Source organism: Georgenia muralis, assembly GCF_003814705.1.
In the GTDB taxonomy this organism is placed as follows: domain Bacteria; phylum Actinomycetota; class Actinomycetes; order Actinomycetales; family Actinomycetaceae; genus Georgenia; species Georgenia muralis.
In genome coordinates this window covers 2449585-2505468 of sequence record NZ_RKRA01000001.1, presented here as the reverse complement: position 1 = coordinate 2505468, position 55884 = coordinate 2449585, and the positions used below count along the sequence as shown (strand labels likewise).

51 protein-coding genes, 4 tRNA genes and 1 riboswitch (1 of these 56 only partly in view) are annotated in these 55884 nt (G+C 74.1%); of the genes, 23 read left to right on the top strand and 32 right to left on the bottom strand.

Translation table 11 applies throughout. From position 1 onward, the window contains the following. Positions 1-333: 333 nt before the first annotated feature. A complete protein-coding gene (gene tig, locus EDD32_RS11245; protein WP_123920488.1) occupies positions 334-1899 on the bottom strand; it encodes a trigger factor in 1566 nt (521 codons plus the stop codon). A gap of 271 nt (positions 1900-2170) precedes the next feature. Between tig and EDD32_RS18835 the strand changes: the two genes are divergently transcribed. Together EDD32_RS18835 and EDD32_RS11235 are read left to right on the top strand one after the other, a co-directional pair. Further along, entirely contained in the window at positions 2171-2626 is a 456-nt protein-coding gene (locus EDD32_RS18835; protein WP_170175274.1) for a thioredoxin family protein, read from the top strand. Continuing rightward, on the top strand, positions 2623-3081 hold the full coding sequence (locus EDD32_RS11235) for a DUF4395 domain-containing protein (RefSeq protein ID WP_123917533.1): 459 nt from the start codon (positions 2623-2625) through the stop codon (positions 3079-3081). Before EDD32_RS18835 ends, EDD32_RS11235 begins: the two co-directional genes overlap by 4 nt. On the opposite strand, the gene EDD32_RS11230 is transcribed toward EDD32_RS11235, so the two are convergent. The 5 genes from EDD32_RS11230 to EDD32_RS11210 form a co-directional block, all read right to left on the bottom strand. Further along, positions 3059-4411 carry an endo-1,4-beta-xylanase gene (locus EDD32_RS11230; protein ID WP_123917531.1) on the bottom strand — a complete coding sequence of 451 codons (1353 nt, stop codon included), beginning with the start codon at positions 4409-4411 and terminating at the stop codon, positions 3059-3061. The two genes, EDD32_RS11235 and EDD32_RS11230, sit on opposite strands and share 23 nt — an antisense overlap. Further along, entirely contained in the window at positions 4408-6753 is a 2346-nt protein-coding gene (locus tag EDD32_RS11225; protein WP_454777855.1) for a beta-xylosidase/alpha-l-arabinosidase, read from the bottom strand. Before EDD32_RS11225 ends, EDD32_RS11230 begins: the two co-directional genes overlap by 4 nt. Before the next feature lie 133 nt (positions 6754-6886). Beyond that, positions 6887-7777: a carbohydrate ABC transporter permease gene (locus EDD32_RS11220; RefSeq protein WP_123917529.1), complete on the bottom strand. Its 891-nt coding sequence runs from the start codon at positions 7775-7777 to the stop codon at positions 6887-6889. Next, positions 7774-8790, bottom strand: coding sequence for a carbohydrate ABC transporter permease (locus tag EDD32_RS11215; RefSeq protein ID WP_123917527.1), 1017 nt, complete (start codon positions 8788-8790; stop codon positions 7774-7776). Before EDD32_RS11215 ends, EDD32_RS11220 begins: the two co-directional genes overlap by 4 nt. A 5-nt stretch (positions 8791-8795) precedes the next feature. Further along, positions 8796-10103: an ABC transporter substrate-binding protein gene (locus tag EDD32_RS11210; RefSeq protein WP_123917525.1), complete on the bottom strand. Its 1308-nt coding sequence runs from the start codon at positions 10101-10103 to the stop codon at positions 8796-8798. Positions 10104-10215: 112 nt separating this feature from the next. On the opposite strand from EDD32_RS11210, the gene EDD32_RS11205 reads away from it, so the two are divergent. Continuing rightward, positions 10216-11220: a LacI family DNA-binding transcriptional regulator gene (locus tag EDD32_RS11205; RefSeq protein ID WP_246006095.1), complete on the top strand. Its 1005-nt coding sequence runs from the start codon at positions 10216-10218 to the stop codon at positions 11218-11220. Positions 11221-11225: 5 nt separating this feature from the next. Here the strand turns inward: EDD32_RS11205 and EDD32_RS11200 are convergent, their stop codons facing one another. Both EDD32_RS11200 and EDD32_RS11195 read right to left on the bottom strand, forming a co-directional pair. Further along, the gene (locus EDD32_RS11200) at positions 11226-11615 is read right to left on the bottom strand and encodes a GNAT family N-acetyltransferase (RefSeq protein WP_123917523.1); all 390 of its coding nucleotides are present in this window, start codon (positions 11613-11615) and stop codon (positions 11226-11228) included. Positions 11616-11738: 123 nt separating this feature from the next. Continuing rightward, positions 11739-11812 (bottom strand) — tRNA-Pro (locus EDD32_RS11195). Positions 11813-11952: 140 nt separating this feature from the next. Between EDD32_RS11195 and EDD32_RS11190 the strand changes: the two genes are divergently transcribed. Next, positions 11953-12026, top strand: a tRNA-Gly gene (locus EDD32_RS11190). A gap of 35 nt (positions 12027-12061) precedes the next feature. Beyond that, positions 12062-12122, top strand: a riboswitch (guanidine-III (ykkC-III) riboswitch). Between the two features lie 13 nt (positions 12123-12135). Then, a complete protein-coding gene (locus tag EDD32_RS11185) occupies positions 12136-12450 on the top strand; it encodes a DMT family transporter (protein WP_123917521.1) in 315 nt (104 codons plus the stop codon). 171 nt (positions 12451-12621) lie between these two features. Here the strand turns inward: EDD32_RS11185 and rpmF are convergent, their stop codons facing one another. Together rpmF and EDD32_RS11175 are read right to left on the bottom strand one after the other, a co-directional pair. Continuing rightward, positions 12622-12789 carry a 50S ribosomal protein L32 gene (rpmF, locus tag EDD32_RS11180; protein WP_123917519.1) on the bottom strand — a complete coding sequence of 56 codons (168 nt, stop codon included), beginning with the start codon at positions 12787-12789 and terminating at the stop codon, positions 12622-12624. Between the two features lie 141 nt (positions 12790-12930). Next, a complete protein-coding gene (locus EDD32_RS11175; RefSeq protein ID WP_123917517.1) occupies positions 12931-13182 on the bottom strand; it encodes a type B 50S ribosomal protein L31 in 252 nt (83 codons plus the stop codon). A gap of 83 nt (positions 13183-13265) precedes the next feature. Between EDD32_RS11175 and EDD32_RS11170 the strand changes: the two genes are divergently transcribed. From EDD32_RS11170 to epsC, 3 genes are all read left to right on the top strand, one after another. Beyond that, positions 13266-13901 carry an IMPACT family protein gene (locus EDD32_RS11170; RefSeq protein WP_246006094.1) on the top strand — a complete coding sequence of 212 codons (636 nt, stop codon included), beginning with the start codon at positions 13266-13268 and terminating at the stop codon, positions 13899-13901. A 332-nt stretch (positions 13902-14233) separates the two neighbouring features. Next, complete coding sequence (gene cysK / locus EDD32_RS11165; RefSeq protein WP_123917515.1) at positions 14234-15169, top strand: cysteine synthase A; 936 nt, start codon at positions 14234-14236, stop codon at positions 15167-15169. Position 15170: 1 nt separating this feature from the next. Continuing rightward, a complete protein-coding gene (epsC, locus tag EDD32_RS11160) occupies positions 15171-15758 on the top strand; it encodes a serine O-acetyltransferase EpsC (RefSeq protein ID WP_123917513.1) in 588 nt (195 codons plus the stop codon). Between the two features lie 59 nt (positions 15759-15817). On the opposite strand, the gene EDD32_RS11155 is transcribed toward epsC, so the two are convergent. Both EDD32_RS11155 and EDD32_RS18830 read right to left on the bottom strand, forming a co-directional pair. Next, complete coding sequence (locus EDD32_RS11155) at positions 15818-16867, bottom strand: Fpg/Nei family DNA glycosylase (protein ID WP_123917511.1); 1050 nt, start codon at positions 16865-16867, stop codon at positions 15818-15820. After that, positions 16860-17222, bottom strand: coding sequence for an MGMT family protein (locus tag EDD32_RS18830; RefSeq protein WP_170175273.1), 363 nt, complete (start codon positions 17220-17222; stop codon positions 16860-16862). The genes EDD32_RS11155 and EDD32_RS18830 overlap by 8 nt, the downstream gene beginning before the upstream one ends. A 21-nt stretch (positions 17223-17243) precedes the next feature. On the opposite strand from EDD32_RS18830, the gene EDD32_RS18825 reads away from it, so the two are divergent. Next, on the top strand, positions 17244-17945 hold the full coding sequence (locus EDD32_RS18825) for a hypothetical protein (RefSeq protein ID WP_170175272.1): 702 nt from the start codon (positions 17244-17246) through the stop codon (positions 17943-17945). A gap of 145 nt (positions 17946-18090) precedes the next feature. Next, a complete protein-coding gene (locus EDD32_RS11145; protein ID WP_246006093.1) occupies positions 18091-19401 on the top strand; it encodes a GNAT family N-acetyltransferase in 1311 nt (436 codons plus the stop codon). Positions 19402-19422: 21 nt separating this feature from the next. On the opposite strand, the gene EDD32_RS11140 is transcribed toward EDD32_RS11145, so the two are convergent. Next, positions 19423-19878, bottom strand: a complete 456-nt coding sequence (locus EDD32_RS11140) for a ribose-5-phosphate isomerase (protein WP_123917505.1) — start codon at positions 19876-19878, stop codon at positions 19423-19425. Positions 19879-19938: 60 nt separating this feature from the next. Between EDD32_RS11140 and EDD32_RS11135 the strand changes: the two genes are divergently transcribed. Next, on the top strand, positions 19939-21945 hold the full coding sequence (locus EDD32_RS11135; protein ID WP_123917503.1) for a M13 family metallopeptidase: 2007 nt from the start codon (positions 19939-19941) through the stop codon (positions 21943-21945). A gap of 334 nt (positions 21946-22279) precedes the next feature. Here the strand turns inward: EDD32_RS11135 and EDD32_RS18820 are convergent, their stop codons facing one another. Next, positions 22280-22864 (bottom strand): hypothetical protein, encoded by a 585-nt coding sequence (locus tag EDD32_RS18820; RefSeq protein ID WP_170175271.1) that lies wholly within the window; start codon positions 22862-22864, stop codon positions 22280-22282. A 103-nt stretch (positions 22865-22967) separates the two neighbouring features. Further along, positions 22968-23564, bottom strand: a complete 597-nt coding sequence (locus EDD32_RS11125; protein WP_123917501.1) for a mycothiol-dependent nitroreductase Rv2466c family protein — start codon at positions 23562-23564, stop codon at positions 22968-22970. 179 nt (positions 23565-23743) lie between these two features. Between EDD32_RS11125 and pepN the strand changes: the two genes are divergently transcribed. Further along, complete coding sequence (pepN, locus tag EDD32_RS11120; RefSeq protein WP_123917499.1) at positions 23744-26326, top strand: aminopeptidase N; 2583 nt, start codon at positions 23744-23746, stop codon at positions 26324-26326. 93 nt (positions 26327-26419) lie between these two features. On the opposite strand, the gene EDD32_RS11115 is transcribed toward pepN, so the two are convergent. The 3 genes from EDD32_RS11115 to EDD32_RS11105 all read right to left on the bottom strand — a co-directional run bounded on the left by EDD32_RS11115 (position 26420) and on the right by EDD32_RS11105 (position 29268). Beyond that, entirely contained in the window at positions 26420-26650 is a 231-nt protein-coding gene (locus tag EDD32_RS11115) for a PTS sugar transporter subunit IIB (protein ID WP_123917497.1), read from the bottom strand. A gap of 133 nt (positions 26651-26783) precedes the next feature. Continuing rightward, positions 26784-28937: a 4-alpha-glucanotransferase gene (gene malQ, locus EDD32_RS11110; protein WP_123917495.1), complete on the bottom strand. Its 2154-nt coding sequence runs from the start codon at positions 28935-28937 to the stop codon at positions 26784-26786. 100 nt (positions 28938-29037) lie between these two features. Further along, positions 29038-29268 (bottom strand): PTS sugar transporter subunit IIB, encoded by a 231-nt coding sequence (locus EDD32_RS11105; RefSeq protein WP_123917493.1) that lies wholly within the window; start codon positions 29266-29268, stop codon positions 29038-29040. A 126-nt stretch (positions 29269-29394) separates the two neighbouring features. Here EDD32_RS11105 and ptsP point away from each other — a divergent pair, with 126 nt between their 5' ends. The 3 genes from ptsP to EDD32_RS11090 all read left to right on the top strand — a co-directional run bounded on the left by ptsP (position 29395) and on the right by EDD32_RS11090 (position 32690). Further along, positions 29395-31098: a phosphoenolpyruvate--protein phosphotransferase gene (gene ptsP, locus EDD32_RS11100; RefSeq protein WP_123917491.1), complete on the top strand. Its 1704-nt coding sequence runs from the start codon at positions 29395-29397 to the stop codon at positions 31096-31098. Between the two features lie 105 nt (positions 31099-31203). Then, positions 31204-31629: a globin gene (locus EDD32_RS11095; RefSeq protein WP_123917489.1), complete on the top strand. Its 426-nt coding sequence runs from the start codon at positions 31204-31206 to the stop codon at positions 31627-31629. Positions 31630-31667: 38 nt separating this feature from the next. Then, positions 31668-32690 (top strand): acyl-CoA thioesterase, encoded by a 1023-nt coding sequence (locus EDD32_RS11090; RefSeq protein ID WP_123917487.1) that lies wholly within the window; start codon positions 31668-31670, stop codon positions 32688-32690. Positions 32691-32744: 54 nt separating this feature from the next. Here EDD32_RS11090 and EDD32_RS11085 read toward each other — a convergent pair whose 3' ends face one another. The 8 genes from EDD32_RS11085 to EDD32_RS11050 form a co-directional block, all read right to left on the bottom strand. Next, positions 32745-34307: a family 10 glycosylhydrolase gene (locus EDD32_RS11085; protein ID WP_123917485.1), complete on the bottom strand. Its 1563-nt coding sequence runs from the start codon at positions 34305-34307 to the stop codon at positions 32745-32747. An 81-nt stretch (positions 34308-34388) separates the two neighbouring features. After that, positions 34389-35300 (bottom strand): MurR/RpiR family transcriptional regulator, encoded by a 912-nt coding sequence (locus EDD32_RS11080; RefSeq protein ID WP_123917483.1) that lies wholly within the window; start codon positions 35298-35300, stop codon positions 34389-34391. Continuing rightward, positions 35297-36259: an N-acetylmuramic acid 6-phosphate etherase gene (locus EDD32_RS11075; protein ID WP_123917481.1), complete on the bottom strand. Its 963-nt coding sequence runs from the start codon at positions 36257-36259 to the stop codon at positions 35297-35299. Before EDD32_RS11075 ends, EDD32_RS11080 begins: the two co-directional genes overlap by 4 nt. After that, positions 36256-37425: an anhydro-N-acetylmuramic acid kinase gene (locus EDD32_RS11070; protein ID WP_123917479.1), complete on the bottom strand. Its 1170-nt coding sequence runs from the start codon at positions 37423-37425 to the stop codon at positions 36256-36258. The genes EDD32_RS11075 and EDD32_RS11070 overlap by 4 nt, the downstream gene beginning before the upstream one ends. Further along, positions 37422-38930, bottom strand: a complete 1509-nt coding sequence (locus EDD32_RS11065; RefSeq protein ID WP_123917477.1) for a glycoside hydrolase family 3 N-terminal domain-containing protein — start codon at positions 38928-38930, stop codon at positions 37422-37424. The genes EDD32_RS11070 and EDD32_RS11065 overlap by 4 nt, the downstream gene beginning before the upstream one ends. Further along, a complete protein-coding gene (locus EDD32_RS11060; RefSeq protein WP_246006092.1) occupies positions 38930-39757 on the bottom strand; it encodes a carbohydrate ABC transporter permease in 828 nt (275 codons plus the stop codon). Before EDD32_RS11060 ends, EDD32_RS11065 begins: the two co-directional genes overlap by 1 nt. Next, positions 39754-40743: a carbohydrate ABC transporter permease gene (locus EDD32_RS11055; protein WP_123917475.1), complete on the bottom strand. Its 990-nt coding sequence runs from the start codon at positions 40741-40743 to the stop codon at positions 39754-39756. Before EDD32_RS11055 ends, EDD32_RS11060 begins: the two co-directional genes overlap by 4 nt. After that, positions 40743-42071 (bottom strand): sugar ABC transporter substrate-binding protein, encoded by a 1329-nt coding sequence (locus EDD32_RS11050; RefSeq protein WP_123917473.1) that lies wholly within the window; start codon positions 42069-42071, stop codon positions 40743-40745. The genes EDD32_RS11055 and EDD32_RS11050 overlap by 1 nt, the downstream gene beginning before the upstream one ends. Before the next feature lie 122 nt (positions 42072-42193). Between EDD32_RS11050 and EDD32_RS11045 the strand changes: the two genes are divergently transcribed. Next, the gene (locus tag EDD32_RS11045; protein WP_170175270.1) at positions 42194-43177 is read left to right on the top strand and encodes a BadF/BadG/BcrA/BcrD ATPase family protein; all 984 of its coding nucleotides are present in this window, start codon (positions 42194-42196) and stop codon (positions 43175-43177) included. A 57-nt stretch (positions 43178-43234) separates the two neighbouring features. Next, a complete protein-coding gene (locus tag EDD32_RS11040) occupies positions 43235-44260 on the top strand; it encodes a DNA topoisomerase IB (protein ID WP_123917469.1) in 1026 nt (341 codons plus the stop codon). Positions 44261-44319: 59 nt separating this feature from the next. On the opposite strand, the gene EDD32_RS11035 is transcribed toward EDD32_RS11040, so the two are convergent. The 5 genes from EDD32_RS11035 to EDD32_RS11015 form a co-directional block, all read right to left on the bottom strand. Continuing rightward, positions 44320-44913, bottom strand: coding sequence for an acyl-CoA thioesterase (locus EDD32_RS11035; RefSeq protein WP_123917467.1), 594 nt, complete (start codon positions 44911-44913; stop codon positions 44320-44322). A gap of 77 nt (positions 44914-44990) precedes the next feature. Continuing rightward, positions 44991-46673 carry an energy-dependent translational throttle protein EttA gene (gene ettA / locus EDD32_RS11030; protein WP_123917465.1) on the bottom strand — a complete coding sequence of 561 codons (1683 nt, stop codon included), beginning with the start codon at positions 46671-46673 and terminating at the stop codon, positions 44991-44993. Positions 46674-46799: 126 nt separating this feature from the next. Continuing rightward, positions 46800-47387: a single-stranded DNA-binding protein gene (gene ssb / locus EDD32_RS11025; RefSeq protein ID WP_123917463.1), complete on the bottom strand. Its 588-nt coding sequence runs from the start codon at positions 47385-47387 to the stop codon at positions 46800-46802. Between the two features lie 200 nt (positions 47388-47587). Further along, complete coding sequence (locus EDD32_RS11020; RefSeq protein ID WP_170175269.1) at positions 47588-49171, bottom strand: GTPase; 1584 nt, start codon at positions 49169-49171, stop codon at positions 47588-47590. Further along, the gene (locus tag EDD32_RS11015) at positions 49168-50721 is read right to left on the bottom strand and encodes a GTPase domain-containing protein (protein WP_170175268.1); all 1554 of its coding nucleotides are present in this window, start codon (positions 50719-50721) and stop codon (positions 49168-49170) included. The genes EDD32_RS11020 and EDD32_RS11015 overlap by 4 nt, the downstream gene beginning before the upstream one ends. Positions 50722-50834: 113 nt before the next feature. Between EDD32_RS11015 and EDD32_RS11010 the strand changes: the two genes are divergently transcribed. The 3 genes from EDD32_RS11010 to EDD32_RS11000 all read left to right on the top strand — a co-directional run bounded on the left by EDD32_RS11010 (position 50835) and on the right by EDD32_RS11000 (position 51792). Continuing rightward, positions 50835-50907 (top strand) — tRNA-Arg (locus tag EDD32_RS11010). A gap of 1 nt (position 50908) precedes the next feature. After that, positions 50909-51634 carry an oligoribonuclease gene (gene orn / locus EDD32_RS11005; protein ID WP_281274875.1) on the top strand — a complete coding sequence of 242 codons (726 nt, stop codon included), beginning with the start codon at positions 50909-50911 and terminating at the stop codon, positions 51632-51634. An 85-nt stretch (positions 51635-51719) separates the two neighbouring features. Next, a tRNA-His gene (locus EDD32_RS11000) sits at positions 51720-51792 on the top strand. 125 nt (positions 51793-51917) lie between these two features. Here the strand turns inward: EDD32_RS11000 and EDD32_RS10995 are convergent. Beyond that, positions 51918-52829, bottom strand: coding sequence for an ATP-grasp domain-containing protein (locus tag EDD32_RS10995; protein WP_123917457.1), 912 nt, complete (start codon positions 52827-52829; stop codon positions 51918-51920). 229 nt (positions 52830-53058) lie between these two features. On the opposite strand from EDD32_RS10995, the gene EDD32_RS10990 reads away from it, so the two are divergent. From EDD32_RS10990 to EDD32_RS10980, 3 genes are all read left to right on the top strand, one after another. Continuing rightward, positions 53059-54360 carry an ABC transporter substrate-binding protein gene (locus EDD32_RS10990; RefSeq protein ID WP_447926016.1) on the top strand — a complete coding sequence of 434 codons (1302 nt, stop codon included), beginning with the start codon at positions 53059-53061 and terminating at the stop codon, positions 54358-54360. A gap of 64 nt (positions 54361-54424) precedes the next feature. Next, positions 54425-55426, top strand: coding sequence for a carbohydrate ABC transporter permease (locus EDD32_RS10985; protein ID WP_123917453.1), 1002 nt, complete (start codon positions 54425-54427; stop codon positions 55424-55426). Beyond that, positions 55423-55884, top strand: the 5' portion of a protein-coding gene (locus EDD32_RS10980; protein ID WP_123917451.1) for a carbohydrate ABC transporter permease. The gene runs 444 nt beyond the window's last position; 462 of the gene's 906 nt are visible here — the first part of the coding sequence; its start codon is at positions 55423-55425; the stop codon falls past the right edge of the window. The genes EDD32_RS10985 and EDD32_RS10980 overlap by 4 nt, the downstream gene beginning before the upstream one ends.

Here is a 55884-nt window from a genome sequence, read left to right as displayed (position 1 = left end):
GCGGCCTTTTCGCTCACGGCGCACGATGCGCCGGACGGCACGGCGCCGGCGGACACGCAGGGCCGGCGCGCCGCGGTGCCGAACGAGCACCTCGCGGGTCCAGTCAGCACCCAGCCACCGGGCCCGCGCCTCCCCCACTCAGCACACTCGCGACGAACGAGTACCTCGCGGGTCCAGTCAGCAGATCGGTACCTGCTGACTGGACCCGGAACCCACGACCTCGGCCGAGCGAGCGCTCGATCCCCACCCCTGCCGCCCGACCTCCCGGACAGACGGCGGCGCCGGGGTGCTGGACCAGCACCCCGGCGCCGCCGGACGTCGAACCTGCGCGGATCAGTCCTCGTCGGACTTCTTGTCCTTCGCGGCCGCCTTCTTCGCGGCGGGCTTCTTCGCGGCCGCCTTCTTCGCCGCCGACTTCTTCGCGTCAGACTCCTCGGCGCTGTCGGCCTTCTTGGTGGCCTTCTTCTTCGGCGCCTCCGCGGGCTCGTCGGCCGCCTCGTCCGGGGTGTCGGCGGAGTCGGCGGACTCCGGTGAGTCGGCGGAGTCGGCGGACTCCGACGAGTCGGCGGACTCCGACGCAGCGGACCCGGCCTCGCCCTCCGGCCCAGCGGCGTCGAGCTCGTCGGAGCCGATGAACTCCGAGAGGTCGACGTCGTTGCCGGCGCCGTCCTTGATGCTCACCTGGCGCAGCGCGACCGCGAGCGCCTTGTTGCGGGCGATCTCACCCATGAAGGCCGGGAGCTGCCCGGTCTGCGAGGCGGCCTGGATGAACTGGTTGGGGTCCATCCCGTACTGCTGGGCGTTGGAGACGAGGAACTCGAGGAGCTCGTTCTGGGTCACGCCGACGGCGAGCTTCTCGACGAGGGTGTCGAGAAGCAGCTGGTCGCGCAGCAGGCCGGTGACCTCCTCACGCACCTCCTCGCCGTGCGGGTCGCCCTTCTCCTTGCCCTCGGCCTGCAGGTGCCGCTCGATCTCGCTCTCGACCATCCCGGCCGGGACCGGGAAGTCCGCACCGCCGCGGAGCTTCTCGAGAAGGAGGTCGCGGGCCTGGACGGCCTGCTCGGAGGACTTCTCCTGGGCGGCCTGGGTGCGCAGGTCGGCGCGGAGCTCGTCGATCGTGTCGAACTCGGAGGCGAGCTGGGCGAACTCGTCGTCGGCCTCGGGGAGCTCGCGCTCCTTGACGGCGGTTGCCGTGACGGTCACCTCGGCGTCCTCGCCGGCGTGGTCGCCGCCGGCCAGCGGTGCCGTGAACGTGACGGTCTCCCCCGCGCTGTGGCCGGTGAGCGCCTCGTCCAGGCCGTCGAGCATGTTGCCCTCGCCGATCTGGTAGGAGACACCGGAGACGGAGTCGACCTCCTCCTCGCCGACCTTGGCGGCGAGGTCGATGACGACGAAGTCGCCGTCGGCGATCGGGCGGTCGACGCCCACGAGGGAGCCGAAGCGCTCGCGCAGGGTGGTCAGTCGCTCCTCGACGTCGTCGTCGGAGACCTCGACGTCGTCGACCGTGAGCTCGACGCCCTCGAGGGAGGGGAGCTCGATCTCGGGGCGGACGTCGACCTCGGCGGTGAAGACCAGCTGGCCGCCCGGGGTGCCGGTGACGGCGGGGATCTCGGTGACCTCGATGCTCGGCTGACCCAGGGGCTTGACGTCCGTCTCGGAGACGGCCTGGTTGTAAAAGCCGGGGACGGCGTCGTTGACGGCGTGCTCGATCACCGCGGCGCGGCCGACGCGCTGCTCCAGCACGCGCGGGGGGACCTTGCCCTTGCGGAAGCCGGGGACGTTGACCTGCTCGCCGATGTGGGCGTAGGCGTGGTCGAGGCTCGGCTTGAGCTCGTCGTACGACACCTCCACGGTCAGCTTCACCCGGGTGGGCTCGAGGTTCTCGACGGCGCTCTTCACTGCGGTGGTCTCCACTCATCGGATGGTCGTGACGGCCCGCCGGTCACGGCGGGAGGCTGTGCGTCTGGCCGGGTCACCGTTCGTGATCACGGAACACAGACCGGCCAATCTTAGGGCACGTCCCACCGGGGCGGCACGTGCGGGGCCCGCTCCCCCATGCCGCGGGGCACGGCGAGGGGCACGACGCGGGCGTCGCCCCGGCGGCGTCCACCATCCGGGACGGCGGAGGCTGCCCGGTATGTCCGGGCCCCGGGCGACCTACCCTCGCGGGGTGACCGACCTCCTCCCACGACTGCTCGCCGTGCTCGTCCTGCTCGTCGTCGCCACCGCCGCGTGGTGGCTGACGGAGCGGCGCCGCGGCTCGCTGCGGACCACGCGCACCGAGCGCGAGGGCGCCGTGACCCTCGAGACCCTCCGCGCGGCCACCGGCCGCCAGCTCGCCGAGCCCGGCCGCCCGGTCGTGGTCCAGCTCTCGTCCGAGGTCTGCACACCGTGCCGGGCGAGCGCGCGCACGTGGACCCTGGTCGGCGGGGAGGACGTCACCCTCGTCGAGCTCGACGCCGCCGAGCACCTCGACCTCGTGCGGACCCTGGGGGTCATGCGGACCCCGACCTCCCTCGTCTTCGACCACACGGGGACGGCGGTGGGACGGGTGAGCGGCGCCCCGACGGCGACGCAGGCGCGCGAGATCGTCGGCGGCCTCGTCGGCGCGGGGCGGGCGGCGTGAGCGCCGCGGCGTCCGCGGCCACCGCCCGTCCGGCGGGCATCGACCCGCGCGGCCCCCGCTTCGGCGCGGCCCTGACCGCCGTGCTCCTCGTGGTGGTCCTCCTCCTCGGCGCCTCGACCGCCGGGCTCCTGCTCCTCGGCGTGGTGGTCGCCTCGTTCGCGGTCGGCGCCGCGCGCGGGGCGCAGGGCACCTGGCAGGGGGCGCTGTACAAGGGGCTGGTCCGACCGCGGCTGGCCGCCCCCGCGGAGCTGGAGGACGCGGCTCCGCCACGGTTCGCCCAGGTCGTCGGCCTGGTCATCACCGGCGCCGGCCTGGCCCTCGCCCTGCTCGGGGTGCCGTGGGCGCTCGAGGTCGCGGCGGGCGCGGCCCTCGTCGCGGCGTTCCTCAACGCCGTCGTCGGGCTGTGCCTGGGCTGCGAGCTCTACCTCGCCGTCACCCGGCTGCGGAACCGCTGACGGAGACGTCCACCGGCTCGCCGGTCCTCCCGCTGCGCGCCGGCCCGCCCAGCCTCACGTCGGCGGCACCGGCGGCCGTGGTCAGCCGGTAGTCGCCCGTCCAGCCCCGGACCGTGACGCGGCCCTCGTCGTCGGTACGCGTCGTCGTCGGCGGCAGCCACCACGCCCCCTTGACCAGGTCGCGCAGCGCCTCGTAGGCCGGCTTGGGGGTGCCGTCGGCCCGGACCAGCCCGGCGGGCGCGCCGAGCCACGCCCCGTCGTCGGTGAGGCCCCAGTACGTCACGGCCTCGACGGACGGGTGCGAGGCGAGGGTGCGGTAGTGCCGCACGATCTCCTCGGCCTGGCGCTCCTCGCCGGCGGGGGTCGAGGGCCAGTGCTCGACCTGCCAGTCGTTGAGGTCCTCGACGTGCGCCGGCATGAGGTCGCCCGAGAGCAGCGTGGACTCGGTGAGGTGGATCGGCAGGCCGTAGCGGGCGAAGCGGTCGAGGACCGCCAGGGTCCGCTCCTCGCCCCAGTAGCCCTGGTGCATGTGGCTCTGCAGGCCGAGGACGTCGACGCCTACCCCCGCCTCCAGCACCCCCTCGAGGAGGCACTCGTAGGCGGTGGACATGTCGAAGTCGTTGAGCAGCAGCGTCGCGGCGGGGTTGGCGGCGCGCGCCTCCTCGAAGGCCATCCGCACCGTGGCGATGCGCCCGCGCGCCCGGCACAGCCGGGTGATGCCGTTGTCCTCCTTGTCGAACACCGGCATGATCACCGCCTCGTTGATGGCGTCCCAGGTGTCGACGAGGCCGGCGAAGCCGGACACCTCCCGGCGGATCCTCTCGCGCTGGACGCGCTCGATCTCGTCGACGCCGAGGTCGGTCAGCCACGGTGCGGTGGCGGTGTGCCACACGAGCGGGTGGCCCTTGAGGGCGACGCCGCGGTCGGCGAACCACTGCGCGGCGCGGCGCAGCCGCTCGGTGTCCGGCTCGCCCCGTCGGGGTTCGAACGCACCCCAGTAAAAGGGCAGCGTGGCGGTGTTGAACACCTCGAGCCACAGCTCGGCGAGGTGCTCGAGCCCGTCGAGCGACGCCCCGCCGAAGGTCTCGACGCCGGCTGTGTGGGCGGTGGTTTCACCGTTGGCGAGGGGGATGAGGTCGAAGCCGATGTTGCCCATGCCGAGCGCGTGGGAGCGCTGCTCGACGGTGACCTCGCGCCCGGCCAGCGGTGCGCCGTCGGCGCCGCGCAGCGTGACGGTGGTCGAGGTCACCCGGTGGCGCAGGTCCGCACCGGGATCGGCGACGGCGACCGCGGCCGGGTCCGCCCCCGCGCCGCCCACGGTGCCCGTCATGCGGGCACCACCTCGGTGGTGACCCACCGGGCGTCGGCGACGGTGACGGGGTGGACCGGCCCGGTCAGCTCCACGCGAGCGACGGCCTCGCGGTGGTCGCAGGAACCGCCGACCCACAGCTCGACCTCGCCCGGCTCGACGACGCGCCGCAGGTCCCGGTCGCTGAACGCCAACCGGGTGGTCGGCACGGTGAACCGCACGGTCGCGGACTCGCCCGCGGCGAGCGCGACCCGTCGGTAGCCCAGGAGCTGGGCGGTGGGCCGGGTGACGGAGGCGACGACGTCGTGGCCGTAGAGCTGGACGACGTCCTCCCCCGCCCGGTCGCCGGTGTTCGTCACGACGACAGTGGCGGTGAGCGCACCGTCGGTGGGCGCGGTGGCCTCCGCCGTGAGCCCGGTCCGGGTGAACGAGGTGTACGACAGGCCGTGGCCGAACGGCAGCGCGGGGGCCGGGTCGAGGCTCGTGACGGGCGAGGCACCGCCGAGCGGGGGGTGGAGGTAGGAGTACGGCTGCGACCCGGCGGAGCGCGGCAGGCTCACGGGGAGGCGACCGGAGGGGTTGACCCGCCCGGACAGCACACCGGCGACGGCCCTGGCGCCCTCCTCACCGGGGAAGAACGCCTGGACGACCGCGGCGCACGACTCCAGCGCCCAGCCCACCGCGTACGGCCGGCCGGTGAGCAGGACGAGGACGACCGGGGTGCCGGTGGCCAGGACGGCCTCGACGAGCTCGCGCTGGACGCCCGGGAGCTCGAGGTCGTCGCGGTCGCAGCCCTCGCCGACGGTCCCGCGGCCGAACAGCCCGGCGTGGTCGCCCATGACGAGGACGGCGACGTCGGCGGCCCGCGCGTCGGCGACGGCGGCGTCGAAGCCGGACCGGTCGTCGTCGTCGACGGCGCAGCCCCGGGCGTGGGTGACCTCGGCGCCGAGCTCGCCCCGGACCGCCTCGAGGACGGTGGGCACGTCGATGCCCATCGGGACGTCGGGGTGGTGGGCCAGGACGTGGTTGGTGAAGGAGTAGCAGCCGAAGAGGGCGGGGGCACGGTCGGCGTTGGGACCGATGACCGCCACCCGGCGCGCCGTCGCGGGGCGCAGCGGCAGCACGCCGTCGTTGCTCAGCAGGACGACGGACTCCTCCGCGAGGCGGGCGGCGATCTCGCGGTGCCCGGCCGGGTCGAGGTCGACCACCACCGGGGGCGCCGCCTCGAACGTCTCGTCGAGGAGGCCGAGTGCCTCCTTCTGGCGCAGCACGCGCAGGACCGCCCGGTCGACCAGCGCCTCGTCGACCTCACCGGCGCGGATCTTCTCCGCGAGCGGGGCGAGGTAGGCGTTGCCGGTGGGCAGCTCGACGTCGACGCCCGCCGCCAGGGCCTGGCCCGCGGCGTCGCCGAGGTCCGTCGCCACACCGTGGAGGGCGTGGAGGAACGCGACGCCGAAGTAGTCCGCCACGACCGTCCCGTCGAAGCCCCACCGCTCGCGCAGGAGGTCGGTGAGCAGACGGGGGTCGGCGGCGACCGGGACGCCGTCGATCTCGGCGTAGGAGTGCATGACCGACCCGACCCCGCCGTCGAGGACCGCCATCTCGAACGGCGGCAGGAGCACGTCGGCGACCTCACGGGGGCCGGCGTGCACCGGCGCGAGGTTGCGGCCCGCCCGGGAGGCGGAGTACCCCACGAAGTGCTTGAGGGTGGCGATGACGCCCGCCCCCTGGAGGCCGCGGACGTACGCGGTGCCCACCGTGCCGACGACGTAGGGGTCCTCGGCGATGCACTCGTCGACGCGCCCCCACCGCGGGTCGCGGATGACGTCGAGGACCGGGGCGAGGCCCTGGTGGATCCCGAGCTCGCGCATGGACGTGCCGATCGCCGCCCCCATCTCCTCGACGAGGTCGGGGTCGAACGAGGCCCCCCACGCCAGGGGGGTGGGGAAGGTCGCCGCCTGCCATGCGGCGAGCCCGGTGAGGCACTCCTCGTGGACGATCGCGGGGATGCCCAGGCGGGTGCCGGTGACGAGGCGCCGCTGGGCGTCGCGCAACCAGGCCGCCCGTTCGGCGGGGTCCACCGGACGGGTGCCGTACACGCGGGTGAAGTGCCCCAGCCCGTGGCGGGTGGCCTCCTCGAGCTTCTCCGGGGTGGCGTCGTCGGCCATCTCGCCCTGCAGGGGCGCCACCACCTCGCCGCCCTCGTCCACCCAGAAGCCCACGATCTGGGCGAGCTTCTCCTCCAGGGTCATCGCGGCGAGGAGGTCGCCGGGGCGGTCGCCATCCCCCCGCGCCGCGCCGCGTGCGGCACCGGCCCTCTCCGGGGCGTTCTGGGTGGTCGGTCTGACCTGGGCTTCGGTCACGTCGATGTCCTTACTGCGTGCGGTGCGGTGGTGGTCGCGGCGCGCGGTGGTCGCGGCCGGACGGGCGGGCAGGTGTGCGGGACGGGCGGTCAGGTGTGCGTGGGGTGACGGGCGCTCGGTGGGTCCGGCCGGGTCAGCCCTTGACGGCGCCCTGGAGGCCGTTGACGATGCGCTTCTCCATCGCCAGGAAGAACACCAGCGCGGGGATCATCGCCAGGGAGGTGAAGGCCAGGACCCCGGCGGTGTCCTGGGCGTGCTCGCTGGAGAAGGTGGCCACCCCGAGGGGCAGGGTCTGCGCGGCCGGGTCGCTGAGGATGAGCAGCGGCAGGAGGTAGGAGTTCCAGGAGGCCACGAACGCCAGCACGCCCACGGTGACCAGGCCGGGCCCGGACAGCGGGAGCAGGATCCGCCAGAAGAAGCCGATCCGGGAGGTGCCGTCCAGCATCGCCGCCTCCTCGAGCTCCTTGGGGATCGCCATGAGGAAGGGCCGGAGGATGACGATCGTCATCGGCAGGGCGAAGGCGGCCTGCGGCAGGGCCACCCCCCACAGGCTGTTGGTGAGGTCGAGGTCCCGGAGCATGAGGAACAGCGGGATGATCGCGACGGTCAGCGGGAACAGCAGGCCGAGGGTGAAGACGAGGAACAGCGCCTCGCGGCCCCGGAACCGGTACCTGGCCAGCGGGTAGGCGGCCATGACCCCGAAGACGGCCACGACGACGGTGGTGATCCCGGCGACGATCGTGGAGTTGAGGGCGTACCGCCAGAAGCTCGACGACGTGAGGACGTTGAGGTAGTTCGTCGTCACCCACGGGTCGGGCAGGCCGACCGGCTCGGCGGCGAGCTGGGCGTTGGAACGGAAGCCGCCGAGGATCGCGTACACCACCGGGCCGAGCGTCGCCGCGACGACGACGAGGGCCGCGGCATAGACCAGGGGGCTGCCGCCGGAGAACGACCGGCGCCGGCGGCGCGGGGCGTCGGTCAGCGGCGCGGGCTGTCCGGGGACGGCCGTGAGGGGCGCGGTCATCGGGTCGCCTTCCTGGGCTTGGGGGCGTCATCGTTGTCCCGGCGCAGCACGAACACCTGGTAGGCCAGCGCGAGGACCAGGGAGATGCCGAAGAGCAGCACCGCCACGGCCGAGGAGTAGCCGTAGAGGCTGCGGTTGGTGCCCTGGTTGATGAGGTACGTCGCCATCGTCACGGTGGAGTTGGCCGGGCCGCCCTTGGTGAGGATCCAGACCATGTCGAACACCTGGAGGGAGCCGATCATCGACAGGAAGCCCCAGGTGCGGATGGTCGGCCCGAGGAGCGGGATGGTGATCCGGCGCTGGACCTGCCACCACGACGCGCCGTCGATCTGGGCGGCCTCGTACAGGTCCGGCGGCACCCCCTGCAGGCCGGCGAGGAAGAGGATGACCGCCAGGCCGAGGTACTTCCAGGTCAGGACGAACATCACCGTGTACAGGGCGATGTCGGGGTTGCCGAGCCAGAGCTGGGTGAGGCCGCCGAGACCGACCGCGTCGAGGACGGCGTCCACGACCCCGTTCGGCTGGAGCAGCATGAGCCACACGACGCCGGCGACCACCTCGGCCAGGACGTACGGCACGAAGATGATGACGCGCATCGCCGCGCGGCCCCACATGTCACGGTTGAGCAGGAGCGCGACGGCCAGCCCCAGGGGCAGCTGGATGAGGATCGACAGGACGATGATGGTGAGGTTGTGCATCACCGCGTCGGTGAAGACCTGGTCGCGCAGGGCGTTGGCGTAGTTCTCCAGGCCGACGAAGTTCTCCATCGGACCGAGGCCGTTCCACCGGAACACCGAGTACCGCCCGGCCTGGATCACCGGGACCACCACGAACATCGCGAACAGCGTCAGCGCGGGGGTGACGAAGAACAGGATCTCCAGGCGCTTGCGCCACCGGGCGGAGAGCCTGCGCCGCGGTCCCGGCGCCGCCGGCCGGGTGGGGACCCGGCCGGCGGCGGTGGGCGTGGCAGCAACCGTGGCCGTGCCGGTGCGGTGGGTCACGTCGTCTGCCATCGAGGTCATCCGAGGTCGGCTGCGGCCTGGGTCGCGTCGACGATCCCCTGCGGCGAGGACTCGCCCGCGAAGACCAGGGCGATCTCGTCGTTCATGGCGCCGCCGACGTTCTCACCGAAGGCGGTGTCGAAGTACAGCTGCACGTAGGGTGCCTCGTCGCGGAACTTCAGGAGGTCGGCCAGGACCGGGTCGGACACCGAGCCGGTGGCGGCGGGGTTGGTGGGCAGGCCCATGTCGTTCTCGGCGAAGCCGGTCTGGACGTCGTCGCTGAGCAGGTACTCGATGAAGTCGACGCAGACGTCGGGGGCGTCCTGCGAGCACGCCCACGCGTCGCCGCCACCGAGGGCTGCCTCGGGGTCACCCGCACCGCCCTCGACGGACGGGAAGGGGAACCAACCGGTGTTCTCGCCCAGGCCCTGGTTGTCCTCGGTGAGGCCCTGCATGACGCCGGGCTCCCAGTGCCCGGCCAGCTCCATGGCGACCTTCTCGGTGGCGAGCAGGCCCGAGGCGCTGGTCGGCCCGGTCTGGGCCGGGGTGGCGAGGAAGCCGGCGTTGAAGGGCTCGGCGCCGATGAGCTCGACGAGGTCCTCGCCGGCGTCGACGAAGCACTGGTCGGAGAAGTCGAGGGAGGTCACCGCGTCGGAGAGGACGTCCTCGCTGCACTCGCGCAGGGCGAGGTAGTACCAGTAGTGCGCTGCGGGCCACTTGTCGCCCGCGCCGACGGAGATGGGCTCGATGCCCTCGGCCTTGAGCGCGTCGACGGCGGCGTAGAGGTCCTCCATCGTCTCGGGCGCCTCAGTGATGCCGGCCTGCTCGAAGAGGGCCTCGTTGTACCAGAAGCCGACGACGCCGACCGAGAACGGCAGCGCGTAGGTCTGGCCGTCCACCTGCCAGCCGGCGACGGAGCCGCCGAGGGTGTCGACGGTGTCGGCCGCGACGTCGGTGAGGTCCTTGACCAGCCCGGCCTCGACGTGGGCGGCGAGCTCGCCGCCACCGCGCTCCATGAAGACGTCGGGCGCGTCACCGGTCTGGAACGCGGCGTCCAGGCGGGTGAGCATGTCCTCGTGGGCGAGGGCGCTGATCTCGATCGTCACCCCCTCGTTGGCGGCCTCGAAGTCGGCGGCGACCTGCTCGTAGTAGCCCTTCCCGGGCTCGCTGTTGGAGTTGTGCCACCAGGTCAGCGTGACGTCGCCGTCCGCGCCGGCCTCACCTCCGCCGGCGCCGTTCTCGGCATCGGTGCCGCCGCAGGCGGCCAGCATGGCAACGCTCAGGGTCAGCGCGACGGCTGTCCCGGCTGCTCGGACGATCCTCATGGGTCGATCCCCTCGGTCTTCGTTGACTAACGGTCGGGACCCAGTTTTGCCGCATGGACGAACTAATGTCAATCGGTATCGATAACGATTTCGACACCGGTACGCTGGAGGGGTGCAGCGGCCCAGGACCACCATCGGCGACGTCGCCCGGACAGCCGGGGTCTCCGTCGCGACCGTCTCGAAGGTCATCAACGGCCGCTACGGCGTCGCCGCGGCCACCTCCCAGCGCGTCCAGCGGGTCATCGACGACCTGGGGTACGAGTCGAGCCTGGTCGCCCGGAGCCTGCGCAGCCTGCGCACCAACGTCATCGGCATCCTCGTGGCCGAGTTCGAGCCCTACTCGACCGAGCTGCTCAAGGGCGTCTCGAGCGCCGTCCAGGGCACCGGGTACGAGCTCCTCGCCTACTCCGGCGGTGGCCGGGCCGGCGGTCACGCCGGGTGGGAGCGGCGCTACCTCTCCCGGCTCAGCGGCACCCTCATCGACGGCGCCATCCTCGTCACGCCCACCGTCGTCGACGCCGAGTACGGCATCCCGGTCGTGGCGATCGACCCGCACACCGGGCCCTCCGGCTTCCCCACGGTGGACGCGGACAACTTCTCCGGCGCCCTGAGCGCCACCGAGCACCTCATCGCCCTGGGACACACGCGCATCGGGCACCTCGCCGGCCGGGCGGACCTGGAGTCCTCGCGGCTGCGGGAGGCGGGGTACCGCACGGCTCTGGAGCGCGCGGGGCTCGACGTCGACCCCGAGCTCATCCGGGTGGGCGGGTACCGGTCGGACGACGCCGAGCAGCCGGCCCGTGAGCTGCTCACCCTGTCGCGGCGCCCGTCGGCGATCTTCGCGGCGAACGACCTCTCGGCCATCCGGACGATGGAGGTCGCGGGTGAGCTCGGGCTCTCCGTGCCCGGCGACGTCTCGGTGGTCGGCTTCGACAACGTGCCCGAGTCGGCCCTGGCGCAGCCCCCGTTGACGACGGTCAACCAGCCGATGCAGGCGATGGGGCGGGCCGCGCTGGGCCTGCTCATCGACCTGCTCGACGGCAAGGAGCGCGACGCCCACGTCCAGCTGCCCACCGAGCTCGTCGTGCGCGGGTCCACCCGGCGGCTCCGGCTCTGAGCCCCTCACCGGCGAGCCGGGACCTCGCGGGCGAAGTGGTGGGAGCTGATGCGGAACCCTGCGTTGAGGTACAGGCGGTGCGCCGCGAGGCGCTCGGGGCCGACGCCGGAGTCGAGGTGGATCTGCCCGGCACCGAGCCGCCGCGCCTCTGCCACGAGCCAGTCGAGCAGCGACCGCCCCCTCCCCTGCCCGCGGGCGACAGCGCGGGTGGAGAGGTCGTCGACGTAGAGGTGCCGGCCCCACGCCAGGTTTTCCGCGAGCCGGAACCCGGCGACCGCGAGCGCGGGTCCGCGGTCGTCGTCGACCGCGGCGACCAGCCGGTAGCCGGCGGCGCGCTGGGCGTCCGCCCGGGCGACGAACTCGCCCTCGGTGAGCCCGGGCCGGAGCTCGGCCATGGCGAGGAACGCCCGCGAGGTGTCGGGGGCAGGGGCTCGACAAGCACCCGGTCATGATGCCGGACCCGCGGCCGGCCGGTGACACCCACGCCGGTTGCCCCGCGCCGCGTGACCGGCGCACCGTCGGGATGGACGGATTCGAACCGACGACCTTCCGCTCCCAAAGCGGACGCGCTACCAAGCTGCGCCACATCCCGTCGCACCTCGCGGGTGCGAAGGTGCAGTCTAGGGGCTCGGCCGCCGACGACGACGCTGTGACCAACCTGACGGGGCCGCCGCGCGGCGCGGTTCGAGCGGCCGGCGGGGTCCGGGTAGACTCCTCGTGCGGCTCAGGCCCGCGGGTGTAGCTCAATGGTAGAGCCTCTGCCTTCCAAGCAGATGGTGCCGGTTCGATCCCGGTCACCCGCTCCACGTCAGGCGGTTCCCCCTCCGGGGTGGCGCCGGACGCCGACCCCATCGGGGCACCGGACGAGGGAGCCGTACCCGGCGAGCGACAAGACGGCCATGAGGGAGAACCGTCATGTCCTGGCTCGTGCTCGTCCTGTCCGGCGTCCTCGAGGCCGTCTGGGCCACCGCCCTCGGCCGCTCCGAGGGGATGACCCGCCTCGCCCCGACCGTGACGTTCTTCCTCGCTCTCGGCCTGAGCATGGCCGGGCTCGCGTACGCGATGCGCTCGATCCCGGTCGGGACCGCCTACGCCGTCTGGGTCGGCATCGGCGCCGTGCTCACCGTGACGTACGCGATGGTCACCGGCGAGGAGACGGCCTCGCTCGCGAAGATCCTGCTCCTGGGCGGCATCGTCGGCTGCGTCGTCGGGCTCAAGCTGCTCCCCTGAACCTGGCTCGTGCGGCGCCACCGGGCCGGCTCGTGCGGCGCCACAGGGCGGGCTCGTGCGGCGCCACCGGGCGGGCTCACGCGGCTCCAGCGCGGTCACGCCGGTGCAAGAACGACGAAGGTCCCCGCACCCGAGGGTGTGGGGACCTGCGTGCTGGGCCGAGCCGTCGGATCACTCCGCGACGATCATGCCCTTCTGGTAAGCCTTGGCCAGCCGCCGCGGCACCTTGAGCTCGCGGCCCTGGACGCGGACGGTGACGAGCTCGGTGAGCTCGGCCTTCCACTGGGACCGGCGAGAGCGGGTGTTGCTGCGGGACATCTTGCGCTTGGGAACTGCCATGCCCTTGCCGCTCCTTCCGTCGTAGAGGGGATCTTGCCGACGTACACCCTCCCACGAGAGGGGCCCGTCAGGCCAACCTGGGCATCCTACCCCAGGTGTGAGATCGGCCGCGCACCGCGCATGAGCCGCCGGCGCGCGAGGTCAGCGGACCCGGTCACCGTACCGGCGGCGGAACTGCTCCACCCGGCCGGCCGTGTCCATCACCCGGGAGCGCCCCGTGTAGAACGGGTGGGACGCCGAGGAGATGTCGACGTCGACGACGGGGTAGGTCTGCCCGTCCTCCCACTCGATCGTCCGGCTCGAGGTCAGGGTCGACCGGGTGAGGAACCGGAAGTCCGCCGAGGCGTCCTGGAAGACGACGGCGCGGTAGCCGGGGTGGATCGTCTGCTTCATCTCGACCTCCTGAGAATTGTTCTCACTGATCGCTCCAACGCCGGGCGGGCCCCGCACATTCCCGGCGCGGGATACTGCCGTCCGTGACCGACCTGCGGCTGGTTCGCGGCGCGGACGTGGTCGTCGAGACCGAGGTCCGGCGCTCACGCTTCGTCGCCGTGCTGCGCCGCGTCGACGACGAGGAGTCGGCGCGGGGGCTGGTGTCCGAGCTCCGCGCCCGCCACCCCGGCGCGCGGCACCACTGCTCGGCGTTCGTCCTGGACGTCCCGGGCACCAACCCGGTCGAGCGTTCCAACGACGACGGCGAGCCGCCCGGCACCGCCGGGATGCCGATGCTCGAGGCACTGCGCGCCTCGGGGGTGCGCGACGTCGTCGCCGTCGTCGTGCGGTACTTCGGCGGGGTCAAGCTGGGGACCGGCGGGCTGGTGCGGGCCTACGGCGACGCGGTCCGGGCGGCGCTGGCCGCCGCGCCCGTCGTCGTCGTGGTCAGCCGCGAGCTGTGGCAGGTGGTCCTCCCCCACGCCGAGGCGGGCCGGGTCGAGGCCGACCTGCACGACCACGACGTCGGGGTCGAGCACGTGGCCTACGAGCCCGACGGCGTCCGACTCACCCTGGCGGTGGCCGACAGCGTCACCCTCACCACCCGCCTGGCCGCCCTCACCGCCGGCACGGCACGTCCGGTCCTGGTGGGCACGACGGCAGTCGAGCGGCCGCGCTGACGCCGGCGAGCCCGCCGGCCCGGTCCGACGGACCGCCACATGGGGCGGGGTGCGGCGGGAGCGGCCGAGGCACTAGTGTGTTGACACTTCAAGGTGCCGGTCCCGGCACCGGCGCCCGTGGGCGCCGCCGCTCCGTCGGAAGGACGCCGCCATGAGCACGACGCTCGTCGCCCGGCCCTCGACGGTCCGGTCCTGCCGTTGTCGGTAGAGCGCCCGGCTCAAGCGTGCGGCCTCTGTCCGCATGCCAGGCGCTCCTCACCCGGCCGCCGCCCGGCGGCACCGACGCAACGCGCTCCGGCCACCCCGGCCACCCACCCCCGAGGAAGAGGACCATGGCAACGATCTACGACGACGTCACCCAGCTCATCGGCCGCACCCCCCTGGTGCGCCTGAACAAGATCACCGACGGCGCGGGCGCCACCGTGCTGGCCAAGCTCGAGTTCTACAACCCGGCCAACTCGGTCAAGGACCGCATCGGCGTCGCGATCGTCGACGCCGCCGAGGCGTCGGGCGAGCTGCGCCCGGGCGGCACGATCGTCGAGGCGACGTCGGGCAACACCGGCATCGCGCTGGCGATGGTGGGTGCGGCGCGCGGCTACAAGGTCGTGCTGACGATGCCCGAGTCGATGAGCAAGGAGCGCCGGGCCCTTCTGCGCGCCTTCGGCGCCGAGCTCGTGCTCACCGACCCCTCGACGGGCATGCGGGGCGCCGTGGAGAAGGCCGAGGCGATCGCCGCCGAACGCGCGGGCGCCGTCCTGGCCCGGCAGTTCGCCAACGAGGCCAACCCGGCCATCCACCGGCGCACCACCGCCGAGGAGATCTGGGCCGACACCGACGGCGAGGTCGACGCCGTCGTCGCCGGCATCGGCACCGGCGGGACGATCACGGGTGTCGGGCAGGTGCTCAAGGAGCGCAAGCCCGAGGTGCGGATCGTGGCCGTCGAGCCGGCCGAGTCGCCCATCCTCAACGGCGGCAAGCCCGGCCCGCACAAGATCCAGGGCATCGGCGCGAACTTCGTCCCCGAGATCCTCGACACCGAGGTCTACGACGAGGTCATCGACGTCGACGCCGCGACGTCCGTGGCGTGGGCGCGGCGCGCCGCCACCGAGGAGGGGCTGCTCGTGGGCCTGTCCTCCGGCGCGGCCCTGGCCGCGGCCGTCCAGGTCGCCCAGCGCCCGGAGATGGCGGGGAAGACGATCGTCGTGATCATCCCCTCCTTCGGCGAGCGCTACCTCTCCACCATCCTCTTCGAGGGACTGGTGGACTGAGTTGCACGACTCCCACGTGCCGTTCCGCCAGCTGCTGCTGGAGGACCTCCAGGCTGCGCGCCGCCGGGACCCGGCGGCGCGCACCCTGGTCGAGGTCGCGCTGGCCTACCCCGGCGTGCACGCACTGTGGGGTCACCGGCTGGCGCACCGGATGTGGCACGCCAGCCCGCTGCTGAAGCTGCCGGCACGCCTGCTCTCGCAGGTGCTCAGGGCCGTCACCGGGATCGAGATCCACCCCGGGGCGGTCCTGGGCCGCCGGCTCTTCATCGACCACGGCATGGGCGTGGTCATCGGCGAGACGGCCGAGGTCGGCGAGGACGTCGTCCTCTTCCACGGCACCACCCTCGGCGGGGTCTCGATGAGCCGGGGCAAGCGCCACCCGACGATCGGCGACCGCGTGCTCATCGGCGCCGGCGCCAAGGTCCTCGGACCCATCCGGGTCGGGTCCGACGCCCGGGTCGGCGCGAACGCCGTCGTGGTCAAGGACGTCCCGCCCGGCGCCGTGGCCGTGGGCGTTCCCGCCCGGGCCCAGCCGGCCCCGCCGAGCGCCCTGCTCGACCCTTGGTCGGAGCCGGCGATCTACATCTGAGCCGCCGGCCCCTGCGGTGGAACCGGGACGGCCCGCGTCGGCCCGTCCCGGCGCCGAGATCAGGCGCGCGGCGCCCGCTGGCAGCGCGGGCACCAGAAGACCCGCCGCCCCGCCATCTCGGCCTCGGCGACCTTCGCGCCGCAGACCAGGCACGGCCGGCCCGAGCGGTGGTAGACGTACCAGCGGTCGTCGTCGTCGGGGACGACCGCGACGTCGCCCGCCTCACCCAGGTGGTTCCGGTGCTCGGGCCGGGTCGTGACGATCCGGCCCGTCGCCACGCCGTCCGCCATGAGCTCGCGCAGGTCCGCCCACATCGCCCGCAGCCGCGGGGCGGGGACGTCCCGGCCGGCCCGGAGCGGGTGCAGGCGCGCCCGGTAGAGCGCCTCGGCGCGGTAGATGTTCCCCACCCCCGCCAGGACGGCCTGGTCCATGAGCAGCTCCCCGACCGGACGACGGGTGGCGCGGACGGCGCGGACGAACGCCTCGGGGTCGCCGTCGGCCCGGAGGGGGTCGGGACCGAGCCGCGCCTGGACGGCCGCCTTCTCCTGAGCGGTGACCACCTCGCAGGCGGTCGGGCCGGTGAGGTCGGCGACCCCGTGCTCGCCGAGCAGGCGCACCCGCACCGCCCCGCGCGGGGCGGGCGGGGACCAGACGCCGTCGGAGGCGGCGGGGACGCCGGGCGGGCGCACCGCGACCTCCTCCTCGGCCACCCGGCGGCGCGGGGCGCCGATGGCGTGGGGCGCGCGGAAGGACCCGTCCCCGTCGAACGTCCACGACCCGTACAGACCCAGGTGCACGCGGAGCCACCGGGGCTCGCCCTCGACGGCGTCCTGGTCGACGGCGGCTGCGGCCAAGGGCACGGCTGCGGGCAGGCGCTCGCCGGGCCCGGCGAGGGGCGGGTGCTGGCCGGGCGCGGTGAGCCGGCCGCGCCCGGCGAAGGCGAGGAAGAGCTGCTTCCCGTGGGCCTCGGTGCCGACGAGCGCGCGGCCGTCCAGGAGCGCGGCGCCGTCGGCGAAGCGGCCCTGCGGTGAGCTGACGGCCAGGCGGTGCCCGCCGAACAGCTCGGCGAAGGCGTGCGCGAGCCGGTGGACGGTGTGGCCCTCAGGCACGGTGCTCCCCCACCCCCGCCGGCGGGACCCAGGCGTCGGCAGGGTCCCACAGCGCCCGGTCGAGGTTGACGCGGACGGGCACGTGGGGGCTCAGCGGCGTGCCCTCCTCGTGGTAGTGCTCCAGCGCCCCGGAGCGCAGCTGGCGGGGCAGGGTGCCGTCGGCGCGCACCACCCGCCACCACGGCACCTCCGCGCCCCACGTGGCCATGACCTGGCCCACGTGCCGGGCGTGCCCGTGCCCCGTCCGCGCGCGGACCGCCTCGGCCACGTGGCCGTAGGTGGTCGCACGGCCGGTGGGGACCTGGTCGACGACGTCGAGCACGAGCTCGGTCAGCTCCGTCCGTTCGGGTTGCACCCGCCTATGATCGCAAGCGAGATGAGCACCCACGCCACCGCCGGGCCCGGACCCGCCGCCGACGCCTGCCACCACTGCGACACCTCCGTCCCCCATGAGCACCTCGACGTGCCCGCCGTCATCGACGGCGCCCGGCGCGCGGGGCGGCGCCGGGCGGTGACGATGGTGGCCGTCGCGGCGACCCTCACCGTGGCCGCCGTGGTCCTGGCCGCCCTCGCCGCGGGGCCGGGACGTGCGGCGGGCGCCCTGGGGCTGACCCTCGCCGGGTACGTCGCCGTCGCCTCCGTCGGCGTCGTCGTCGCGGGCTCGGCGGGGCGGCGCACGTCCGGCTCGGTCGCCGTCCTGGGCGCCTTCCTGACGACGGCGGCCCTGACCCCGCTCGTCGCCCTCGCAGTCGCCGTGGTCACCGGACCGGGCTGGGCGGTGGCGCTCGTGGCGGCGGCCACGTGGCTGCTGGTCACGGCTGTGGCGGAGGCCGGACGCGCCCGGTCCTGGAACCGGCTCCTGCTCACCGCGGGAGACGCCGGTGAGCGGGCCCGCGCCCGCGCGGTCGCCGACCGCGGGGCTCCCGACCCGACCTCCGCCCGCTGGGCCGCCCAGGGCGTCCTCGTCGGCGCGGCCACGTGGCTGCTCGGCGCGGTGGCACCGGCGGTGGTCGTCCTCGTGCCCCTGGCGCCCGCCGTCGTCGCCCTCGGTGCCCGCCGGTCGCTCGAGCGGCCCTGAGCCGGACCCGCGGCGGCCGGGGCCTCCCGGCGCCGGAACCTCGCTGCGCCGGAACCTCCTCCAGACGCCGGAACCTCCGGGCGACGGGCCGGGGGCACCGAGAATGTCCTCGCCCGGCCCCGGCTGCCCTGACATGCTTCTCGGCGTGATCGACAACGCCACCACCACAGCAGACGCCACCACCGCGGTCCGCACCACCGCCGTGCCCGCCGGGTACCGGCTCGCCGAGCTCGACGACGTCGCGCACCGCGCGCAGATCATCGACGTCGACCGCTGGGGTTTCGCCTTCGAGATGGCGCCCGAGGACGAGGCCGTGGCGGTGTGGGACCTCGAGCCCGGCCGGACCGTCGGGGTCTGGGACGAGCGGGGCACCGAGGCGCGGCTGGCGGCGGTCCACTCCTCGTACGCCTTCTCCGTGCCCGTGCCCGGCGGGGCGCGCCTGCCCGCCGCGGGCCTGACCTGGGTGGCGGTGCACCCCGGCCACCGGCGTCGGGGACTGGCCCGCGCCACGCTCACCGCCCACCTGGCCCGCACGGTCGGGCGCGGGGAGGCGCTGTCGGTCCTCTACGCCGCCGAGACCGGCATCTACGGCCGCTACGGCTACGGCGTGGCGAGCCAGACGGCCACCCTGACCGTGGGCCGCGGCGCGGACCTGCGCGAGGTGCCCGGCGCCGCGGACCTGGTCGTCGAGCTCGACCGTCTCGACCCCGCCCGCCACGGCGCGGTGATCGAGCAGGTCCACGCGGCCGTCGTGCGGCCGGGGTGGATCAGCCGCGACACCGACGCCCTGCGCGCCGCGCAGCTCGTGGACTGGCCCACCACACGCAAGGAGATGGAGGGCCTGCGCGTGGCGGTGGTGCGCACCCCGGCCGGCGAGCCACGCGCCTACGCGACCTTCCGGCGCAAGGGCCGGTGGTCCGACGCGGGGGTTCCCGAGGGGACCGTGAAGGTCCGTGAGTCCGCCGCGCTCGACGCCGCGGCCGCGCGGGCGCTGTGGGGGGCGCTGACCGACCTCGACCTCATGGCGAAGGTCGAGACCGCCCAGCTCCCCGTGGACGACCCCCTCCTGCACCTCCTCGCCGACCTGCGCGGCGCCTCCGTCCGCCTCAGCGACGACCTGTGGGTGCGTCTGCTCGACGTCCCCCGGGCCCTGGCCGGTCGCGCGTACGCGGCCGACGTCGACGTCGTCCTCGAGATCCGGGACGACCTCGTGCCGGCGAACGCCGGCCACTGGCACCTGCGCGGCGGGACGGCGGGCGCCGAGGTCACCGCCACCACGGCCCCGGCCCACCTGGCCCTCGACGTCGCCGACCTCGGCTCGGCCTACCTCGGCGGGACGTCCCTGGCGGCGCTCGCCGCGGCCGGGCGGGTGCAGGTCCTCGACGGCGCCGCGCTCGCGCCGGCCGCCACCGCGTTCGGCTGGCCGGTCGCACCCGCCAACGGGTGGGGGTTCTGAGCGCTCCGGCCCAGCCCCGGGCTACCGGCTGCGCAGCGCCTCGTACGCGGTGAGCATGTCGATGCGGCGCTGGTGCCGGGGCTCGCCGGAGAACGGCTCGGCGACGAACGTCTCGACCAGCCCCACGGCGTCGTCGAGGGAGTGCTGGCGCGCGCCGATCGCCAGGACGTTGGCGTCGTTGTGGGCGCGGGCGAGCCGCGCCGTGTCGGTGTTCCACGCGAGGGCGGCGCGGATTCCGGGCACCTTGTTCGCCGCGATCTGCTCGCCGTTTCCTGAGCCGCCGAGCACGATGCCCAGGGAGCCGGTCTCGCTCGCGACCGCCTCCCCGGCGGCGAAGCAGAACGAGGGGTAGTCGTCCTCGGCGTCGTAGGTCTCGGCGCCGTGGTCGACGACCACGTGGCCCGCCTTCCGCAGGTGCTCGACGAGCACCGCCTTGAGCTCGAATCCGGCGTGGTCCGCGGCGATGTGGATGCGCATGGGGACATTGTGCCCGGTGCGCGGGAGCGGTCCCGCACCCTTGCCCCGTAGTGTCGGAGCATGACCACCACGAACACCGCACAGATGAGTGACGCCGAGGCCATGGACGACGGCGTCCGTCCCCAGGACGACCTCTTCCGCCGGTTCAACGGCACGTTCCTGCGCGAGCACGTCGTCCCCGCCGACCGCGCCCGCGACGGCTCCTTCACCGCCCTGCGCGACCTCTCCGAGGAGCGGGTGCGGGCGATCATCGACGACGCGGCGGCCGGCCGGGTCGCCGAGGGCAACCCCGACAACGCACGGAAGATCGGCGACGTCTACGCCTCCTTCATGGCCATCGAGCGGGTCGAGGCCCTGGGCACCGCCCCCCTGCGGGCCGACCTCGAGGCGCTCACCGCCGCCCGCGACCACGAGGCCCTCACCCGGGCGATGGGCGCCCTGCAGCCCACCGGTGTCGGCGGCGCCGTCGGCTACCAGGTGGACACCGACCTCAACGACCCCGAGCGGTACACCGTCTACTTCTGGCAGTCCGGTCTCGGCCTGCCCGACGAGTCCTACTACCGCGAGGACGTCCACGCGGCCACGCGGACCGCCTACGTCGCGCACGTGGCGGCGATGCTGGCCCTGACCGGTCTGGTGACCGAGGACGAGGCGATGGGCGCCGCCGAGCGTGTCATGAAGGTCGAGACCACCCTCGCCGCCGGGCACTGGGACAAGGTCCGCTCGCGGGAGGCCGACCAGCTCAACAACCCCATGACGTGGGAGGAGACGGTCGCGAGCGCGCCCGGCTTCGACTGGTCGCTGTGGCGGACCGCGCTCGGGGTCCCCGAGGGTGCGTTCGACCAGCTCATCGTGGCCATGCCCTCCTACGTCACCCACTTCGCCCGCTCGTGGGCCGAGACCGACGTCGACTCGCTGCGGATGTGGCTGATGTGGCACGTCGTCCACGCGCGGGCGCCGTACCTCCCCTCGGACGTCGTGGACGAGAACTTCGACTTCTACGGCCGCACCCTCACCGGTGCCGAGGAGCTGCGCGAGCGCTGGAAGCGCGGGGTCGCGCTGGTCGAGGGCGCCCTCGGGGAGGCCGTGGGCGAGCTCTACGTGGCGCGGCACTTCCCGCCCGCGCACAAGACCGCCATGCAGACCCTCGTGGCCGACCTCGTCGAGGCCTACCGCGAGTCCATCACCTCGCTGGAGTGGATGGGTGAGGAGACCCGCCGGCGGGCGCTGGCCAAGCTCGAGGCGTTCACCCCCAAGATCGGCTACCCGGACAAGTGGCGCGACTACTCCGCGCTGGAGGCCGACCCGACCGACCTGCTGGGCAACGTCCGCGCCGCCAACGTCTTCGAGGAGCGTCGCGACCTGGCCAAGCTGGGCAAGCCGATGGACCGCGACGAGTGGTTCATGCCGCCGCAGATGGTCAACGCCTACTACAACCCGACGATGAACGAGATCGTCTTCCCCGCCGCGATCCTCCAGCCGCCGTTCTTCGACCCCGACGCCGACGACGCCTGGAACTACGGCGGGATCGGCGCCGTCATCGGCCACGAGATCGGGCACGGCTTCGACGACCAGGGCTCGAAGTACGACGGCACCGGCCGCCTCACGGACTGGTGGACCGAGGACGACCGGCGCGAGTTCGAGTCCCGGACCAAGGCCCTCATCGCCCAGTACGACGCCTTCTCCCCCGCCCAGCTGGACGGGTCCCACCACGTGAACGGCGCCCTGACGATCGGGGAGAACATCGGCGACCTCGGCGGCCTGTCGATCGCGCTCAAGGCGTGCGAGATCGCCCTGCGCCGTCAGGGCCTGCCCGGCATCGACGCCGCGCCCGTGGTCGAGGGACTCTCGGGCCTGCAGCGCCTCTTCGCGTCGTGGGCGCGGATCTGGCGCGAGAAGAGCCGGGACGCGGAGGTCGTGCGCCTGCTGACCATCGATCCCCACTCCCCGGCGGAGTTCCGCTGCAACGGGGTGGTGCGGAACATGGACGCCTTCCACGAGGCCTTCGACGTCCGGCCCGGGGACGCCCTGTACCTCCCGCCGGAGGAGCGCGTGCGGATCTGGTGACCGGCCGCGACGCCGCCCCGCCGGCGGCGTCGCGGTGGGCCCCGGCGGCCACGAGCACGGTGCACCGCGGCCGAGATCGACGCTTCGCGGTGAGCGAGTAGGTCCGGGGCCGCTCGCTCACCCGGAACCCACGCGCTCACCCGAAACCCACGCGCTCACCCGAAAGCCACGCGCTCACGCGGCAACCGTCGAGATCGACGCTTCGGGGTGAGCGAGCAGGTCCGGGGCCACGCGCTCACCCGAAAGCCACGCACTCACCCGAAAGCCACGCGCTCACCCGAAAGCCACGCGCTCACCCGGCGGCCACCGGGCGTGACCCGCGGGGCGTCCGTCGTCAGGAGAGCGTGTAGCCGGCGCGGCGCACGGAGAAGGAGTACCCCGACTCGTCGTGCGTGCAGGTCATGCCGGTCTCGCTCGACTCGCACGTGAAGCCGTCCGCGCTCTCGGTCTGGCCGTAGTCGAGCACCGCGGTACCGGGGGAGACGGCGGGCGCCTGCCCGGAGGTGTCGCAGACGAGGGACGCGCCGTCCGCCGTCACCTGCAGGTAGTGCCCAACGGTCCCGTCGCAGGCACGGGTCTCGGCCTCGGGGATCTCCTCGGCGTAGTCGAACGCGACGATCCCGCACAGGGCCCGCTCGCCGTCGATGTCGCAGGCGATGTTGCCGCTGGGGCTGACGAAGTCGAAGGCGACGCCGGAGAGGTCCGTGCCGGCCGGGGGCGCCGTGCTCGCCTCGGACGTGCCGCTCGGGGCGGCGGTCCCGGTGGGCGTCGACCCGCCGTCGGCCCCGGCGGCCCCGGCGCCGTCGGCCGTCGACAGCCGCACCGCCAGCATGACGACGAAGGCAGCCACGAGCAGCAGGGACACGACCACCACCGCGATCTCGCCGCCGCTGAGCCTGCGCGCGCCTGCCTGTGCCATCTGCCCTCCTCGTTCCCGGGTTTGCCGGGAGGTCACGCTACGCCATGGGCCTGACGCCCCTCCGGTCCCGCTCGAGGTCCCGCCGACGGGTGAGCGGTCGCCGTCAGTCGAAGACCGGGCCGCTGGTGCGGCTGCGCTTGAGCTCGTAGAAGCCGGGCGTCCCGGCCACCAGCACCGCGCCGTCCCACAGCCGTCCGGCCGCCTCGCCGCGCGGTGCCGGCGTCACGACCGGACCGAAGAAGGCGACGCCGTCGACGGCGACGACCGGGGTGCCGACGCCGGTACCGACCAGGTCGATCGCCCGCTGGTGAGACGCGCGCAGGGCGTCGTCGTGCTCGTCCGAGGTGGCGAACCGCGCCAGCTCGGCGGGCAGCCCGACCTCGGCGAGCGCCTCGTCGATGACGGCGCCCGGCTCCCCGCCGCGCCCGCCGGGGTGGATGCGGGTGCCGAGGGCGTCGTAGAGGGGCTTGACGACCTCCGGTCCGTGGAGCTCGCGGGCGGCGTTGACCACCCGCACCGGTCCCCACCGGCCGCCGGCCTCGCCGTCGTCAGGGTCGTCGTTGAGGACGGCCAGGCTCATCACGTGCCAGCTCACCTCGATGTCACGGACGTTCTCCACCTCCCCCATCCAGCGGGAGGTCATCCAGGCCCAGGGGCACAGGGGGTCGAACCAGAAGTCGGCGCGGTGGGTCTCGGTCATGGGGCCATCCTGCGTGACGCCACCCCGCGCCCGCACGTCGGTCCACGCGCCGGGCGGTATTGGGCTCGGCCCGGACGGCTCCCGGATGGCAGGATCGTCGTCGGCGCGCACTGCGCCGGCGGTGCGCGTCCTGGCGCGCCGGGAGAGGGTCGCCACGGCGGCCCGGACGAAGGAGACCCATGCCCGGAGAGAACCTCACCCGCGCCGAGGCCCAGGAGCGGGCCGGGATCGTGACGACGTCCACCTACGACGTCGCGCTGGACCTGACGCGTGGCGAGCGCGTGTTCGGCTCGACGACGACGATCCGCTTCGCCGGCCGCGAGGGCGCGAGCACGTTCGTGGACCTCATCGCCGAGTCGGTCGAGGAGATCACCCTCAACGGCGCCCCCGTGGCCACCTCCGCGTTCGCCGACTCGCGAATCGCCCTGACCGACCTCGCCGCGGACAACGAGCTCGTCGTGGTCGCCACGTGCCGCTACATGAACACCGGCGAGGGTCTGCACCGCTTCGTCGACCCGGTGGACGAGGAGGTCTACCTCTACACCCAGTTCGAGGTGGCCGACTCACGCCGCGTATTCGCCGTCTTCGAGCAGCCCGACCTCAAGGCCACGTTCACGTTCACGGTCACGGCCCCCGAGCACTGGACCGTGGTGTCCAACAGCCCGACCCCCGACCCGGAGCCGGCCGGTGAGGACGTGGCCACGTGGCGCTTCGCGCCGACGGACGTCATCTCCTCCTACCTCACGGCGATCATCGCCGGGCCGTACTCGCGATTCACCGGCGAGCTGGTCTCCACCGACGGCCGCACCATCCCCCTGGGGGTCTACGCCCGCGCCTCCCTGGCCCGGTACGTCGACGCCGAGGAGATCATGGACATCACACGGGCCGGGTTCGCCTTCTACGAGGTCGCGTTCGACCGGCCCTACCCCTTCGCCAAGTACGACCAGCTCTTCGTGCCCGAGTTCAACGCCGGGGCCATGGAGAACGCAGGCGCGGTGACGTTCCTCGAGAACTACGTCTTCCGCTCCAAGGTGCCCGAGGCCACCGTCGAGCGCCGGGCCGTGACGATCCTCCACGAGCTCGCCCACATGTGGTTCGGCGACCTGGTGACCATGCGCTGGTGGAACGACCTGTGGCTCAACGAGTCCTTCGCGGAGTACGCCTCCCACCTGGCCACCGCCGAGGCGACCCGCTGGACGAGCGCCTGGACGACCTTCTCCTCCCTGGAGAAGTCCTGGGCCTACAACCAGGACCAGATGCCCTCGACCCATCCCATCGTGGCGCCCATCAACGACCTCGAGGACGTCGAGGTCAACTTCGACGGCATCACCTACGCCAAGGGTGCCTCGGTCCTCAAGCAGCTCGTCGCGTGGGTCGGCAGCGAGGCGTTCCTCGCGGGCCTGCAGCGCTACTTCGCCAAGCACGCCTTCGCCAACACCGAGCTCACCGACCTCCTCACCGAGCTCGAGACCACCTCCGGCCGCGACCTGACGGCGTGGTCGCAGGTGTGGCTCGAGCAGGCCGGCGTCACCCTGCTGCGCCCGGAGATCGAGGTCGACCAGGAGGGGACGGTCACCTCCTTCGCGGTGCTCCAGGAGGCGCCCGCCGAGCACCCGACGCTGCGCCCGCACCGGCTGGTCGTCGGCGGCTACGACGTCGTCGGGGACCGGCTCGAGCGGCGGCTGCGCGTCGAGCTCGACGTTGACGGCGACCGGACGGAGGTGCCCGAGCTGGTCGGCGACCGCCGGCCGGACCTGGTCCTGGTCAACGACGAGGACCTCGCGTACGCCAAGGTCCGCCTGGACGAGGCCTCCCTGGCGACGGCGCGGGCGCACCTTGGCGGGTTCGCCCACTCCCTGCCCCGCGCGCTCGTGCTCGCCTCGGCCTGGGACACCACCCGGGACGGCGAGTGGCCGGCCCGGGAGTTCACCGAGCTCGTGCTCGCCGCGATCCCCGGCGAGTCCGACTCCTCCGTGGTCCAGGTGCTGCTCCGCCAGCTCGCGACCGCGGTGGGGTCGTACTCGGCACCGGCGACGCGCACCGACCTCGCCGAGCGTGTCGCGGACCGTCTCCTCACGCTCGCCCGCAGCTCGCGCGGGGGGTCGGACACCCAGCTCCAGCTGGTCCGGGCACTCGCCCAGCACGCCGTGACCACGGAGCAGCTCGACGTCCTCGCCGGCCTGCTCGACGGGACCGTGGACCTCGACGGCCTCGAGGTCGACACCGACCTGCGCTGGACCCTCCTGCAGGGCCTGGTCGCGGGCGGGCGCGCCGATGCCGCGCGCATCGACGCCGAGCTCGGCCGTGACGCCACGGCCACCGGGCACCAGCAGGCGGCCCGGGCCAGGGCGGCGATCCCCACCGCCGAGAACAAGGCGGCCGCCTGGGCCGACGTCGTCGACTCCGACGCGCTGCCGAACGCCGTGCAGTCCAACGTCATCGGCGGGTTCTCCCAGCTCCACGACCGGGGGCTCCTCGTGCCGTTCGCCGGGCGCTACTTCGACGCCCTGGAGACGGTGTGGCGCGAACGCACCAACGAGATGGCGCAGAACATCGTCGTCGGCCTGTACCCGCACAAGCTCGCCGGGCTCGCCGGTGAGCACGGCGTCGACGTCGTCGCGCTCACCGAGCAGTGGCTGGCCGACCACCCCGCCGCGCCCCCCGCGCTGCGCCGCCTGGTGGTGGAGAACCTCGACGCCGCCCGCCGTGCGGTGCGGGCCCAGGCCGCGGACGCCGCCGGCGGGGCGGTCGCGACCGCCTGAGCGGGCGCGCGGCGAACCGGCCGGCGGGTCGTCCCGCCGGCCGGTTCGCCGCAACCACCCTGGGCCGCGCCGGGCGCGGCTCGCTCGTGCGTCCTAGCGGAGGTCCTCGATGTCCTCGGCGATGGTGTCCGCCTGCGGGCCCACCACGACCTGCACGGCGGCGCCCTGCTGCACGACGCCGAAGGCGCCCGCGGCCTTGAGCGCCGCCTCGTCCACCTTGGACGGGTCCTCCACCTCCACGCGGAGGCGGGTGATGCACGCCTCGAGGTCGAGGACGTTCGCGTCCCCGCCGAGTGCCGCGAGGATCTGCTCGGCCTGACTCATCTTTTCGCTCCTGTCGTCACTGCCGGCGGGCGACGGGAACATCCGTGCGGCCGTGCGCGCCGTGCCGGGCCGTGCGGCCCGTCATGCTGATGACACCCTGCGCACGGGGGCGTGTCAACCGCGACCCGCCGCGTCAGTCCGCCAACCGGTCGTCGTCGCCCATGGCGGCACGCACCGCGGCCACGAGGGAGAGCAGCCGGGCCGACCCCGGCAGGTCCTCGACCATGACCACGCGCTCCGCGCCGTCGGCGAGCGGGACCTTCCAGTTCGGGTACTCGGTGTCGGTCCCGGGCTGGTTCTGCGCACGCCGCTCGCCGACCGCGTCGGTGAGGGAGACGCCCACGAGGACGGCCGGGGTGCGCACGACGTAGGCGTGCAGCGCCTCGACGAGCTCGCGCTCCGTGGGGTCCGCCCCGACCAGCTCGTGCTCGCGCAGGCGCGCGACCATGCGCTCGCGCTCGAGCCGTGCCTCGGCCCGCACCTCATCCACCGGGGTGGTGAGCAGCCCGAGGCGCTCGCGCAGGTCCACGTGCTCCTCGGCGAGGTAGCCGGCCACCGGGGGCAGGTCGTGGGTGTCGACCGTGGCCAGGACGAGGTCGCGGTAGTCCCCCGGCTCGAGGGGCCAGCCGGCGGAGTCCTTCTCGAACCACAGCACGGACGTGCCCAGGACCCCGCGCTCGGCCAGGTAGCCACGGACCCACGGCTCGACCGTCCCGAGGTCCTCACCGATGACGACGGCGCCGGCGCGGTGGGCCTCGAGGAGGAGCACCCCGACCATCGCCTCGTGGTCGTAGCGCACGTACGTGCCCTCGCCGGCGCCCATGCCGTCCGGGATCCACCACAGCCGGAACAGGCCGAGGATGTGGTCGACCCGCACCGCCCCGGCGTGGCGCAGCACCGTACGGGCCATCTCCCGCAGCGGGGCGTAGGCCGTGCGGGCCAGGGCGTCGGGCCGCCAGGGCGGCTGGTGCCAGTTCTGGCCCTGCTGGTTGTACATGTCCGGGGGCGCGCCCACGCCGATCCCCAGGGCGAAGGCCTCGCGCTGGGACCACGAGTCGGCGCCGTCGGGGTGGACGCCCACGGCGAGGTCGTGCATGACGCCCAGGCCCATCCCGGACTCCTTGGCGACCTGCTGGGCGTGGGCGAGCTGGGAGTCCGCCACCCACTGCAGCCAGGCGTGGAAGTCCACGCGGTCGGCGAGCTCGCGGCGCTCCCGGGCGGCGAAGGGCGAGCGCGCGTCCGCGAGCTCCTCGGGCCACGCCCTGCCCGCGTACTTCTCCTGCAGCGCGCACCACAGGGCGAAGTCCTCCAGCCCCTGGCCCTCCTCCGCACGGAACCGGTCGAGGGAGCGCTGGCGTGACCGGGACCGGCCCGCCGCGTGGACGACCTCGAGCGCCCGCAGCTTCGCCGCCCAGGAGGCGTCGCGGTCGAGCGGCTCGTTGGTCGTGTTCGCCGGCCGGACCTCCTGGGCGGCCCACTCCACCAGGGCCCGCTGGGGCCCGGTGAGGTAGGCGGTCTCGGGGATGTCCTCGGGGCGGATGTACAGGGGGTTGAAGAAGCGGCGGCTGACCGGCAGGTACGGCGAGGGCGTCATGTGCCCGGTTGTCTCGGCCGCGTGGAGGGGGTTGATGAGGAGGAAGTCCGCGCCGACGTCACCGAAGAACGCGGTCAGCTCGGCGAGGTCGGCGAGGTCCCCCACCCCCCACGAGGTGGCCGAGCGGACGGAGTACAGCTGCGCCATGACCCCCCAGCCGCGGTCGGTGGCCAGGGTGGGTGCCTCCAGGGCGGCGGGGGTGACGGCGAGCGGCGCCGTCGCCCGGCTGCCGCCCTCGACGTCGGCGACCAGCTCGTGCCAGCCCAGCGGCAGGTCCGCGGGCAGGACGAACGTCGCCCGGCCGGTGCGCACGCCGTCGACGTCGCGCGGGGCGGTCCACACCTCGCGCTGGGTGAGGTCCCAGCGGCGGCCGTCCTCGACCGCGACGTGCACCCGCACGGCGGTGCCGTCGGGGACGTGCACGGCCAGGTCGTGCTCGCGCCCGGCCGACACGACGACGGACGGCGGGAGGGTGGCCCGCCACGGGGCGACATCGATCTCCGCCAGCGCCGCCTCCGCCGCCTCCTCGGTGGCGGCGTCGACGCCGAGCGCGGCAAGCACCGCACGGATGGTCGGTGCACCGACGGTCCGGTGGTGTCCCGTGAAGTCCCAGAAGTCCGTGGCGACGCCCAGGGCGTCGGCCAGCCGGTGCAGGGACGGTCCGGGGGCCTCGACGGCGGCCGGGTCAGTCATCTCGCTCCTCACGTCGCGAGGGCCGGTCGGTCGCCCTCGTCGCGAGACGATCCTGCCAGAGGCTGCCGCCCGCGCCCGCCGGGGCGCACCGGGCGACGCCTCAGAGCATGGCGCCGATCGCCTCGGCCAGGTCGTCCGCCTCGGGACCGACGACGATCTGGACGATGCGGCCGGAGCGGACCACGCCGAACGCGCCCGTGGCCTTGAGGTCGCGATCCCCCACCGCCGCCGGGTCGCGGACCTCCACCCGCAGGCGGGTGATGCACGGCTCGACGTCGACGACGTTCGCGGCACCTCCCAACGCGGTGAGGATGTCTTCGGCCTTGGTCATCGTCGGTGCCTCCGGGCGTCGTCGGTCGTCAGGTGTGACCGGGGTCTCGGTCCGGGGAGAGCCTACCTGCGCCGGGCGCCCCCGCGGCAGGGGCGGCATGATGGTCGCCGACGAGGGAGGATCGCCATGAACGACCAGCCGGGCCTGCGGGCCCCCGTCCGTGACCTGCAGGGCGTCGGCGTCAGTCCGGGCCTCGCCGCCGGGCCCGTGGCGCAGCTGGGCGCGCCGCCCGCCGAGCCGTCTCGCGGCACCCTGCCCGCGGGGGCCGACGTCGAGGCCGAGGCCGACCGGGTCCGCGCCGCCGCCGAGGAGGTCGCCGCCGGGCTCGAGACCGCGGCAGCGACCGTGGAGGGGCAGGCCCGCGAGCTGCTCGAGACCACCGCGCAGATGGCGCGGGACCCCAGCCTCGTCAAGACCGCCGCCCGCCGGGTCCGCGCGGACCGGCTCACCGCCGCCCGCGGGGTGTGGGAGGCGGCCGGGACGGTCGCCGAGCAGCTGCGCACCCTGGGCGGGTACATGGCCGAGCGCGCCCAGGACGTCACCGACGTGCGCAACCGGATCGTCGCCGTCCTGACCGGCACGGCGCTGCCGGGCGTGCCCACCCGGCCCGAGCCGTTCGTCCTCGTGGCGCAGGACCTCGCGCCCGCCGACACCGCCCTCCTCGACCCCGCCCGGGTGCGGGCGATCGTCACCGCCGAGGGCGGCCCGACGTCCCACACCGCCATCCTCGCCCGCTCCCTGGGCATCCCCGCGGTCGTGGCCCTCGCCGGGGCGCTCGACGCGCTGCCGGAGGGCCGGGCCGTCCTCGTCGACGGCGGGGCCGGGACCGTGCGGCTCGACCCGGGCGCCGACGACCTCGAGCGGGCCGCCGCCGCCGCGGGACGCCAGCGGAGCTTCGACGGGCGCGGTCGCACGGCCGACGGGCACGAGGTGGCGCTCCTGGCCAACGTCGGCGACGCCCGCGGGGCGGCGGCCGCGGCCGCCGCCGGCGCGGAGGGCATCGGCCTCTTCCGGACGGAGTTCTGCTTCCTCGACCGTGCCGAGGAGCCCTCGGTCGCCGACCAGACCGCCGCCTACCGCGAGGTGCTGGCCCACTTCCCCGGTCGGAAGGTGGTCGTGCGGACCCTCGACGCCGGCGCGGACAAGCCGCTGCCGTTCCTCACCGACACCGCCGAGGCGAACCCCGCCCTCGGGGTGCGCGGACTGCGTACCGCCCGCCGCTCCCCCGCCGTCCTGGACCACCAGCTCGAGGCGATCGCGGCCGCCGCCGCGGCCGAGGAGGCGCAGGTCTGGGTGATGGCGCCGATGGTGGCGACGGTGGCCGAGGCCGAGAGCTTCGTGGCCGCGTGCGCCGCCCACGGCCTCGACCGGGCGGGGGTCATGGTCGAGGTCCCCGCCGCCGCCCTGCTGGCGGGGCCGATCCTCGCCCGGGCCCACTTCGCCTCCGTCGGGACCAACGACCTCACCCAGTACGTCATGGCGGCGGACCGGCTCCTGGGGTCCCTCGCCGACCTCTCCGACTCCTGGCAGCCCGCGGTGCTGCGACTGGTGGAGGAGACCTGCCGGGGCGGTGCGCAGCAGTCCCGGCCGGTGGGTGTGTGCGGGGAGGCCGCCGCGGACCCCGCCCTCGCCGTCGTCCTCGTGGGCCTGGGCGTCGCGACCCTGTCCATGACCCCGCGAGCCATCCCCGACGTCGCTGCCGTCCTGGCGGCCACGGACCTGCAGCGCTGCCGCGAGCTCGCCCGCGCCGCCGTGGACGCCGAGTCCGCGGAGGAGGCCCGCGCCCGGGTGCGGGCGGGCCTGCCGGTCCTGGCGGAGCTCGGGCTGTAGAACGGTCCGCCCGCCGGACGGGAGGCGGACCGCCGGCCCGCCGGCCGGGGAGCCGGTCCGCCCGCGCGGCGCCACGGGACGGGCGACCGCCGTGCACCTGGGAGAATGGGAGCCGTGAGCACCGAACCCCTGGACATGGACTCGCTCTTCGCCGCGATGGGCGGCCACGAGACCTTCGCGCGCCTGGTGAAGCGGTTCTACGCGGGCGTGCGCACCGACGAGCTGCTCGCCCCGATGTACCCGCAGGACGACTGGGAGGGCGCGGAGGACCGGCTCCGGATGTTCCTCGAGCAGTACTGGGGCGGTCCCACCACCTACTCCGAGCGCCGCGGGCACCCGATGCTGCGCCGTCGCCACATGCCGTTCACCGTGACCCCGACAGCGCGCGACCGCTGGCTCGCCCACATGCGGGTGGCGGTCGACGAGCTCGCCCTGCCGGCCGAGTCGGAGGCCCTGCTGTGGGACTATCTCGTCCGGGCCGCCCACGCCATGGTCAACACGGACGGCCCCGGCCGGACCCCCCTGATCTGACGGCGACCCGCCGTCGCACCACCGCGAGGAGAGCGTCGATGCCCGACGAGGTCGAGCACGCCGAGCACGCCGACGGCGTCACCGAGACCCTCGACGTCCCGCAGAGCGACGTCGAGCCGATGGCCACGGTCCTGCGCATCCTGCGCCTGGGCCGCCTCGGCCCCGACCGGTTCACCGGCACGTCGCTGCCGCAGCTCAGCGGCCGGATCTACGGCGGACAGGTGCTCGCGCAGTCCGTGCTGGCCGCCCACGCCACGCTCCCGGCCGACGGCGCCCGCCAGCTCCACTCGGTCCACGGGTACTTCCTGCGGCCCGGGAAGGTGGACCTGCCGATCAGCTTCGCCGTCGAGCGGCTCCATGACGGCCGGTCCTTCAGCACGCGCCGCACCCACGCCCTGCAGCAGGACAAGCCGATCCTCTCGCTCATCAGCTCCTACCAGGAGGACCAGCCCGGCCGCGACCACGCCTCCACGGCCCCGGCCGCGCCGGACCCGGAGACGCTGCGCAGCGCCATCACGCTCTTCGGCGAGATCGACCACCCGGTCGCGAAGTTCATGTCCTCGATCGCGGCGTTCGACATCCGCCACGTCGACCAGGACGTGTACCTGCGCCCGGCCGGGTCGGCGGAGCGGACCCAGATGCTGTGGATGCGCGCGCGGTCCCCGCTGCCGGCCGGCCTCACCCAGCTCCAGCACCGCGCGCTGCTCGCCTACGCGTGCGACCAGGTGCTCCTCGAGCCGGTCCTGCGCCGGCACGGGCTGTCCTGGCGCACCCGGGGCCTCAGCGTCGCCAGCCTGGACCACTCGATGTGGTGGCACCGCGACGTCGCCGTCGACGACTGGCTCCTCTTCGTCCAGGACTCCCCCAGCGCCCAGGGCGGGCGGGGCCTCGGTACCGCCCAGGTCTTCGACCGGGCCGGCACGCACGTGGCCACCATCGCCCAGGAAGGCATGGTCCGGGTGCCCGACGACGACGGCGCCGGGTCCGCCCGCGCCACGAACGAGGGTGCCGCGCCCGAGACGCCCGCCGACGGCGAGTGGCGTCGACCCTCGCTGCGCTGACGACGCGCGGCGCACAGCGGTGGCCCCCCCCCGTCGGGGGGCCACCGTTGCGGGTCAGCCCAGGGTGTCCGCCCGTACCGACACCTCGCTGACCGTGCCGGCCTCCACCTGCACGAAGGTCGACGCGGTGCCCTCGGCACCCTCCTCGACGACCTGGACGCGGTAGCGCCCGGGGGCGAGATCGACCGCACCGAACCAGCCGGTGCCGTCGGTGCGCACCCGGACCACCTCGCCGGGTCCGGCGACCGGGTGCAGGACGACGTCGACCTGGTCCGCCACCGTGCCGTCACGCAGCGCCACGGAACCCGACACGGTGCCGGTGGTGGGCTGGGTTTTCCAGGTCATCTCCGGCACGACGACGTCCTCCGCGAGCACGTCCGCGCGCAGGGCGTCGACGAGCGCGGCCCGCTGGGCGTCCTTGAACGCCAGGTCGCCCGAGGCGGTGGCGGCCATGGTGGGGTTGGCGTAGGAGTAGCCCATCCACCCGTCGAGCCCGAGATCGACCACTTCCTGCGCCTGCGCGACGGAGTCCTCGATGCCGTTGAGGTACAGCGCGGGCCCGGAGACGACGTGCCGGTCCGCCCGGTACTCGGCCAGCGCCTCGTTCCACTCGGTGAACATCTTCGCCTGGTCCGGGTTCCAATTCCGCTTGTAGTTCATCGCGGTGACGGTGTCGACGATGCCCTCGTCGAGCCAGCCGCGCCAGTCCTGCATGACGTTGGTGTAGGGCCGGGTGCCCTCCCAGCCGCCGTACGTCTGCGGGCCGTAGGCGTAGGTGATGCCGTTGATGCTCAACCGGTCGCTCGGGTCCACCTCGTACATGTTCACGAAGATCTTCCGGACGAGGTTGGACACCTGGTCGCGACGCCAGTCGCTGAACGCGGCGTCGTCGGGCGCGGGGACCTCGGTGGTGCCGGTCTCCTCGGCGAACCGGGCGAGCGAGACCTCGGAGTAGCCCCAGTCGTTGACGAACTCGCCTCCGTTGTAGTCGGGGTAGCGGATGTAGTCGAGGTTGACGCCGTCGACGTCGTAGTTCGCGGTGATCGAGGTGACCGCGTCGACGACGTAGTCCACCGCGGCGGGGTTCGCCGGGTCGATGAAGGTGTTGTTGCCGATCTTCTCGGCGCCGTCGACGCGCTTGTTCAGCCAGCGGTCCCCGCCCTCGGCGTCGAGGCCGTGGGCGTTGAACGCGTGCTCCGGTGACGTCGGCGCGGTGGCCGAGTTCCACAGGGTCGTGGCGTTGACCCACGCGTGGACCTCGATGCCCGCGGCGTGCGCCTGCTCGACGACCTCGGCGAGCGGGTCGTACGGCGCGGGGTCGATCCTGGCGTCGGTACGCGGGTAGAGGGCCTCGTTGCAGAAGCAGTCGAACCGCCGGCCCACCTGGACCACGAGCGCGTTGGCCCCGAGGTCCTGAGCCTCGGTGACCAGCCCGCTGACCTGGTCGGCGTCGTAGATGCCCTCGTTGAAGGCGTCGACCCAGTAGCCGCGCCACTGCTCCGTGGCGCCGGCAGCCTCAGGCTGCGTGGTCTCGGCCACGGCGGGTGCCGCGGCGAGTGCGGGCAGGAGTGCAAAACCCCCCAGTGCGGCGATCGTCCTCGCGGTCGGTCGTCTCATCGTCTTGCTCCTTCTTCTCGTCTCGTGTGCGTGGCGCCGTCGCGCGTCGTCGGGCGACGGGGCCCGGGGGTCTGATCCCCCTCAGCCGGCCTCCTCTCCTGGTGCGGGGCGTGACCCGTTCGGGCCGCGTCCCCGGGCGGCGAGGCTGCGGTCACGCACGGCCTCGCGGGTGACCTCCAGCGCGCGGCGGCTCGCGTCGTAGGTGCGTTGAGCCACCGCCACGAACACGCAGTCGACGACCGTCAGCTGCGCGAGCCGGGAGGCGGTCGCACCCGACCTGAACGTGGTCTCCCGCGCCGCGGTCAGCAGGACGTGGTCGGCGTCGGCGGCGATGCGGGAGCGGGGGGCGTTGGTGATCGCCACGGTCGTGGCGCCGTTGCGCCGGGCGATGGACAGCGCGTCGACGGTGTCGATGGTCATGCCGCTGTGGGACACCCCGATCGCGACGTCGCCGGGGCCGAGCAGCGCCGCCGAGGTGAGCGCGAGGTGGGCGTCGGTGAAGGAGAAGGCCACCTGGCCGATCCGGTGGAGCTTCTGCTGCAGGTCCGCCGCGACGATCCCGGACGCGCCCACCCCGTAGACGTCGGTGCGGCCGGCGCGGACGACCGCCTCGGCGACCGCCTCGAGCGCCGGCACCGACAGCGCCCGGGCGGTGTCCTCGACCGCGCGCGCGTCGGCGAAGGCGATCTTGGCCACGACCGAGGCGAGGTCGTCCCCCTCGGCAATGTCCCCGGCCACCGCCGCCGGCCCGCCCTCGGAACGGCCGAGCTCCGCGACGAGCTCCATCCGGAACTGCCGGTACCCGTCGAGGCCCGCCTCCTGGCACAGGCGCACGATGGTCGACTGCGAGGTCCGGCCCTCCTCGGCCAGCTGGGTGATGGTGAGGCCGGCCGCCCGCTCGGGGTCGTGCAGGACGAGCTCGGCCACCCGCCTCGTGGAGGGCTGGAGCTGGGGCAGCAGGCCCCGCAGGCGTACGGTCAGCGGTGCGCTCACCGGGCCACCACCCCGAGTGCCGCGACGGCGGCGCGGACGCCGGCGGGATCGCCGGACCGGTCCGCGTCCGGCGGATGGGCCTCGACGGCGCGCGCGGCCTCGTCGGCCGAGCAGCCCGCCAGCAGGGCGACGAGCGCGGTCCGCACCCGGCCGCGGGCCTCCTCCAGGACCTCGGCACACCTGTCCGGTGGGGCACCGGTGGCCTGGACGAGCATCCGGACCGTCCTGGCCCTGAGCTTGTCGTTTGTGGGCAGCACCTCGATCATGAGGTTGGAGTAGGTCTTCCCGAGACGCACCATCACGGCGGTCGAGAAGGCGTTGAGGACGAGCTTCTGCGCCGTCGCGGCCTTCATCCGCGTCGAGCCGGTGACGACCTCGGGCCCGGTGTCCAGGAGCACCGCGATGTCGACCCCGGCAGCCAGGGGTGCCGCGGGGTTCGTCGAGACCAGCGCTGTGACCGCGCCGAGCTCGCGGGCGGCCGCGAGGGCCCCGGCCACGAAGGGGGTGCGGCCACTGGCGCTGAGGCCGACGACGAGGTCGCCGGCCGCGACCTCCGCGGTGACCGCCCGGCCGGCGTCGACGTCGTCCTCGGCCCCCTCCACCGCGCGGGTCATCGCGCTCGGGCCGCCGGCGAGGTGCGGGAGGACGGTCTCCTCCCCGACGTCGTAGGTGGGCCGCAGCTCGACGGCGTCCAGCACGCCGAGGCGTCCCGAGGTCCCGGACCCGACGTAGTGGATCCGACCACCGCGCCGCACCGCCGCCACGCCGGCCTCGGCGAGCGCGCCCACCTGCTCGGCGGCCGCCTCCACGGCCGTGAGGACCGCACGGTCCTCGGCGAGCACGAGCGACACGACCTCACGCGTCGGGAGCTGGTCGATCATCGCGGTGCGCGGGTTGCGCTCCTCGGTGGGCGAGCGCAGGCTGAGCACGTCCCGCCAGTCGCTTCCGGACCGGGTCATGGCTGCTCCTCGAGGATCTGCAGGCGCGAGACGGGCACGGTCGCCGGCTCGCACGGTGCTGGGGCGGGCGGGGTCAGGGACCCCAGGACCACGGGCCGCGCGGCCCCGGTGCACCGGGGACCGTCGGGCCGGTCGAGCCGGCGCGGCGCTGTCCCGGGCAGGCCCCGCACCGCGAGGTAGCCGAGGACGGCGAAGAGGTAGGCCTCCTTGGCGTCGCCGTCCAGACCGAGCGAGGTGGCGGTGACCACCCCCGGCAGGAGCTCGCGGAGGCGGCTCATGAGGACGCGGTTGTGGGCGCCGCCACCCGAGACCACGACCCGCGCCACGCCGCGGACCTGCGCGGCGATCGTGCGGGCGGTGAGCTCGGTGAGGGTCGCGAGGAGGTCGGGCCCCGTCGGCGAGTCGGGCAGCGCGGCCAGGCGCTCGGCGACGTAGCCGGCGTGGAAGTGCTCCCGCCCGGTGCTCCGGGGCAGTGGCTGGGCGTAGAACGGGTCCGTGAGCAGCAGGTCCAGCGCGCGCCGATCGACCGTGCCGGTTGCGGCGAGCTCGCCGCCCGCGTCGTAGGGCCGGCCGTCGAACGCCCGCGCAGCGGCGTCGATCAGGCAGTTGCCGGGTCCGGTGTCGCCGGTGACGACGTCGGCGCCGCCGAGCAGGGTGACGTTCGCGATCCCGCCGACGTTGAGCGCGGCGGTGGCGGTGCCGCCGAGCCAGAGCTGGTCGAGGAGGCTGACCAGCGGCGCGCCGTGGCCGCCCGCGGCGATGTCCGCGGTGCGCAGGTCGTGGACGACGGGGAGACCGCAGCGGGCGTGGATCCACGCCGGTGCACCCACCTGGAGCGTGCCCCGGGCGCGGCCGTCACGCACCCAGTGGAAGAGGGTCTGCCCGTGCGAGACGACGAGCTCGGCGGGCCCGAGGCTCTCCGACGCCGCTGCCGCGGCGTCACCGAAGGCCTGGCCGACGAGGGTGTCGAGCGCGCACCACTCCCCCGCGCCCGGCAGCGCGGGCGGCAGCGCGGCGACGATCCGCTTGCGCAGCTCCTCGGGCCAGGGGACCTCGGCATGGCCGAGCGGACGCATGATCAGGGTCCCCTCGGCGTCGGTCAGGTCGGCGAGGGCGACGTCGATGGCGTCCACGGACGTCCCGGAGGAAAGGGCGAGCACCCTCACGGCCCCACCACCAGGTCGAGGGCGGCCTCGGCGTTGGCCCGGCCGACACCGTGGGCCAGCACCAGGTGCTCGGCGTCCGGCGCCGCCGGTGCGGTGCCGCCGTGGATGACCACGGTATCGGGACGCGCGGCCAGGACCGCCGCGAGGCTCCGGCCCTCGTCCGCGTCGGCGAGCGGCTCACGGGTGAGGACGACGAGCGGGCGGTCGGGGTCGGCGGGGACGTCCTCACCGCGCAGCACGACGAGTGTGCCGGGGCGGCGGCGGGCGAGCTCGGTGGCGAGGGCCGGGGAGGTGCGGCCGGCCGCGTGGTTGAGGCGGCGTCGCAGGTCCAGCAGCACCGGCACGCCGCTGCGCCGCACCTGCCCCCGGACGGCCACCGCCCGGCGGGCGGTCTCCGCGCCGACGACGGCGAGGGCGGCCTCCGCGTCGGCGACCGCGCGGCGCAGCTGCTCCCCGTCGGCAGTGGCCGGCACGCTCGCGGGTGCCTCGGCTGCGGACCGCCGGCGCAGCCGGGCGTGACGGGAAGCGGAGGTCGTGAGCCGGTCGGGCTCGAGCCGGCCCGCGACGACGGCGTCGGTGAGCGCGCTCACCGCGGTCTCCAGGATGGCGCGGTCGTCGCGCCCGACCGTGGTGCCCAGGCACAGCAGGTCGGCCCCCGCCTCGAGCGCCCGCACGCAGGCCTCGCCGAGGCCGGGGTCGTCGGCGACGGCACCCATGTCGAGGGCGTCGGTGATGACGGGGCCGTCGAACCCGCCCCCGAGGGCGCGCGCGAGGCGGGTGACGGCCGGCTCCAGGCTCGCGGGCGCGGGGCCGAGGGCCGGGACGCGGACGTGTGCGGTCATCACCGCGTCCAGACCGGCTCGCACGGCGGCGTGGAACGGCGGGAGGTCGCGTCGTTCGAGGGTCGCCACGTCCGCGTCGACGACGGGCAGGCCGACGTGGGAGTCCACGGTCGTCGCACCGTGCCCCGGTAGGTGCTTGCCGCACGCGGCGACCCCCGCGGCGTGCAGGCCCGCCACCAGGGCGGCCCCGTGGCGGCCGACGAGGTCGGGGTCCGCACCGAAGGAGCGCACCCCGATGACGGGGTTGCGCGGCTCGGACGCCACGTCGAGGACCGGGGCGAGGTCGAGGTCCACCCCGGCGAGCCGCAGGAGCTCCCCGAGCGCGGAGCCGGTCCGGCGGGTGAGGTCGGGGTCGTCGACGACGCCCAGCGCCGCGGCGCCCGGCAGCGACGAGCCGTCCCGGGCCTGCAGACGCGAGACGTCGCCGCCCTCCTCGTCGATCGCGACGAGCACCGGCCCCGCCGCGCGCAGGGCGTCGGTCAGCGCACGGGTGGTGACCACGTCCGGGGAGTTGCCGGCGAAGAGGACAACGCCGGCGAGGCCGTCGCGGACCGCCTCGAGCAGCCAGGTGGGTGGGGTGCTGCCCGTGAAGCCGGGGGCGAGCACGCCCAGGACCAGCCGTCTCACCTCGGACCGGTCCGGGTGCCGGGTCGTGATGCCCATCAGCCCTTCACCGCCCCGGCCGCGAGTCCGGAGGAGAGGTTGCGCTGGACCAGGGTGAAGAACACGACGACGGGCAGCGTGATGAGCGTCGAGGCGGCCATGACGGCGCCCCAGTCGGCGGTGTTCTGGCCGAAGAACTTCTGGAGGCCGATCGCCACGGTGTACCGGTCGGAGTCCTGCATGAACGTCAGGGCGAAGATGAACTCGTTCCAGGCCGTGATGAAGGCGAAGACGCTCGTCGCCACGAGACCGGGGGCCACCAGGGGCAGCAGCACCGACCGGAACATCCGGCCCCACGAGGCGCCGTCGACGTAGGCCGCCTCCTCGATCTCCTTGGGGACCGCGGCGACGAAACCCCGCAGCGTCCACACCGCGAACGGCAGGGAGAAGGCGAGGTAGACGATGACGAGCCCGAGGAGCGAGTTGAGCATCTGGAGGTCGCGGGCCTGGAGGAACAGCGGGATGACCAGGGCCTCGAGCGGGACCATCTGGACCACGAGGATCATGACGAGCATCGCCTTGCGCAGCGAGAACTCGAATCGTGCGACCGCCACCGCCGCGAGGAGCGCGACGAGAGCCGAGACGAGGACCGTGCCGGTGGCTACGAGCACGGAGTTGCGGATGTACACGGCGAACCCGCCCTGGTCGAGGACCCGGTCGAAGTGCGCCCAGGTCAGGTCCGCCGGGAACAGCGACGATCCCCGGGTGGCGGCGTCGGCGTCGATGGCCGTGGTGAACATCCAGTACGCCGGGAAGAGCGAGAACACCAGCAGGGCGACGATGCCGGCGGCGCGGCCGGCGCGGGCGAGAGGGGCGCGGCCGTTCACAGGTCCTGCTCCTTGAAGACGGTGCGGGTGTACACGACGGTGACGGCGAGCAGGATGAGCGTCAGCAGGACCGCGATCGCCGAGCCCATGCCGTACTTGCCCTGGGCGAAGGACTGGAGGTAGCTCCACACCCCGAGGTTGTAGACGTCGGGGTTGCCGCCGTTGCCACCGGGCATGAGGTAGATCTGGGTGAAGACCTTGAAGTCCCAGATCGTCGACAGGATGGTGACCACGGCGAAGACGGGCCGCAGCATCGGGACCGTGATGTTCCAGAACCGGCGCCACGCTCCCGCTCCGTCGATCCGGGCCGCCTCGTACAGCTCGACGGGCACCGTCATGAGGCCCGCGAGGACGGTGATGGCGATGAACGGGAACCCGTGGTGGACGACGTTGAGGGTGGCGATGGCGTAGAAGGGGACCCGGTGCGCGAACCAGTTGACGGTACCCGCCTCGATGAGCCCCACGTCGGCCAGCACGCTGGCGACGAGCCCGTTGAGCGGGTCGAAGATCCACACCAGCACGTAGGTGCCGGTCACGGCCGGGACCGCCCAGGCGACCATGATCGCCGTCGAGCACAGCACCCGCCATCTCGTGCTCAGGGTGTTGAGGAACAGCGCGACGAGCGTGCCGAGGGTCACCGTCAGGGTGACGCACACCAGCGCGAATCCCACGGTGTTGGGGAGCACGGTCTGCCACAGGTACGGCGAGGAGAGGATCTCGGCGTAGTTGGCCCAGCCGACCGGGTTGGTCGTGCCGGCGGCCAGCTCCCGCAGGCCGTAGTCCTGGAAGGAGAGCTGGACGACCCGGACGAGGGGCACGAGGAGCAGCACGCCCAAGAGCACCAGGGCCGGGCTGAGCAGCAGCCACGCCCGCACGGTGGCGCGCCGGCGACGGCGCCGCGCGTTGCTCCCGGCGCCGCCGCCTCCCGCCGCGCGCCCCGTCCCGGACGGCGCGACGGCCGCTCGGGACGGGGCCTGCTCGATCATCACTCGGCGGCGGCGAAGGTCTCGTCCATCTGCGCGGCGGCCGTCTCGGCGGCCTCCTGCACCGAGGCGCTGCCGGAGAGGATGGACTGGAGCATCGTCTCGACCGTCTTCGCGCCCTGGATCTGGCCGAAGAGCGGGGTGACCGGCATGGCCCGGCCGCCCTCGAGCATCTGCTGGGCGAACGGCGCGACCATGGGGTCGTCGGTGGCGGCGATCTCCTCCATGAGACTGGCCTGGCCCGGGAAGAAGCCGGACTGCTCGGCCCACTGCTGCGCGAACTCGCCGGTGCCCATCATCTCGACGAACTCCCACGCGAGGTCGGGGTTCTCCGCGTCGGAGAACACCCCGAGGTGGGACCCGCCCAGGAAGGAGCCGGCCACGCCGCCGTCCTTCGCCGGGATCGGGAACGCGGCGACCTTCTCGACGAGGTCCGGGGCGTCCTGGGCGATGCGGCCCGGCGTCCAGCTGCCCGCGATGACCATGCCGACGTCGCCCTGCATGAAGGCCTCGAGGACCGCGGCCTCGTTCCAGGTGGTGGCGGCCGCCGTCGACGAGTCGTGCTCGAGCGCGAGGCCGGTGTAGAAGTCCAGGCCCTCGACTGCCTCGGGAGCGCTGATCTCGGACGCCCAGGCGTCCCCCTCCTGGGAGGCGATCTCGCCGCCGGCACCCCAGATCCACGGGTAGGCGCCGTACTGGCTGTCACCGGGGATCGGGAAGGGGATGACGTCGGGCTGGCTCGACCTGATCGCCTCGACCGCGGCGACCAGCTCCTCCCACGACTGGGGCGGCTCCTCGATGCCGGCGGCATCGAAGATCTCGGTGTTGTAGATCATCGAGCGCACCCCGGCGTACCAGGGCATCCCGTAGAGGCCGCCGTCGTAGGTGCCCGCCTCCACGAGCCCCTCGACCAGGTCGCCGTCCAGGCCCGCCTCGGTGATCCGCGGGCTGAGGTCCTCCAGCGCGCCGATCTCGGCGAACTCCGTGGTCCAGGTGGTACCCACCTCGGCGACGTCCGGTCCGGTCCCGCCGGCGATGGAGGTGACGAACTTGTCGTGCGCGCTCGCCCACGGCTGGAACTCGACGTTGAGCGTGGCACCCGTGCGCTCCTCGAAGGCTGCGCCCACCTCCTCGAAGAAGGCCGATCCGTCGGGGTTGGTGCCCTCCATGATCCAGACGTCCAGCGTCTCCCCGGCGTAGGCCGGGCCCTCCTCCGCGGTGCCGCTCTCGGCGGAGCCCGCCTCGGTCTCGGTGCCGCCGGAGCTGCCGCACGCCGCGAGGGTCAGCGCGACCGTCACCATCGCCGCCGCACCAGAAACTCGTCGCCTCATGCCTGTCTCCCTGTTCGTGTCGCGGGCTCCGTTGCGCCGCGGACTGCTGGTTGGATGTGGCCAGGACATCCCGGGAACTTTTCTCCCTAGACTGTCTGCGGATGGAAAGTTACCACCCAAACGTGATCGAGGGAACAACCGGCATGATCGAGGTCGTCATCGGCGTGGACGTGGGTGGCACCTCGTCGCGCGTGCTCGTCGCCGGCGCCGACGGCCAGCCGCTGGTCCGCCGCCGGGGGCCCGGCGCCAGCTTCCGCTCCTCCGCGCCCGGCGACGCGTTGGGAACACTGGTCCGGGGTGCGGCTGCCGACCTCCGCGCCGCTCTCGACGGGGCCCCGTGGCGGGTGGTCGGCGTCGTCGCCGGCCTCACCGGGGCAGGGCCGGCAGGCCGCACCCGGGCGCGCGCGCTGCTCGACGACGCGGTCGCCGCGGCGCACCTGCCCGGGGATCCCGTGCCGGAGCTGCGCAGCGACCCCGAGATCGCCTTCGCCGCCGCGGCGCCTTCCGGGGAGGGCAGCCTCCTGCTCGCCGGCACCGGCGCGGTGGCGTGCCGCATGGCGGACTTCGCCCCGATCGCCCGGAGCGACGGACTGGGCTGGCTGCTCGGGGACGTCGGGTCGGGGGTGTGGCTGGGTCTGGCCGGGCTCCGGGCCGCAGCGGCGGCCCTCGACGGTCGGGGTCCCGTCACCCGGCTCGTCGCCGCGGCCGCGGCCCACACCAGCGACCACGGCGCGGACGGAACCGGTGATCCCCGGCAGGACATCGTCCGCCTCGTCGACATGTCCACCCCTGCCGAGCTCGGCCGCTTCGCCCCGGCTGTCACCGCCGCCGCCGCCGCCGGCGACGAGGTCGCCGGGCGCATCGCGGCGGAGGCGGCCGCGGCGCTCCTCACCACGTTCGGGGCGGTGGACCGGGGCGGCACCGTGGTGCTCGCCGGATCGGTGCTCCTCTCCCCGGGCCCGGTCCGCGACACGGTGCGCACCGCGCTCGCCCGGCGGGACGTCCGCGAGGCTGCGGAGCCCGTCGTCGGTGCCGTCGCCCTCGCCGCGCGCCGGGCGGGGTGGCCGCCGCTCGGCCCCGGCGAGCTCGCGGGCCGGGCCCGCTGAACGGGCGTCCGCGTCGCGCGGCCCCCACACTGTCCCCATGAGCGCCGGGTACGCCGCATGAGGCTGCGGAAGGTCAAGGTCGGCACGCCGGGGCTGACTCGCCGCCGGGTGGGCCGCGGGTTCGTCTACCTCGACGCCGGCGGCAACCGGGTCACCGACGAGGAGGTCCTCACCCGCTGCCGCGACCTCCTCATCCCGCCGGCGTGGACCGACGTGTGGATCTGCCCGGTGCCCAACGGCCACATCCAGGCCGTGGGGACCGACGCCGCCGGTCGGCGCCAGTACCTCTACCACCCGGCCTGGCGGGAGAGCCGGGACTCGGCCAAGCACGAACGGGTGGTCACCCTCGCCCGGCGGCTGCCCTCGGCGCGGCGCCGCGTGACGATGGACCTCAGCGGCAGCGGGATGCCCCGCGAGCGGGCCCTGGCGGTCGCCTTCCGCCTGCTCGACCTCGGCTACTTCCGGATCGGCGGCGAGGGGTACGCCGAGATCAACGGCAGCTTCGGCCTGGCCACCCTGCGCAAGGACCACGTACGGATCGGCCGGGACGGGACCTTGACGTTCGACTACACGGCCAAGTCGGGACAGCACCGGGTGCTGCGGCTACGGGACGAGGACCTCATCAGGCCCGTGTCGATGCTCCGGCGGCGCCGCGGGGGCGGTGAGGAGCTGCTCGCCTACCGCGCGGGCGGGCAGTGGCACGACATCACCTCGACCGACATCAACGACTACGTCAAGGACCTCCTCGGCGAGGACGCCTCCGCCAAGGACTTCCGCACCTGGCACGGCACCGCACTGGCCGCCGTCGAACTGGCCGTGCGCGTCGAGCCGGGGGCGAGCGACCGCGCGCGGAGCAGGGCGGTCCGTGAGGCCGTGCAGGTGGTGGCGGGGTACCTGGGCAACACTCCCGCGGTGTGCCGGGCGTCCTACGTCGACGCGCGCGTCGTCGACCTGTTCGAGCGGGGTCAGACCATCGACCCCGCGCTCGCCCGGCGGGTCGTGGGCCGGGCGGACGGCGACGACCTGCTCCCGCCCGACACCCGCGGCGCGGTGGAGGGCGCTCTGCTCGAGCTGCTCGGGTGACTCCGTGCCCGGCGCGCCGTGGCGTGACCGGCGGCCGCCCGCCCGGGCGGCACGGGCCGCTACTCGCCCCTCCGGCGCCGGAAGACCAACGGCTCGTCGACGAACTCGAGCCAGGACGCGCGCTCGGCCTCGCTCATCCGACGCGGCCGGCCGGTCGCCTCGTCGACGAGGACGAGGGTGGTCATGGCCCGCACGGCGGGCCCGGTCCGGCCGGCGATCTCGTAGCAGATGTCGATGCTCGCCCCGCCGAGGTGGGAGATCCACAGCTGCACCGGCAGCGGCTCGAGCGAGTACGGCACCGCCTCGAGGTACTCGATCTCCTGGCGGGCGATGTAGGTGTTCGTCCCCGAGCCGGGGCCGGTGTCGAGGACCCGCGTGCCGGGCCGGTCGCCGGCCGCCGCGGCATCGCCGGGCCGGTCCGCGCCTCCCGCCGTCCCGGCCCGGTCCGCGCCTCCCGCCGTCCCGGCCCGGTCCGCGCCGCCCGCCGTCCCGGCCCGGTCCACCTCCGCACGGTGGGCGTCACCGGGGACGGACGCCCAGAACGCGGCGATGCGCGTCTCCTCGAGGATGGTGAACATCCGGGCGTTGTTGACGTGCTGGTAGGCGTCGATGTCGCTCCAGCGCAGCTTCACGGGGATGGTCAGCCGGCTCACCCGGGAACCCTCTTCCTCTCGTCGGTGCAGGCGGCGACGGGACGGCCGGGCGGCGCGGTCGCCGCCCGGCCGTGGGCTCAGTCGCGGGTGAGCTTGCGGTAGGTCACGGCGTGGGGCCGCGCGGCCTCCGCGCCCAGCCGGGAGACCTTGTTCGCCTCGTAGGACTCGAAGTTGCCCTCGAACCAGTACCACTTCGCCGGGTTCTCGTCGTCACCCTCCCACGCCAGGATGTGGGTGGCGACGCGGTCGAGGAACCACCGGTCGTGGCTGACGACGACGGCGCAGCCGGGGAACTCCAGCAGCGCGTTCTCGAGCGAGCCGAGGGTCTCGACGTCGAGGTCGTTCGTGGGCTCGTCGAGGAGCAGCACGTTGCCGCCCTGCTTGAGCGTGAGGGCCAGGTTGAGGCGGTTGCGCTCCCCGCCGGAGAGGACACCTGCCGGCTTCTGCTGGTCCGGGCCCTTGAACCCGAACGCCGAGACGTAGGCGCGCGAGGGCATCTCGACGTTCCCGACCTGGATGAAGTCCAGACCGTCGGAGACGACCTCCCACAGGCTCTTCTTCGGGTCGATGCCGGCGCGGGACTGGTCCACGTAGGAAAGCTTCACGGTCTCGCCGATGGTGAGCCGGCCGTCGTCGAGGGACTCCAGGCCGACGATCGTCTTGAAAAGCGTGGTCTTGCCGACGCCGTTCGGGCCGATGACGCCCACGATGCCGTTCGGGGGCAGAGAGAAGGAGAGCCCGTCGATGAGGACGCGCTCGTCGAAGCCCTTGCGCAGCCCCTGCGCCTCGATGACGACCGAGCCCAGCCGCGGGCCCGGCGGGATCTGGATCTCCTCGAAGTCGAGCTTGCGGGTGCGCTCGGCCTCGGCGGCCATCTCCTCGTAGCGAGCCAGGCGGGCCTTGGACTTGGCCTGGCGCCCCTTGGCGTTGGAGCGCACCCACTCCAGCTCCTCCTTGAGGCGCTTGGCGAGCTTGGCGTCCTTCTTGCCCTGCACCTGCAGGCGCTCGCCCTTCTTCTCCAGGTAGGTGGAGTAGTTCCCCTCGTAGGGGTACAGGCGCCCGCGGTCCACCTCGGCGATCCACTCCGCGACGTGGTCGAGGAAGTATCGGTCGTGGGTGACGGCGATGACGGCGCCGGCGTACTTCGCCAGGTGCTGCTCGAGCCACAGCACCGACTCCGCGTCGAGGTGGTTGGTGGGCTCGTCGAGCAGGAGCAGGTCCGGCGCCTCGAGCAGCAGCTTGCACAGCGCGACCCGGCGACGCTCACCGCCGGAGAGCAGGGTGACGTCGGCGTCGGGGGGCGGGCAGCGCAGCGCGTCCATCGCCTGGGCGAGCTGGGCGTCGAGGTCCCAGGCGTTCGCGGCGTCGATCTCGGTCTGAAGGTGCCCCATCTCCTCCATGAGGGCGTCGAAGTCGGCGTCGGGCTCGGCCATGAGGTTGCCGATCTCGTTGAACCGCTCGACCTTGCCGAGGATCTCCGCGACGCCCTCCTGGACGTTGCCCAGGACGGTCTTCTCCTCGTTGAGCGGCGGCTCCTGCTGGAGGATGCCGACGCTGAAGCCGGGCGTGAGGCGGGCCTCACCGTTCGAGGGCGTGTCGAGCCCGGCCATGATCTTGAGGATCGTGGACTTCCCGGCACCGTTCGGACCGACCATGCCGATCTTGGCGCCCGGCAGGAACGCCATCGTGACGTCGTCGAGGATCAGCTTGTCGCCGTGCGCCTTGCGCGCCCGGACCATGGAGTAGATGTACTCGGCCACTGCTCTCCGCATCGTGGGTGGGGGTGGTGGCCCGCCGTGGGGCGGGCCGGTGCTGCCTCCAGGGTAGGACACCACCGCCCGGTGCTCAGCGCGGGGGGCCGCGGCCGGGCACTGACCCGGCGCCGCCTACCTGGCCGCGACCGCCGCGGACAGACCGAGGTGGTCGTCGTCACCGTCCGGGTCGTCCTCGGGCCCGTACTCCGGCGAGTCGTCGGCCACGTCCTCCGGTACGTCGTCCGCACGGTCGCCGACCACCTCGGTCTCCCCCTCGGGGAGGTCCACGCTCTCCCACCGCGAGCCGTCGGGTCCGGTGACGGTGCCGGCTCCGGCGGCGTCGTCGGAGGTGACGCGGGGCGGCGCCGTCCGGACGAAGTTGACCATGCCCAGCCCCAGCTCGACGGCGATGGCGTCGGCCTTGAGGACGTGGTCGAACTTCTGTCCGTCCTCCCCGGTCCAGGTCTCGACGCTCAGCTTCCCCTGCACGACCACGCTCATGCCCTTGTGCAGCGAGAAGCCTGCGTTGCGGGCCAGGTCATCCCACGCCTTAACGGTGAACCAGTAGCTCGCGACGTCCCGGTACTGGCCGTCCTCCTCACGTCGGCGGGAGTTGGCCACCACCCGGAACGACACCCAGGGCCGGCCGGCGGCCGAGGTCCGCAGCACCGGTTCGCTCCCCAGCCTACCCAGGACCGTGATGTCGGCGTTGTCCTTCATGTTCGCTCCCCGTTCCGGCCGGCCGGGCGCCGGCCACGGAACGACAGTGGCCTCGGGCGAGGGACGGGGGTCCGGCCGGAGGTCGGTGCTGGGGACGACCGGGCCGCGCGCGGGTCCTGGGGAGGCGGGTGGCCGGGGCCACCCCCGCGCGCGGCGCGGCAGGTGCGCCTGCCGACCTGCCGACCTGCTGGCCTGCCGACCTACGACCTACCGCCGAGCGCCCGGGTGAGCGCGCGGTGCGGCTCGAGCGCCTCCTCGGTGGGCCGGACGAGGTGTTCCTCGACGACCTCGAGCGCCCGGCGGTGTGACTGCGCGACGTACTGCTGGGCCGCCTCCGCGGCGTCCTGCTCGCGCAGACCGCGCGCGCGCACGACGAGCGCCGCCGCCGCGCCCAGACCGGCCAGCGCCCCGAGGGCGAGGACGACCTGGCCCGCACCGGCCGCGGCGACGGCGAGCACGATCCCGACGAGCGCGAGGATGCCGGCGAGGACGAGCGCGCGCGTCCCGCGGGCGCTGCGGCCCGGCGGCAGCGGCACCCCTGCCGCGGCCTCCGCGGCCAGGCCGCGCAGCGTCGCCACGTCCGGCACCGCTGCGTCCACGGCGGCGCGCCACCGGGCGGGCAGTCCCTCGCCCACGCGCGTGGTCCACCGGTCGCGGACCGCGGCCACCGTCGCGGCGGCGGGCGGCTCGGGCCGGGCGAGAGCACCGCCGCGCGGCGCGGCGACCGCGGTGCGGATGGCGCCGGCCACGGCGTCGGCGCCGCTGGCCCGGGTCAGGTCGGCGGCGAGCCGCGCCGTCTCCTCGGGGTCGGCCTCGGGGGCGCGGCCCAGCGCCGGTGCGAGCCGGGCGGCCATGGCGTCGAGCTCGGCGCCGGCGGTACGCGCGGCGGCCGAGGGTCGTGCCACCGCCTCGGCCAAGGCGCGGCGGACCTCGGCGATCCCGGTGTGCGCCAGCGCGGACGTGGCCAGGACGGGGACCCGGTCGAGACCGTCCGCGGCGAGCAGCGCGGCGACGTCCGCCCGGACCCTCTCCACGGCGTCGGCCGGGATGGTGTCCGCCTGGTTGACCAGGACGAGCATGCTCTCCTGGCGGTCGACCAGCGCGCGGAGGTACCGCTCGTGCAAGAGGTGGTCGGCGTACTTCTGCGGGTCGACGACCCAGACGAGGAGGTCGACGAGCGGCAGGAGCCGGTCCACCTGCCGGGCGTGGCCGAGCGCGACCGAGTCGTGGTCGGGCAGGTCGAGCAGGACCATCCCCGCCAGGGCCTTCTCACGGTCGGCGTCGAGCACCGACTCGCGCCGGATCCGCCGCGTCGGGGCGACGTCGAGGAAGTCCAGCAGCACCTCGGCGTCACCGCCCCACACGCACGCGGCGGCGACCTCGGTGGTGGGGCGCAGGGCCCCCACGTCCGCGAACTCCAACCCCGAGATCGCGTTGAACAACGACGACTTGCCCGACCCGGTGCCGCCGACGAGCGCCACCACCGTGCGGTCCACCCCGACGGCGAGGCGGGCCTCGGCGGCGTCGAGGTCCGTCCGCGCCCGGGCCACCGTGCGCGGGTCCAGGTGCTGCTCGGCGGCGTCGAGCGCCGCCCGCACCGCGGCCACCCGTGCCGTGAGCTCGCCCGCGGCGTCGGCGCGTCCATCGGGCGCGTCGTGGTCGGGCGCGTCGTGGGCCGACACGTCGTGCGCCGGGGCGGCTCCGGTCCCGTCCGCCGGCGCCTGCCCGTCGCCCTGCTCGTCCGCCCGCTCGATCAGGTCGTGGTCGCGCACATCGGTGCTCATGCGTGCTCCTTCAGCTCGCTCGCCCGCAGTCTCAGTCCCGTTCCGGAGGTGACCGGCAGCTCCTCGACGGCGTCGAGGAACGGCTGCACCACCGAGCGCACGGCCTCCGCGGCGACCCCGGCGAGGGACTCCCGCGCCCGTGGCACCGCCTCCGCACCGACGAGCGCCGCCGCGGCCTCGGCAGCCCCGGCGACGCCGGCGGCCCCGGCCTGCACGAGGCCGGCGATCCCGTCGTCGTCGAGGACGCCTGCGGGTGCCGCGACGACGGCGCGCACGTCCGCGCGCCACCGGGCCACCACCTCGTGCGTGCGGTCGGCGGGGACCTCCACCTCGACCTGCTCGGCCCCCAGCTCCCGGGCGTGCCAGGCGCGACGGACCGCGTCGGTGGCCGAGGCGACGGCGTCGGCGAGGACCACCTCGAGGGCGGCGCCGACCTCGCCCCCGAGCTCCGCGGCGGCCGCCGAGCGGGCCGCCACCGCGGCCGCGCGCCGGCCGGGCCGCAGCCGCTTGTCCACCAGCGGGGCCAGCGGCCCGCCGGTCGACGCGAGCGAGACCCATCTCGTGGTCGGCGCCCCCGCGCCGGCCCGGCCCGCACGCAGGGCGTCGGCGACACCCTCCGCGGGCGCCTGCGCGGCGTGGTGGACCGCCGAGCGCAGCGCGTCCGCGGCCTCGACCTGGTCGTCGAGTCCGACGGCGAGGTCGAGAAGCTGCTCCCGCAGGGCCGCCCACACCCCGCGGGTGGTGCGCCCGGCGAGACCCTCGCCCTGGTGGCTGGCCGCCAAAAGCCGCAGCCACGCCCCGAGCTCGTCGGCGAGCCCGCCCGGCAGGGGACCGTCCAGGGCGCCGGCGTCGGGGACGACGAACAGCGGTGCCGACCCCAGGCCCAGGTCGTCCATCCGGGCCAGCAGGTCGGCCCGGACCGGGGCGAGGACGTGGCCGGGGACCCGGTTGAGGACGACGGCGGTGGTGATGCCGCGCTCGTGGGCGGCGGTGAGCTGGTGCCACGCGGCGGCGTCGCCGTAGCGCGAGGCGGTGGTGGTGAACACCCACAGGTCGGCCGTCTCCAGCAGCTGCGCCGAGAGGGAGCGGTTGTGGGGGTGGACCGAGTCGAGGTCCGGGGCGTCGAGCAGCGCGAGCCCGCGGGGGACCCCCTCGTCGACGACGACGTCGGCCAGGCGCTCGAGCGGCCCGCCCGAGAGGGCGGCGGCGTCGTCGGGGTGGACGGCGAGGACGGCCCGGCGGGTGGTCGGGCGCAGGACGCCGGCCTCGCTGACCTCGCGGCCGACCACGGCGTTGAGCAGGCTCGACTTGCCGGCGCCGCTCGAGCCGCCGAGGACGACGACGGCGGGCCCGGCGGTCCGCGCGAGCCGCGCGAGCCGCGGCAGCAGGCGCGCGTCGATCTGCGTGAGGAGCTGCTCGCGCAGGGCCCGCAGCCCCGCGGCGCCGGGCAGCTCGAGCGGGAACGCGGCGCGGTCGATCTCGGCGCGCAGGTCCGTGACGACGTCGAGCCGTGGAGCGCGCAGCGCGGAGTCGGGGGCGTCGGTGGTCACCGGGCCATTGTCCGTCAGCCGGGCTCCCGCCCGCGGCAAGCACGCCGGTGCGGGGCGTCGCGGGGCGCCCGCCGCTGCGGGCGGACGGGGCCCGCCCGGTACGCTTGACCGGCGCCCCCATAGCTCAATGGATAGAGCAACGGCCTTCTAATCCGTAGGTTGCAGGTTCGAGTCCTGCTGGGGGCACGTGAGCCGAAACCCCTCCCCCCAGGACCCGATCGTCTGGATCGACTGCGAGATGACCGGGCTGGACCTCGTCAAGGACGCCCTCGTCGAGGTCGCCGTCGTCGTCACGGACTCCGAGCTGACCCCGCTCGACGCCGGCATCGACGTCGTCATCGCCCCGACCCCCGGCAGCGTCGAGCAGATGGAGGAGGTCGTGCGGATCATGCACACCGAGTCGGGGCTGCTCGACGAGCTCGCCGGGGGGACCACCATGGAGGCCGCGCAGCGCGCCGTCCTGGACTACGTCCGCCGGTGGGTGCCGGAGCCGCGCAAGGCACCCCTGGCCGGCAACAGCGTGGGGACCGACCGGTCCTTCCTCGCGCGGGACATGCCCGAGCTGGTCGACCACCTCCACTACCGCATCATCGACGTCTCCTCCATCAAGGAGCTCGCCCGGCGGTGGTACCCCCGTGCCTACTACCAGTCGCCGGCCAAGAACGGCGGTCACCGGGCACTGGCGGACATCCTGGAGTCCATCGACGAGCTGCGGTACTACCGCTCGGTCCTCTTCCCCGCCGGGGACGGGCCCGACTCCGCGACCGCCCGCAAGGCCGCCGCCGCGGTGACCGCCGCCCCCACGGCGCTCGCGGTGGCCCGGCACGCCGAGCTCGCGGCGCAGCCGGCGGCCGGTCCGACGGGCGAGCCGGCGGCCGGTCCGACGGGCGAGCCGGCGGCACCCGGCGAGTGACCCACGCCACCGCGACAGCGGTCCCGGCGGCGTGCGCCGGTCGGCTATGCTTGGTCGTCGCCGCCGGTTCGCCGGCACAGGCATGGTGGGTATAGCTCAGCCGGTAGAGCGCCTGGTTGTGGTCCAGGAGGTCGCGGGTTCAAGCCCCGTTACTCACCCCGATGGCAAGGCCCCCGCGGTTCACCGCCGGGGGCCTTGCCATCGCTCCGTGGTCCTCGACCCGAGCAGACGCCGGGGTGCACCCCGCCGGCCGGGGCGGCTCCGTCGACGAACCCGCCCGGACTCACCAGAAGGCGCGGACCGAGATCGCGTCGGCGAAGTTCTCGACCGCGCCGGGCGTCGTCGAGAGGTACAGGGAGGCGTCGACGAGCGAGACCTCCATGACGTACATCTGGCCGCCGTCGCCCTCGACGACGTCGACCCGACAGTAGACGAGCTGCTCGTCACGGCCGATCCGGCTCTTGATGTAGGAGTGGATCGCCGTGCGCGCACTCTCCCCCAGCCGCCACTCCGCGGGCGTGGCATGCCGGGGGTGGGCCACCTCCTCCGGGGCGTCGGCCTGCTGACGGAACGGGCCGTGGAGCATCGCGTCCTTCTCCACCGCGTGCGAGACCAGGCCGTTCATGAAGATCAGCGCGGTCTCCCCACGGCGGTCCACCGACTCCAGGTACCGCTGGACCATGACCGTGCGCCCCTCCGCGAGCAGCTCGGTGGCGTGGGCGATCGCCGCCTGACGCGAGCGCGCGTCGTTGGAGGTGTACCGACCGGTGTCGTGGGCGCCGGAGGACACCGCCGGCTTGACGACGAAGTCGCCGCTCGCGGGGAACCGCGTGTGCAGCTGGTGCTTGCTGAGGCCGGCGGCCGGCTCCAGCCAGGTGGTCGGGATGATGGGCATGCCCCGCTTCTCCAGCTCGAGCATGTAGTGCTTGTCGGTGTTCCACCGGAGCACGTCGGGGTGGTTGACCAGGCGCGGCACCGACTCGGCCCAGTCGAGGAACTTCTCGCGCTGGTGGGCGTAGTCGTGCACCGACCGCACGACGGACATCCCCTGACTCCAGTCCACGGACGGGTCGTCCCAGACGCTGATCCGCGGCTCGATACCCCGATCGGCGAGGGCGTCCGGCAGGCCGGCGTCGTCGGCGGCGAGGCGGGGCTGCGAGGCGCTGGTCACGAGGTTCACGATCGGCTTCGGCACGCGCTCAACCTACCGCGACGGGCGCCACCGCGCGGACGTGACGGGGCACGTCGCACATCGTGCTTGACGCGCCCGGGCTGGCTCTGTCATCCTCGAACCATCCCGTGAGAGCGCTCCCACGCTATGTTTCTCGCTTTTGTGAGAGCGCTCCCACACCAGGGTCCGGAACCCCCCGGCCCCGACCGCAGGCGGCCTCACCGCCGCACACGACGAAGGAGTCTCAGTGCGCATCACACGTCTCACGGCCGGTGCGGCCGGTCTGGCCGGGCTCAGCCTGGTCCTCGCCGCCTGCGGCGGCACCGAGGCCGACGGCGACGCCGCCGCCGGCGGCGGCGGCTCGACCGAGGAGGCCGGTGACATCACCCTCACGGTCGCCACGTTCAACGAGTTCGGCTACGAGGAGCTCCTCGACGAGTACATGGCCGAGAACCCGGGCATCACCGTCGAGCACAAGAAGGCGGCGACCTCCAACGAGGCTCGCGACAACATGAACACCCGTCTGGCCGCCGGTTCCGGCCTGGCCGACGTCGAGGCCATCGAGGTCGACTGGCTGCCGGAGCTCATGCAGTACCCCGACCAGTTCGTCGACCTCGCCGACCCCGAGCTCGAGGGCCGCTGGCTCGACTGGAAGGTCGAGCAGGCCACCACCGCCGACGGCAAGCTCATCGGCTACGGCACCGACATCGGCCCGGAGGCCGTGGCGTACCGCAGCGACCTCTTCGCCGAGGCCGGCCTGCCCACCGACCGCGAGGAGGTGGCCGAGCTGCTCGAGGGTGACTGGGAGACCTACTTCGAGGTGGGCCGCCAGTTCGCCGAGAGCTCCGACGTGCCGTGGTTCGACTCGGCCCAGGCGACGTACCAGGGCATGGTCAACCAGCTCCCCAACGCCTACGAGGAGACCGACGGCACCGCCAAGGACCTCGCCGAGAACAGCGACGTCAAGGCGCTGTACGACCAGGTCCTCACCGCCGCCGTCGACGACGGGCTCTCCGCGGGCCTCGAGCAGTGGGGCGAGGACTGGACCAACGCCTTCCAGAACGACGGCTTCGCCACCATGCTGGCGCCGGGCTGGATGCTCGGGGTCATCGAGGGCAACGCGGCCGGCGTCGAGGGCTGGGACATCGCCGACGTCTTCCCCGGCGGTGGCGGCAACTGGGGGGGCTCCTTCCTCACCGTCCCGGCGCAGGGCGAGCACCCCGAGGAGGCCAAGGCGCTCGCCGCCTGGCTGACCGCGCCGGAGCAGCAGGTCAAGGCGTTCATCTCCAAGGGCACCTTCCCCAGCCAGGTCGAGGCGCTCGAGAGCGAGGAGCTCCTGGGTCAGACCAACGCGTTCTTCAACGACGCGCCCACCGGCGAGATCCTCGCCAACCGGGCCGAGGCCGTCTCGGTCACCCCGTTCAAGGGCCCGAACTACTTCGCCATCCACCTGGCCGTCTCCGACGCCATCGTCCGCGTCGACGCCAACGGCACCGACGACGCCGCCACCTCGTGGGAGAAGGCCCTGACCGCCTTCGACGAGCTCGGTCTCTGACAGCCGGGCGGGGGCCGGCTGTCCGGCCGGCCCCCGCCCCCTCAGCCCGTCCCGGAGGTCCCTCATGGCCGTCACCACCCCGGCGCCGCCGACGCCCGCGCCATCCCGGCCCACCGCCCGCCGCGACACCGGCCCCCGCGGGCTGCGTCAGCGCCTGGCCCGGTGGGACGTCACCTTCTCGCCCTACCTCTACATCGCCCCGTTCTTCCTCGTCTTCGCCGTCGCGGGCCTGTTCCCCATCGTCTACACCGCGTACGTCTCGGTGCACGACTGGCACCTCATCGGCGGCCAGGGCGGCTTCGTCGGGCTCCAGAACTACGTGGACGTCCTCACCCAGCCGCGCTTCCTCACCGCCCTGCGCAACACCTTCAGCATCTTCCTCCTGTCCTCGGTGCCCCAGCTCATCGTCGCCATCGTGGTGGCGGCCGTCCTGGACGCCAACCTGCGCGCGAAGACCTTCTGGCGCATGGGTGTGCTGCTGCCCTACGTCGTCGCCCCGGTCGCGGTGGCCCTGATCTTCTCCAAGATGTTCGCCGACCAGTCCGGCCTCATCAACACCGTCCTCGCCGGCGTGGGCCTGGACCCGATCGGGTGGCACTCCGACCCGCTGGCGAGCCACGTGGCCATCGCGACGATGGTGAACTTCCGCTGGACCGGCTACAACACCCTCATCCTCCTCGCCGCGATGCAGGCCGTCCCGCGGGACCTGTACGAAGCGGCCGTCATCGACGGTGCCGGACGGCTGCGCCAGTTCCTCTCCGTGACCGTGCCGATGCTGCGGCCCACGCTGATCTTCGTGGTCATCACCTCCACCATCGGTGGGCTGCAGATCTTCGACGAGCCGCGCATGTTCGACACCCTCGGGCAGGGCGGCGCGGACCGGCAGTGGATGACCGTGACGATGTATCTCTACGAGCTCGGCTGGGGGGCCCAGAAGAGCTTCGGCCGGGCCTCGGCCGTCGCCTGGATCCTCTTCCTCATCATCGTGGCCATCGGCCTGCTGAACTTCGCCCTCACCCGCAAGATCGCCTCCGCCGGCGCCGCCACGAAGGGAGGGGCCAAGTGAGCGCCCCGTCGATCGCCGTCATCCGTCAGACCGCCGGACCCGGCGCCGCCCGCGCGGCCGCCCGCCGCCGCGGCGGCGTGAACCGCCGCCCCGGCTGGGTCACCTACACCCTCCTCACGGTGGTGCTCCTCGTCTCGGTCTACCCCATCTACTACGCGATCCTGCTCGCCTCCTCCGACGCGGCCACCATCGCCCAGAACCCGGTGCCCTCCCTCGTCCCGGAGGGCAACCTGCTCGAGAACCTGCGCCGCGTGGTCGACTCCGACATCCAGTTCTGGCGTGCGCTCGGCAACAGTCTCATCGTCTCCACCGCGACGGCCTTCTCCGTCGTCGTCTTCTCCACCCTGGCCGGGTACTCCTTCGCCAAGCTGCGCTTCCGGGGGCGCGGGCCGCTGCTGGTGTTCGTCATCGCGACGATGGCGGTGCCCACCCAGCTCGGCATCGTGCCGCTGTTCATC

What these genes read in the sequence shown, in the direction of transcription:
- EDD32_RS11230 (WP_123917531.1), bottom strand. Translation starts at nt 4,411, where the DNA reads ATGACGGGCACCGTGGGCGGCGCGGGGGCGGACCCGGCCGCGGTCGCC.
- EDD32_RS11220 (WP_123917529.1), bottom strand. Translation starts at nt 7,777, where the DNA reads ATGACCGCGCCCCTCACGGCCGTCCCCGGACAGCCCGCGCCGCTGACC.
- EDD32_RS11215 (WP_123917527.1), bottom strand. Translation starts at nt 8,790, where the DNA reads ATGGCAGACGACGTGACCCACCGCACCGGCACGGCCACGGTTGCTGCC.
- EDD32_RS11210 (WP_123917525.1), bottom strand. Translation starts at nt 10,103, where the DNA reads ATGAGGATCGTCCGAGCAGCCGGGACAGCCGTCGCGCTGACCCTGAGC.
- EDD32_RS11200 (WP_123917523.1), bottom strand. Translation starts at nt 11,615, where the DNA reads ATGGCCGAGCTCCGGCCCGGGCTCACCGAGGGCGAGTTCGTCGCCCGG.
- EDD32_RS11185 (WP_123917521.1), top strand. Translation starts at nt 12,136, where the DNA reads ATGTCCTGGCTCGTGCTCGTCCTGTCCGGCGTCCTCGAGGCCGTCTGG.
- rpmF (WP_123917519.1), bottom strand. Translation starts at nt 12,789, where the DNA reads ATGGCAGTTCCCAAGCGCAAGATGTCCCGCAGCAACACCCGCTCTCGC.
- EDD32_RS11175 (WP_123917517.1), bottom strand. Translation starts at nt 13,182, where the DNA reads ATGAAGCAGACGATCCACCCCGGCTACCGCGCCGTCGTCTTCCAGGAC.
- cysK (WP_123917515.1), top strand. Translation starts at nt 14,234, where the DNA reads ATGGCAACGATCTACGACGACGTCACCCAGCTCATCGGCCGCACCCCC.
- EDD32_RS18825 (WP_170175272.1), top strand. Translation starts at nt 17,244, where the DNA reads ATGAGCACCCACGCCACCGCCGGGCCCGGACCCGCCGCCGACGCCTGC.
- EDD32_RS11140 (WP_123917505.1), bottom strand. Translation starts at nt 19,878, where the DNA reads ATGCGCATCCACATCGCCGCGGACCACGCCGGATTCGAGCTCAAGGCG.
- EDD32_RS11135 (WP_123917503.1), top strand. Translation starts at nt 19,939, where the DNA reads ATGACCACCACGAACACCGCACAGATGAGTGACGCCGAGGCCATGGAC.
- EDD32_RS18820 (WP_170175271.1), bottom strand. Translation starts at nt 22,864, where the DNA reads ATGGCACAGGCAGGCGCGCGCAGGCTCAGCGGCGGCGAGATCGCGGTG.
- EDD32_RS11125 (WP_123917501.1), bottom strand. Translation starts at nt 23,564, where the DNA reads ATGACCGAGACCCACCGCGCCGACTTCTGGTTCGACCCCCTGTGCCCC.
- pepN (WP_123917499.1), top strand. Translation starts at nt 23,744, where the DNA reads ATGCCCGGAGAGAACCTCACCCGCGCCGAGGCCCAGGAGCGGGCCGGG.
- EDD32_RS11115 (WP_123917497.1), bottom strand. Translation starts at nt 26,650, where the DNA reads ATGAGTCAGGCCGAGCAGATCCTCGCGGCACTCGGCGGGGACGCGAAC.
- malQ (WP_123917495.1), bottom strand. Translation starts at nt 28,937, where the DNA reads ATGACTGACCCGGCCGCCGTCGAGGCCCCCGGACCGTCCCTGCACCGG.
- EDD32_RS11105 (WP_123917493.1), bottom strand. Translation starts at nt 29,268, where the DNA reads ATGACCAAGGCCGAAGACATCCTCACCGCGTTGGGAGGTGCCGCGAAC.
- ptsP (WP_123917491.1), top strand. Translation starts at nt 29,395, where the DNA reads ATGAACGACCAGCCGGGCCTGCGGGCCCCCGTCCGTGACCTGCAGGGC.
- EDD32_RS11095 (WP_123917489.1), top strand. Translation starts at nt 31,204, where the DNA reads ATGGGAGCCGTGAGCACCGAACCCCTGGACATGGACTCGCTCTTCGCC.
- EDD32_RS11090 (WP_123917487.1), top strand. Translation starts at nt 31,668, where the DNA reads ATGCCCGACGAGGTCGAGCACGCCGAGCACGCCGACGGCGTCACCGAG.
- EDD32_RS11085 (WP_123917485.1), bottom strand. Translation starts at nt 34,307, where the DNA reads ATGAGACGACCGACCGCGAGGACGATCGCCGCACTGGGGGGTTTTGCA.
- EDD32_RS11075 (WP_123917481.1), bottom strand. Translation starts at nt 36,259, where the DNA reads ATGACCCGGTCCGGAAGCGACTGGCGGGACGTGCTCAGCCTGCGCTCG.
- EDD32_RS11065 (WP_123917477.1), bottom strand. Translation starts at nt 38,930, where the DNA reads ATGGGCATCACGACCCGGCACCCGGACCGGTCCGAGGTGAGACGGCTG.
- EDD32_RS11055 (WP_123917475.1), bottom strand. Translation starts at nt 40,743, where the DNA reads ATGATCGAGCAGGCCCCGTCCCGAGCGGCCGTCGCGCCGTCCGGGACG.
- EDD32_RS11050 (WP_123917473.1), bottom strand. Translation starts at nt 42,071, where the DNA reads ATGAGGCGACGAGTTTCTGGTGCGGCGGCGATGGTGACGGTCGCGCTG.
- EDD32_RS11040 (WP_123917469.1), top strand. Translation starts at nt 43,235, where the DNA reads ATGAGGCTGCGGAAGGTCAAGGTCGGCACGCCGGGGCTGACTCGCCGC.
- ssb (WP_123917463.1), bottom strand. Translation starts at nt 47,387, where the DNA reads ATGAAGGACAACGCCGACATCACGGTCCTGGGTAGGCTGGGGAGCGAA.
- EDD32_RS11020 (WP_170175269.1), bottom strand. Translation starts at nt 49,171, where the DNA reads ATGAGCACCGATGTGCGCGACCACGACCTGATCGAGCGGGCGGACGAG.
- EDD32_RS10985 (WP_123917453.1), top strand. Translation starts at nt 54,425, where the DNA reads ATGGCCGTCACCACCCCGGCGCCGCCGACGCCCGCGCCATCCCGGCCC.